The organism is Nonomuraea sp. NPDC049419, from assembly GCF_040676995.1.
Lineage (GTDB): Bacteria > Actinomycetota > Actinomycetes > Streptosporangiales > Streptosporangiaceae > Nonomuraea > Nonomuraea salmonea.
Genome location: NZ_JBFAQB010000019.1, coordinates 114,876 through 171,150 on the forward strand (window position 1 = coordinate 114,876; position 56,275 = coordinate 171,150).

54 protein-coding genes (2 of these 54 only partly in view) are annotated in these 56,275 nt (G+C 73.0%); 33 read left to right on the forward strand and 21 right to left on the reverse strand.

Annotated elements, in window-relative coordinates; translation table 11 throughout:
* On the reverse strand, positions 1-3 hold the 5' portion of the coding sequence (locus tag AB0K12_RS38270; RefSeq protein WP_364572301.1) for an MFS transporter. It extends 1,140 nt beyond the left edge of the window; 3 of the gene's 1,143 nt are visible here — the first part of the coding sequence; the start codon lies at positions 1-3; its stop codon lies off the left edge, out of view.
* Positions 4-93: 90 nt separating this feature from the next.
* Here AB0K12_RS38270 and AB0K12_RS38275 point away from each other — a divergent pair, with 90 nt between their 5' ends.
* The 5 genes from AB0K12_RS38275 (at position 94) to AB0K12_RS38295 (ending at position 5,892) form a co-directional block, all read left to right on the forward strand.
* Positions 94-1,035 (forward strand): LysR substrate-binding domain-containing protein, encoded by a 942-nt coding sequence (locus tag AB0K12_RS38275; protein WP_364572303.1) that lies wholly within the window; start codon positions 94-96, stop codon positions 1,033-1,035.
* 25 nt (positions 1,036-1,060) lie between these two features.
* Entirely contained in the window at positions 1,061-1,252 is a 192-nt protein-coding gene (locus AB0K12_RS38280) for a hypothetical protein (RefSeq protein WP_364572305.1), read from the forward strand.
* A 9-nt stretch (positions 1,253-1,261) separates the two neighbouring features.
* Complete coding sequence (gene boxC, locus AB0K12_RS38285) at positions 1,262-2,845, forward strand: 2,3-epoxybenzoyl-CoA dihydrolase (RefSeq protein WP_364572308.1); 1,584 nt, start codon at positions 1,262-1,264, stop codon at positions 2,843-2,845.
* Positions 2,846-2,860: 15 nt separating this feature from the next.
* Entirely contained in the window at positions 2,861-4,270 is a 1,410-nt protein-coding gene (gene boxB / locus AB0K12_RS38290; RefSeq protein WP_364572310.1) for a benzoyl-CoA 2,3-epoxidase subunit BoxB, read from the forward strand.
* A gap of 86 nt (positions 4,271-4,356) precedes the next feature.
* A complete protein-coding gene (locus tag AB0K12_RS38295; protein ID WP_364572312.1) occupies positions 4,357-5,892 on the forward strand; it encodes a benzoate-CoA ligase family protein in 1,536 nt (511 codons plus the stop codon).
* Here AB0K12_RS38295 and AB0K12_RS38300 read toward each other — a convergent pair.
* From AB0K12_RS38300 to AB0K12_RS38335, 8 genes are all read right to left on the reverse strand, one after another.
* Positions 5,889-6,527: an SAM-dependent methyltransferase gene (locus tag AB0K12_RS38300; RefSeq protein WP_364572314.1), complete on the reverse strand. Its 639-nt coding sequence runs from the start codon at positions 6,525-6,527 to the stop codon at positions 5,889-5,891. The two genes, AB0K12_RS38295 and AB0K12_RS38300, sit on opposite strands and share 4 nt — an antisense overlap.
* Before the next feature lie 157 nt (positions 6,528-6,684).
* Complete coding sequence (locus AB0K12_RS38305; RefSeq protein WP_364572316.1) at positions 6,685-8,205, reverse strand: acyl-CoA synthetase; 1,521 nt, start codon at positions 8,203-8,205, stop codon at positions 6,685-6,687.
* Between the two features lie 44 nt (positions 8,206-8,249).
* Entirely contained in the window at positions 8,250-9,227 is a 978-nt protein-coding gene (locus AB0K12_RS38310) for an LLM class flavin-dependent oxidoreductase (RefSeq protein WP_364572318.1), read from the reverse strand.
* Between the two features lie 29 nt (positions 9,228-9,256).
* Positions 9,257-10,012 (reverse strand): aminotransferase class IV, encoded by a 756-nt coding sequence (locus tag AB0K12_RS38315; RefSeq protein WP_364572321.1) that lies wholly within the window; start codon positions 10,010-10,012, stop codon positions 9,257-9,259.
* Positions 10,013-10,062: 50 nt separating this feature from the next.
* Positions 10,063-11,106 carry a hypothetical protein gene (locus AB0K12_RS38320; protein WP_364572323.1) on the reverse strand — a complete coding sequence of 348 codons (1,044 nt, stop codon included), beginning with the start codon at positions 11,104-11,106 and terminating at the stop codon, positions 10,063-10,065.
* Complete coding sequence (locus AB0K12_RS38325) at positions 11,103-11,585, reverse strand: SigE family RNA polymerase sigma factor (RefSeq protein WP_364572325.1); 483 nt, start codon at positions 11,583-11,585, stop codon at positions 11,103-11,105. The genes AB0K12_RS38320 and AB0K12_RS38325 overlap by 4 nt, the downstream gene beginning before the upstream one ends.
* A 75-nt stretch (positions 11,586-11,660) precedes the next feature.
* Positions 11,661-12,626 (reverse strand): adenylate/guanylate cyclase domain-containing protein, encoded by a 966-nt coding sequence (locus AB0K12_RS38330; RefSeq protein WP_364572327.1) that lies wholly within the window; start codon positions 12,624-12,626, stop codon positions 11,661-11,663.
* Between the two features lie 29 nt (positions 12,627-12,655).
* Positions 12,656-13,459, reverse strand: coding sequence for a GntR family transcriptional regulator (locus AB0K12_RS38335; RefSeq protein ID WP_364572329.1), 804 nt, complete (start codon positions 13,457-13,459; stop codon positions 12,656-12,658).
* An 88-nt stretch (positions 13,460-13,547) separates the two neighbouring features.
* On the opposite strand from AB0K12_RS38335, the gene AB0K12_RS38340 reads away from it, so the two are divergent.
* The 8 genes from AB0K12_RS38340 to AB0K12_RS38375 are packed head-to-tail and all read left to right on the forward strand — an operon-like array spanning position 13,548 to position 22,171.
* Positions 13,548-15,050, forward strand: coding sequence for an ABC transporter substrate-binding protein (locus tag AB0K12_RS38340; protein ID WP_364572331.1), 1,503 nt, complete (start codon positions 13,548-13,550; stop codon positions 15,048-15,050).
* A complete protein-coding gene (locus AB0K12_RS38345; RefSeq protein ID WP_364572334.1) occupies positions 15,047-15,985 on the forward strand; it encodes an ABC transporter permease in 939 nt (312 codons plus the stop codon). Before AB0K12_RS38340 ends, AB0K12_RS38345 begins: the two co-directional genes overlap by 4 nt.
* 8 nt (positions 15,986-15,993) lie before the next feature.
* Positions 15,994-16,815, forward strand: a complete 822-nt coding sequence (locus AB0K12_RS38350; RefSeq protein ID WP_364572337.1) for an ABC transporter permease — start codon at positions 15,994-15,996, stop codon at positions 16,813-16,815.
* Entirely contained in the window at positions 16,802-17,743 is a 942-nt protein-coding gene (locus AB0K12_RS38355; RefSeq protein WP_364572339.1) for an ABC transporter ATP-binding protein, read from the forward strand. Before AB0K12_RS38350 ends, AB0K12_RS38355 begins: the two co-directional genes overlap by 14 nt.
* A 16-nt stretch (positions 17,744-17,759) precedes the next feature.
* Complete coding sequence (locus AB0K12_RS38360; RefSeq protein WP_364572341.1) at positions 17,760-18,551, forward strand: ATP-binding cassette domain-containing protein; 792 nt, start codon at positions 17,760-17,762, stop codon at positions 18,549-18,551.
* The gene (locus tag AB0K12_RS38365; protein WP_364572343.1) at positions 18,542-19,726 is read left to right on the forward strand and encodes a M20 family metallopeptidase; all 1,185 of its coding nucleotides are present in this window, start codon (positions 18,542-18,544) and stop codon (positions 19,724-19,726) included. The genes AB0K12_RS38360 and AB0K12_RS38365 overlap by 10 nt, the downstream gene beginning before the upstream one ends.
* Positions 19,726-20,724, forward strand: a complete 999-nt coding sequence (locus AB0K12_RS38370) for a P1 family peptidase (protein ID WP_364572345.1) — start codon at positions 19,726-19,728, stop codon at positions 20,722-20,724. Before AB0K12_RS38365 ends, AB0K12_RS38370 begins: the two co-directional genes overlap by 1 nt.
* A gap of 28 nt (positions 20,725-20,752) precedes the next feature.
* Positions 20,753-22,171, forward strand: a complete 1,419-nt coding sequence (locus AB0K12_RS38375; RefSeq protein WP_364572347.1) for an aldehyde dehydrogenase family protein — start codon at positions 20,753-20,755, stop codon at positions 22,169-22,171.
* A gap of 190 nt (positions 22,172-22,361) precedes the next feature.
* Here AB0K12_RS38375 and AB0K12_RS38380 read toward each other — a convergent pair whose 3' ends face one another.
* Both AB0K12_RS38380 and AB0K12_RS38385 read right to left on the reverse strand, forming a co-directional pair.
* Complete coding sequence (locus AB0K12_RS38380) at positions 22,362-23,123, reverse strand: SDR family oxidoreductase (protein ID WP_364572349.1); 762 nt, start codon at positions 23,121-23,123, stop codon at positions 22,362-22,364.
* Between the two features lie 61 nt (positions 23,124-23,184).
* Positions 23,185-23,835, reverse strand: a complete 651-nt coding sequence (locus tag AB0K12_RS38385; protein ID WP_364572351.1) for a helix-turn-helix domain-containing protein — start codon at positions 23,833-23,835, stop codon at positions 23,185-23,187.
* 80 nt (positions 23,836-23,915) lie between these two features.
* Here AB0K12_RS38385 and AB0K12_RS38390 point away from each other — a divergent pair, with 80 nt between their 5' ends.
* From AB0K12_RS38390 to AB0K12_RS38405, 4 genes are all read left to right on the forward strand, one after another.
* Positions 23,916-24,869: an NAD(P)-dependent alcohol dehydrogenase gene (locus AB0K12_RS38390; RefSeq protein ID WP_364572429.1), complete on the forward strand. Its 954-nt coding sequence runs from the start codon at positions 23,916-23,918 to the stop codon at positions 24,867-24,869.
* 157 nt (positions 24,870-25,026) lie between these two features.
* Positions 25,027-29,160 carry a hypothetical protein gene (locus AB0K12_RS38395; RefSeq protein WP_364572353.1) on the forward strand — a complete coding sequence of 1,378 codons (4,134 nt, stop codon included), beginning with the start codon at positions 25,027-25,029 and terminating at the stop codon, positions 29,158-29,160.
* 53 nt (positions 29,161-29,213) lie between these two features.
* A complete protein-coding gene (locus AB0K12_RS38400; RefSeq protein ID WP_364572355.1) occupies positions 29,214-29,675 on the forward strand; it encodes a pyridoxamine 5'-phosphate oxidase family protein in 462 nt (153 codons plus the stop codon).
* Between the two features lie 125 nt (positions 29,676-29,800).
* Positions 29,801-30,088: a Fe-S cluster assembly protein HesB gene (locus AB0K12_RS38405; RefSeq protein WP_364377092.1), complete on the forward strand. Its 288-nt coding sequence runs from the start codon at positions 29,801-29,803 to the stop codon at positions 30,086-30,088.
* Positions 30,089-30,144: 56 nt separating this feature from the next.
* Here the strand turns inward: AB0K12_RS38405 and AB0K12_RS38410 are convergent, their stop codons facing one another.
* A complete protein-coding gene (locus tag AB0K12_RS38410; RefSeq protein WP_364572358.1) occupies positions 30,145-31,125 on the reverse strand; it encodes an acetylxylan esterase in 981 nt (326 codons plus the stop codon).
* Between the two features lie 136 nt (positions 31,126-31,261).
* On the opposite strand from AB0K12_RS38410, the gene AB0K12_RS38415 reads away from it, so the two are divergent.
* On the forward strand, positions 31,262-31,516 hold the full coding sequence (locus tag AB0K12_RS38415; protein ID WP_364572360.1) for a hypothetical protein: 255 nt from the start codon (positions 31,262-31,264) through the stop codon (positions 31,514-31,516).
* A gap of 3 nt (positions 31,517-31,519) precedes the next feature.
* On the opposite strand, the gene AB0K12_RS38420 is transcribed toward AB0K12_RS38415, so the two are convergent.
* Positions 31,520-32,740, reverse strand: a complete 1,221-nt coding sequence (locus tag AB0K12_RS38420) for an alpha/beta hydrolase (RefSeq protein ID WP_364572362.1) — start codon at positions 32,738-32,740, stop codon at positions 31,520-31,522.
* A 276-nt stretch (positions 32,741-33,016) separates the two neighbouring features.
* Here AB0K12_RS38420 and AB0K12_RS38425 point away from each other — a divergent pair, with 276 nt between their 5' ends.
* The 3 genes from AB0K12_RS38425 to AB0K12_RS38435 all read left to right on the forward strand — a co-directional run bounded on the left by AB0K12_RS38425 (position 33,017) and on the right by AB0K12_RS38435 (position 35,688).
* The gene (locus AB0K12_RS38425) at positions 33,017-33,568 is read left to right on the forward strand and encodes a DUF4142 domain-containing protein (protein WP_364572364.1); all 552 of its coding nucleotides are present in this window, start codon (positions 33,017-33,019) and stop codon (positions 33,566-33,568) included.
* 254 nt (positions 33,569-33,822) lie between these two features.
* Positions 33,823-34,482: a hypothetical protein gene (locus tag AB0K12_RS38430; protein WP_364572366.1), complete on the forward strand. Its 660-nt coding sequence runs from the start codon at positions 33,823-33,825 to the stop codon at positions 34,480-34,482.
* Positions 34,483-34,578: 96 nt separating this feature from the next.
* Complete coding sequence (locus AB0K12_RS38435) at positions 34,579-35,688, forward strand: PRC and DUF2382 domain-containing protein (protein WP_364572368.1); 1,110 nt, start codon at positions 34,579-34,581, stop codon at positions 35,686-35,688.
* Between the two features lie 67 nt (positions 35,689-35,755).
* On the opposite strand, the gene AB0K12_RS38440 is transcribed toward AB0K12_RS38435, so the two are convergent.
* Entirely contained in the window at positions 35,756-37,465 is a 1,710-nt protein-coding gene (locus AB0K12_RS38440) for an exo-alpha-sialidase (RefSeq protein ID WP_364572370.1), read from the reverse strand.
* A gap of 243 nt (positions 37,466-37,708) precedes the next feature.
* On the opposite strand from AB0K12_RS38440, the gene AB0K12_RS38445 reads away from it, so the two are divergent.
* The 6 genes from AB0K12_RS38445 to AB0K12_RS38470 all read left to right on the forward strand — a co-directional run bounded on the left by AB0K12_RS38445 (position 37,709) and on the right by AB0K12_RS38470 (position 44,560).
* On the forward strand, positions 37,709-38,605 hold the full coding sequence (locus tag AB0K12_RS38445) for a hypothetical protein (RefSeq protein ID WP_364572372.1): 897 nt from the start codon (positions 37,709-37,711) through the stop codon (positions 38,603-38,605).
* A gap of 69 nt (positions 38,606-38,674) precedes the next feature.
* Complete coding sequence (locus tag AB0K12_RS38450; protein WP_364572374.1) at positions 38,675-38,962, forward strand: hypothetical protein; 288 nt, start codon at positions 38,675-38,677, stop codon at positions 38,960-38,962.
* Positions 38,963-39,028: 66 nt separating this feature from the next.
* The gene (locus tag AB0K12_RS38455) at positions 39,029-40,429 is read left to right on the forward strand and encodes an FAD-binding oxidoreductase (protein WP_364572376.1); all 1,401 of its coding nucleotides are present in this window, start codon (positions 39,029-39,031) and stop codon (positions 40,427-40,429) included.
* A 111-nt stretch (positions 40,430-40,540) separates the two neighbouring features.
* Positions 40,541-42,148 carry an MFS transporter gene (locus tag AB0K12_RS38460; protein ID WP_364572378.1) on the forward strand — a complete coding sequence of 536 codons (1,608 nt, stop codon included), beginning with the start codon at positions 40,541-40,543 and terminating at the stop codon, positions 42,146-42,148.
* A 27-nt stretch (positions 42,149-42,175) separates the two neighbouring features.
* Positions 42,176-43,309 (forward strand): FAD-dependent monooxygenase, encoded by a 1,134-nt coding sequence (locus tag AB0K12_RS38465; protein WP_364572380.1) that lies wholly within the window; start codon positions 42,176-42,178, stop codon positions 43,307-43,309.
* A 213-nt stretch (positions 43,310-43,522) separates the two neighbouring features.
* Complete coding sequence (locus tag AB0K12_RS38470) at positions 43,523-44,560, forward strand: acyl-CoA desaturase (protein ID WP_364572382.1); 1,038 nt, start codon at positions 43,523-43,525, stop codon at positions 44,558-44,560.
* Here AB0K12_RS38470 and AB0K12_RS38475 read toward each other — a convergent pair.
* Positions 44,550-44,864, reverse strand: coding sequence for a hypothetical protein (locus AB0K12_RS38475; protein ID WP_364572384.1), 315 nt, complete (start codon positions 44,862-44,864; stop codon positions 44,550-44,552). The two genes, AB0K12_RS38470 and AB0K12_RS38475, sit on opposite strands and share 11 nt — an antisense overlap.
* A gap of 71 nt (positions 44,865-44,935) precedes the next feature.
* Between AB0K12_RS38475 and AB0K12_RS38480 the strand changes: the two genes are divergently transcribed.
* The 3 genes from AB0K12_RS38480 to AB0K12_RS38490 all read left to right on the forward strand — a co-directional run bounded on the left by AB0K12_RS38480 (position 44,936) and on the right by AB0K12_RS38490 (position 47,354).
* Positions 44,936-45,640: an MFS transporter gene (locus tag AB0K12_RS38480; protein WP_364572386.1), complete on the forward strand. Its 705-nt coding sequence runs from the start codon at positions 44,936-44,938 to the stop codon at positions 45,638-45,640.
* Between the two features lie 90 nt (positions 45,641-45,730).
* A complete protein-coding gene (locus AB0K12_RS38485; RefSeq protein ID WP_364572388.1) occupies positions 45,731-46,366 on the forward strand; it encodes a copper resistance protein CopC in 636 nt (211 codons plus the stop codon).
* The gene (locus tag AB0K12_RS38490) at positions 46,356-47,354 is read left to right on the forward strand and encodes a hypothetical protein (protein WP_364572390.1); all 999 of its coding nucleotides are present in this window, start codon (positions 46,356-46,358) and stop codon (positions 47,352-47,354) included. Before AB0K12_RS38485 ends, AB0K12_RS38490 begins: the two co-directional genes overlap by 11 nt.
* 31 nt (positions 47,355-47,385) lie before the next feature.
* Here AB0K12_RS38490 and AB0K12_RS38495 read toward each other — a convergent pair whose 3' ends face one another.
* The 4 genes from AB0K12_RS38495 to AB0K12_RS38510 are packed head-to-tail and all read right to left on the reverse strand — an operon-like array spanning position 47,386 to position 51,526.
* The gene (locus AB0K12_RS38495; protein WP_364572392.1) at positions 47,386-49,236 is read right to left on the reverse strand and encodes a hypothetical protein; all 1,851 of its coding nucleotides are present in this window, start codon (positions 49,234-49,236) and stop codon (positions 47,386-47,388) included.
* A 4-nt stretch (positions 49,237-49,240) separates the two neighbouring features.
* Positions 49,241-49,843, reverse strand: coding sequence for a pentapeptide repeat-containing protein (locus tag AB0K12_RS38500; RefSeq protein ID WP_364572395.1), 603 nt, complete (start codon positions 49,841-49,843; stop codon positions 49,241-49,243).
* A 28-nt stretch (positions 49,844-49,871) separates the two neighbouring features.
* Positions 49,872-51,035 carry a cation:proton antiporter gene (locus tag AB0K12_RS38505; RefSeq protein ID WP_364572397.1) on the reverse strand — a complete coding sequence of 388 codons (1,164 nt, stop codon included), beginning with the start codon at positions 51,033-51,035 and terminating at the stop codon, positions 49,872-49,874.
* An 8-nt stretch (positions 51,036-51,043) separates the two neighbouring features.
* Positions 51,044-51,526, reverse strand: a complete 483-nt coding sequence (locus AB0K12_RS38510; protein WP_345403049.1) for a cation:proton antiporter regulatory subunit — start codon at positions 51,524-51,526, stop codon at positions 51,044-51,046.
* Between the two features lie 226 nt (positions 51,527-51,752).
* On the opposite strand from AB0K12_RS38510, the gene AB0K12_RS38515 reads away from it, so the two are divergent.
* The 3 genes from AB0K12_RS38515 (at position 51,753) to AB0K12_RS38525 (ending at position 54,224) form a co-directional block, all read left to right on the forward strand.
* Positions 51,753-52,397: a response regulator transcription factor gene (locus AB0K12_RS38515; RefSeq protein WP_364572399.1), complete on the forward strand. Its 645-nt coding sequence runs from the start codon at positions 51,753-51,755 to the stop codon at positions 52,395-52,397.
* A 94-nt stretch (positions 52,398-52,491) separates the two neighbouring features.
* The gene (locus AB0K12_RS38520) at positions 52,492-52,989 is read left to right on the forward strand and encodes an ATP-binding protein (RefSeq protein ID WP_364572401.1); all 498 of its coding nucleotides are present in this window, start codon (positions 52,492-52,494) and stop codon (positions 52,987-52,989) included.
* Positions 52,990-53,087: 98 nt separating this feature from the next.
* On the forward strand, positions 53,088-54,224 hold the full coding sequence (locus AB0K12_RS38525; protein WP_364572403.1) for a PAS domain-containing protein: 1,137 nt from the start codon (positions 53,088-53,090) through the stop codon (positions 54,222-54,224).
* Positions 54,225-54,349: 125 nt separating this feature from the next.
* Here AB0K12_RS38525 and AB0K12_RS38530 read toward each other — a convergent pair whose 3' ends face one another.
* Together AB0K12_RS38530 and AB0K12_RS38535 are read right to left on the reverse strand one after the other, a co-directional pair.
* Positions 54,350-55,558, reverse strand: coding sequence for an acetate kinase (locus AB0K12_RS38530; RefSeq protein WP_364572405.1), 1,209 nt, complete (start codon positions 55,556-55,558; stop codon positions 54,350-54,352).
* Positions 55,534-56,275, reverse strand: the 3' portion of a protein-coding gene (locus tag AB0K12_RS38535; protein WP_364572407.1) for a phosphoketolase family protein. 1,562 nt of this gene lie beyond the right edge of the window; only the last 742 of its 2,304 coding nucleotides appear in the window; its start codon lies off the right edge, out of view; the stop codon is at positions 55,534-55,536. Before AB0K12_RS38535 ends, AB0K12_RS38530 begins: the two co-directional genes overlap by 25 nt.

A 56,275-nucleotide genomic window follows, 5' to 3' on the forward strand; every position in this document is an offset into this window, starting at 1 on the left:
CACGGAGGGGGAAGCTTCAAGGACCGTCACGCTCTGCACGCTAGGCAACCTCGATAGATACGTCTAATACGGGTATAGGCGAGAATTCATACCGTGACGTATGAATCGGATGACCGGCTGGCCGCCCGCCTCGCCCCGACGCTCGCGCTGCTCGCCGCCGTCGGCGAGACCGGCCACGTGACCCGGGCCGCCGAGCTCCTCGGCATCCCGCAGCCCACCGCCAGCCGCCGCCTGGCCGCGCTCGCCGACCTGGTCGGAGCCCCGCTCGTGCTCCCGGCGGGCCGCGGCATCCGCCTCACCCGCGCGGGCCGCACCCTGGCCGCCGCCTCCAGCCGCGCGCTGACCGCCGTGACCGCCGCCGCCCGCGAGGTGCGTGAGGAGATCGACCCCGGCACCGGCCGCATCGTGCTCGGCTTCCTGCACCTGCTCGGCCGCACCCTCGTGCCCTCGCTCATCGGCGCCTTCCGCGAGCGCAACCCCGGCGTGCGCTTCAGCCTGGCGCAGGGCTCCCGCCAGGACATGCTGCGGGCGCTCCGCGACGGCGAGATCGACCTGGTGTTCGTCGCCCCCATGCCGCTGGACGACCCCGACCTCCTCACCCGTCCCATCGCCGACCAGGAGCTGGTGCTGTCGGTGCCGCCCGCGCACCGCCTGGCCGCGCGCAGGCGGGTGCGGGCCGCCGAGCTGGCGGGGGAGGAGCTGGTGACCCTCGAACCCGGCTACGGGCTGCGCCAGATCACCGACGACCTGTGCGCGGCGGCCGGGTTCGAGCCGCGGATCGCGTTCGAGGGGCAGGAGTCGGAGACCGTGCGCGGGCTCGTCGCGGCCGGGCTCGGCGTCGCCGTGCTGCCCCGCTCCGAGCAACCGCCCGCGGGCGGCGTCACCGAGATCCCGCTCTCGCCCGCGCTGTTCAGGACGATCGGCATGAGCTGGCGGGCCGGCGACCGCCTCACCCCGGCCGCCCGCGCCTTCCGCGACCACGCCCTGACCGCCCTCCCACCCCACACCCCCGGCTTCCGCCCGCCCCGCCCATAGACCCCCCGCCCATAGACCCCTGCCCATGGGCCTGCACCAGGCTGAGGCGCATGGGGCAGCAGGACGGGGACGCGGGGGTGCCGGGTTCGCCGAGCACGGCCCGCAGCGGCTGCGCGGCGAGTTGATCCAGGTGGCGGCGGTCGCGGTGAAGTGGGTGCAGGCGCTCGACCGGCGCGACGTTCTACAGAACCTTGACGCAGAGCGCTGGGATTGTTGAACTTGAGGCATGACAGGACAGCCCCAGGTGTCCTTCGACACCGGCCCAGGCCGCTACCGTCACCTCCGCCTCGAGATCGACGCGCCGCTGGCCCGGATCGTGCTGGCGGTCGACGAGGCCGGCGGGCTCGTCCCGGGGTATGACCTCAAGCTCAACTCCTACGACCTCGGCGTGGACATCGAGCTGTACGACGCCGTCCAGCGCCTGCGCTTCGAGCACCCCGAGGTGCGCGCGGTCGTCCTCACGGGCGGCCTCGACCGGGTGTTCTGCGCGGGCGCCAACATCCGCATGCTCGCCCAGTCCTCCCACGCCTGGAAGGTGAACTTCTGCAAGTTCACCAACGAGACGCGCAACGCCATCGAGGACGCCACCCTCCACTCAGGACAGACCTACCTGGCGGCCGTCAACGGCACGGCGGCCGGCGGCGGATACGAGCTGGCCCTGGCCTGCGACCGGATCATCCTGGTCGACGACGGCTCGACCGCGGTGTCCCTGCCGGAGGTGCCGCTGCTCGGCGTGCTGCCCGGCACCGGAGGGCTGACCCGGCTGACCGACAAGCGGGGCGTGCGCAAGGACCTGGCCGACGTGTTCGCCACCCGCAGCGAGGGCGTGCGCGGGGCGACGGCGGTGGCGTGGGGGCTGGTGGACGAGGTGGCGCCGCCCAGCAGGTTCGAGGAGACCGTACGCCGCCGCGCCCTGGAGGCCGCCGCCCGCTCCGCCCGCCCGGCCGACGCCGCCCCGGTGCCGCTGCCGCCGCTCGACCCCGACGGGTACGCGTACGGGACGGTCACGGCGGAGCCGGAAGGGGACCGGGTGACGATCACCGTGCGCGGCCCCGAGCAAGGCGACGAGGGCTGGCTGCTGCGCATGACCCGCGAGCTGGACGATCTGATCCTGCGCCTGCGCACCGACGAGCCCGCCCGCGGCACGTGGGTGATCAGGACGGAAGGCGACATCGACGCGGTGCTCGCCGCAGAACCGGCGGACGACGCGTGGCCGTACGGCGAGATCAGGCACTACCTCAAGCGCACGCTCAAGCGCCTCGACGTCACCAGCCGCAGCCTGATCGCGCTCATCGAGCCGGGCAGCTGCTTCGCGGGCCCGCTGCTGGAGCTGGCGCTGGCCTGCGACCGCCAGTACATGCTCGACGACCCCGGCGAGCCTCCCGCCGTGCGGCTCTCGCCCGCCAACTTCGGCGCGTACCCGATGGCCAACGGCCTGTCCAGGCTGGCCTCCCGCTTCCTCGCCTACCCCGCCAAGGTGGCCCGGCTGGAGAAGGAGTCGGGCCGCCGCATCGGCCCCGCCGAGGCGCTGGAGCTGGGGCTCGTCACGTTCGCGCCGGACGACCTCGACTGGGACGACGAGGTACGCCTGGCGCTGGAGGAGCGCGCCGCGCTCAGCCCCGACGCGCTGACCGGCATGGAGGCCAGCCACCGCTTCGCGGGCCCCGAGACCATGGAGACCAAGATCTTCGGCAGGCTGGCCGCCTGGCAGAACTGGATCTTCACCCGCCCGAACGCCTCCGGCCCCGAAGGCGCCCTGCGCCGCTACGGCACCGGCCGCCGCCCCGTCTACGACCGCGAACGAACCTGAAGCCGGGAGAGCGACATGTCGATCGACTACTCCGAGCGCATCCCCAACAACGTCGACCTGGCCGGCGACCGCAGGCTGCGCCGCGCCCTGGAGTCCTGGCAGCCGCGCTTCCTGCAGTGGTGGTCGGAGATGGGCCCCGCCCTGCCCACCCAGGACGTCTACCTGCGCACCGCCGTCGCCGTCGGCCGGGCCGGCTGGGCGCACTTCGACCACGTCGCGCTGCCTGACTACCGCTGGGGCATCTTCCTGGCCGAGCGCGACACCGACCGCCGCATCGCCTTCGGCCAGGACAAGGGCCGGCCGGTCTGGCAGCAGGTGCCCGGCGAGTACCGGGCCGAGTTGCAGCGCCTCATCGTCATCCAGGGCGACACCGAGCCGGCCAGCGTCGAGCAGCAGCGCAGGCTCGGCCTGACCGCGCCCTCCCTGTACGACCTGCGCAACCTCTTCCAGGTGAACGTGGAGGAGGGCCGCCACCTGTGGGCCATGGTCTACCTGTTGCACGCCTACTTCGGCCGGGCGGGCCGCGACGAGGCCGAGGCGCTGCTGATGCGCAACTCCGGCAGCGAGGACTCCCCGCGGATCCTCGGCGCCTTCAACGAGGAGACGCCCGACTGGCTGTCGTTCTTCATGTTCACCTACTTCACCGACCGCGACGGCAAGTACCAGCTCGGCACGCTCAAGGAGTCGGCGTTCGACCCGCTCAGCAGGACCTGCGAGTTCATGCTGAAGGAGGAGGCCCACCACATGTTCGTGGGCACGACGGGCGTGGACCGGGTGGTGGAGCGCACGGCGCAGCTCATGCGCGAGCACGACACCGACGACGTGGCGGCGTACGGCGGCATCCCGCTCGACGTGATCCAGAAGTACGTCAACTTCCACTACAGCGTCAGCCTCGACCTGTTCGGCGGCGAGACCTCGACGAACGTGGCCAACTACTTCACCGCCGGGCTCAAGGGCCGCTGGCAGGAGGAGCGGCGTGAGGACGACCACCTGCTCACCGACGCGTACGCGACGGTGCCGCGGGTGTCCGGCGGCCGGGTGGTGGAGGAGCGGCTGCCCGCGCTGACGGCGCTCAACGCGGACCTGCGCGGCGAGTACGTCGCCGACTGCGTGACCGGCCTGAACCGCTGGAACCGCATCCTCACCGGCCACGGCCTGGACCCCGTGCTCCACCTGCCGCACGTCGGCTTCAACCGCAAGGTGGGCGGGTTCGCCGGGCACCACCTCGCGCCGGACGGCCGGGTGATGGACGAGGCGGAGTGGGCCGCGCACCGCGACCGGTGGCTGCCCACACCGGCCGACAAGGAGCACGTACGCTCGTTGATGAGGCCCGTCTACGAGCCCGGCAGGATCGCCGCCTGGCTGGCGCCGCCACGCTCGGGCATCAACGGCAGGCCGCTCGACTACGAGTACGTGCACCTCTGACGCTGCCGTGCTACACGACATTGACGGAGCCGCGTTCCTGTGTAGAAGATTCAGTCACGATCGCCAGCCTGCGGATGGGGACGCCCATGACGGCCGAGTCGTTCAACGCCAGCGTCTATCTCACCGAGCGCCAGGTCGCGGCGGGCCGGGGCGGCCACGTCGCCGTCACGGGCCCGGCGGGCACCCTCACCTACGCCGAGCTGGCCGCCCAGGTCGCCGCCCTCGCCACTGGGCTGCGCCGTCTCGGCGTCAGGCCGGAGGAGCGGGTGCTGCTCGTCATGTCCGACCGGCCGGAGACCGTGGTCACGATCCTCGCCGTCATGCGGATGGGCGCGGTCGCGGTGCCGGTGTCCACCATGTACCACGCCGCCGAGCTGGGCGAGCTCCTCCGTGACGCGCGGGCCAGGGTGGTCGTGGCGACCCCCGAGTACGAGCCGGTCGCCAGGGCGGCGCTGGCCACCGCGCCCGAGGCCGAGACGCTGATCACGACCGAGCCCGGCGGGTCGTGGGCCGAGCTGCCGGCGTCGGGCCGGCCGGCCGGGCCCGCGTACGACACCTGGCGCGACTCGCCCGCCCTGTGGCTCTACACTTCCGGCACCACCGGCGCGCCCAAGGCCGCCATGCACCGGCACGGCGCGATCAGGGACGTCTACGAGACATACGGCCGCCAGGTGCTCGGCATCCGCGCCGACGACCGGTGCCTGTCGGTGGCGCGGCTGTTCTTCGCGTACGGGATCGGCAACTCGCTGTTCTTCCCGCTCGCCGCGGGCGCCACCGCGATACTCGACCCGGCCCGCCCCACCCCGGCAGGGGTGCTCGAACGGGTGCGGGCCGAGCGGCCGACGCTGTTCTTCGCCGGCCCCACGTTCTACTCCGCGCTGCTCGCCACCCCCGACGACGGCGGCGCGTTCGCATCGGTCCGGCTCGGCGTCTCGGCCGGCGAGGCGCTGCCCGCCGAGATCCACCGCCGCTTCCTGGCCCGCTTCGGCGTGGAGGTCATCGACGGGCTCGGCTCCACCGAGGCGCTGCACATCTTCATCTCCAACCGGCCCGGCCAGGTGCGTCCCGGCACCTCCGGAACGGTCGTGCCCGGCTACGAGGCCAGGCTGCTCGACGAGCACGGCGCCCCGGTCGCCGACGGCGAGCCCGGCCACCTGTACGTGCGCGGCGACTCGATCGCCACCGGCTACTGGTGCCGCACGGCGACCACCCGGCAGGTGTTCCAGGGCGAGTGGCTGCGCACCGGCGACACCTACGTCCGCGAGCCCGACGGGACCTACCGCTGCCTGGGCCGCTCCAACGACATGATCAAGGCGGGCGGCATCTGGGTCTCGCCCATGGAGGTCGAGGCCAGGCTGCTGCAGCACGAGGCCGTGGGGGAGTGCGCGGTGGTGGCGTACGTGGACGGCGAGGGGCTGGAGAAGCCGGTCGCCTGCGTGGTGCCCGCCCCGGGGCGCACGGTGGACGCCGCCGAGCTGGTCGGGTTCTGCCGGGACGGGCTGGCCTCGTTCAAACGGCCGCGCGAGGTGCTGGTGATGGAGGAGCTGCCCAAGACGGCGACCGGCAAGATCCAGCGGGGCGTGGCGCGCCGGCTGGCCGCCGACCTGCTGGGCAAGCGCTAGGTTCGCGGCGACCAGACGGTGACGGCGAACGGGCGCGGCGGGATCTCGTACACCTCGTCGCTGATCCTGGTCAGCGTGCCGTGCGCGTCGAGATAACCGTGCAGCCTGGCGGCCTCCGGCCACGGATGCACGGCCACCAGCACCCCCTCGGGCGTCAGCAGGCCGCTGAGCTGCGCTGAGGCGCGGCGCAGCCGTTCGTGACGGCCCAGGTAGTAGAGGGTCTCCGAGCAGAACACCAGGTCGTGGCGGGGCTCGCAGCGGTGGGTGAGGAAGTCGGCGTGGACGAAACGCACCCGCCCGTTCTCCGGCACGCGGGCTCTGGCGCGGACCAGGGCCCGCTCGGAGACGTCCACCCCGGTGATCTCCGCGTCGGGGTAGGCCGCGGCCAGCGCGCCGGTGAACACCCCCTCGGCGCAGCCGATCTCGATGATGCGCCGGTACGGCCGGGGCGGCAGCTGCTTGAGCGTCACCTGGTACTTCTGCTGCTCGTAGCCGTCGCTCGCCAGCTTCCACGGGTCGGGGGCCCGGTGCCGCCAGTCGAAGTAGCGGCGCAGGAGCAGGCCCTGTCCCTTGGGCGAGAGCAGGGACAGGGTGCGGAAGAACGTACGGTGCAGGCGGTCGGGCAGGCTCGGCATGCGGCCTCTCTCGGTCGGGGACCCTCATCGTCGGTCCCGGGACTTGAGGTGAAGTCGTCGCCGGATGGAGATTCCCGTCAACCGCGCGGCCGACGCCTGCCCGCGGCCGCTACCGGGTTTGTCCGCGGTGTTCCGGCCTTCAGGCCGGGGGAGCGCGTCAACCCATGGAGTCGCGCAGCTCCCGCTTGAGCACCTTGCCCGAGGCGTTCTTCGGCAGCGCGTCCACGAACACCACCCGCTTCGGCGTCTTGAACGGCGCCAGCCGCCCCCGCAGGAACGCGATCAGCTCGTCGGCGGTGAGCCCCGCGCCCTGCCGCAGCACCACCGCCGCCGTCACCGCCTCGATCCACTTGTCGTCCCGCACCCCGAACACCGCCGCCTCGGCCACCGCCGGATGCTGGTAGATGGCCTCCTCGACCTCGCGGCTCGCGACGTTCTCGCCGCCCGACTTGATCATGTCCTTCTTCCTGTCGACCACCGACAGGTAGCCGTCGGCGTCCATGACGCCCAGGTCGCCGCTGTGGAACCAGCCGCCGCGGAACGCCTCGGCGGTCTTGTCCGGGTCGTTCCAGTAGCCGAGCATGGCGTGCGGGCTGCGGTGCACGATCTCGCCCACCGTGCCGGGCGGCACCGGCTGGTCGAGGTCGTCGACGATCCTGGTCTCGACGTTCAGCGCCGGCCGCCCGGCCGAGCCGAGCCGGGTCAGCTGCTCGCCGGGGCCGAGGATGGTCGCCACCGGCGCCATCTCCGTCTGGCCGTAGAAGTTGAACAGCCGCACGTCCGGCAGCCGGGCGGCGATCTCCTTCAGCACCTCGACCGGCATGATCGAGGCGCCGTAGTAGCCCTTGCGCAGCGACGACAGGTCACGGCGGTCGAAGTCGGGGTGGCGCAGCAGCGAGATCCACACCGTGGGCGGGCAGAACAGCTTCGTCGCGCGCTCGCCCTCGATCGTCGCGAGGATCACCGCCGGGCTCGGGCCGGGCAGCACGATGTTGGTGGCGCCCAGGTAGACGCCGGGCGTCAGGAAGCAGTGGAGCTGCGCGCAGTGGTAGAGGGGCAGGGCGTGCACCTCGACGTCGTCGTGACTCATCTCGCCGTCGACCATGCAGGTGACGTACTGGGAGATGAGGCTCCTGCTCGACAGCATGGCGCCCTTGGGGCGGGACTCGGTGCCGCTGGTGTACATGAGCTGGATCGGGTCGTCGTCGGCGATCTCCACCTCGGGCTCCGACGAGTCGTCGTGCGCCGACCACGCGCTGAACGGCTCCCAGCCGTCCTGCCCGTCGCCGATCACCCCGCGTACGGCGACCCGCTCGGTCACCGCCGCCTGCGCGACCGGCAGCAGCGCCTCCTCGGCCAGCATCCCGGTGGCCCCGGAATGCTCAAGGATGTACGCCACCTCCTCGGCCCCCAGCATGAAGTTGACCGGCACGGAGATCGCCCCCAGCCGCGCCAGCGCGAAGTACGTCACCACGAACGCGTGGTTGTTGTGGCTGAACACGGCGAACCTGTCGCCCTTGCCCACCCCGCGCGCGGCCAGCGCGTTGGCCGTCCTGTTCACCACGAGGTCGAGGTCGGCGTAACTCTGGCGCAGATCGCCGAAGACGATCGCGGTCTTCGCGGGGTGGCGGGCGGCCGAGCGCCGCAGGAGGTCACCGATGGTGTGCTGCCGGGTCATACGGGGGGCACCCTTCAGTCGCGCAGAACGATGTTCGGGCGATCCTAACCCCTGAACAGCGCCGAGAGCCGCCGGTAGGAGTCGAGTCGCCGGCCGAGATCGTAGGTGTTCATCGTCACCAGCACCTCGTCCGCGCCGCTCGCCGTCACCAGCGAGTCCAGCGCCACCGCGACCGCACGCTCGGTGCCGTGGATCTGCCCCTTCAGCGTCTGCTCCAGGTACGCGCGCTCCCGCTCGCCCAGCTCCATCGCCGCGACCTCCTCGGCCGGGATCAGCGGCGGGAACGTCCCGCTGGTGCGCGAGCGCGCCGTCGCCCACGCCTCGGGCAGCTGCAGCAGCGCCGCCTCCTCCTTGCTCGCGCCGACCGCCACGTTCGCCGCCACCATCACGTACGGCCGATCCGCCCACGCCGAAGGACGGAACCCGGCGCGGTAGCGGGCGACCGCGTCCAGCAGGCGCGAGCCCGCCCCGATCACCATGGGCAGCCCGTGCTCGGCCGCGATCTCCGCGCCCGCCCCCATGGCCAGCACGAACACCTGCGGCCGCAGCCCCTCCGCGGGCAGCGCGTGCACGCCCGGATAGGCGGGCTGCCCGCCGGTGAAGAAGCCCAGCAACTCGGCGAGCTGCTCGCCGAACCGGTCGGCGTCGTCCTTGCCGTGCCCCAGCGCCTTGCGGATGCCGCCGGTGAACCCGACGGACCGCCCCAGCCCCATGTCGATCCGGCCGGGATGCAGCGACTCCAGCACGCCGAACTGCTCGGCCACCACCAGCGGCCGGTGGTTGGGCAGCATCACGCCGCCGGTGCCCACCCGGATCCGCGACGTCGCCGCGGCCACCGCCGCCGCCAGCACGGTCGGCGCCGAGCCCGCGACGCCGGGCACGCTGTGGTGCTCCGACACCCAGAACCGGTGGTAGCCGAGCTCCTCGGCCTGCCGGGCGAACCGCACGGTCTCGCGCAGCGCCTCGGCGGGCGTGGCGCCCCGGCGGACGAGCGAACGGTCGAGGATCGAGTACGCGGTCATGTCCTCGTGCAACGCCCTCGCGCGCCGGATCAATCCACGGGGTCGCCGGGAACGCCCTCGTAGCAGGCGAGCAGCCGCGACTCCAGCTCCGGGTCCCGGCGCAGCTTCGTGCCGTCCACCTCGCCGACCGGCATCACCCCCCACGAGTTGCAGAGGAACACCAGGTCGAACTCCGCCAGGTCGGGCACCCGCAGCGGCCGGCGCTCCTGCGGCACCTCCATGCGTTCCAGCAGTCGCATGGTGACGCCGTGCAGCATCGGCGCGTCGGGCCACACCAGCCGGCCGCCGGCGTAGCCGCCCAGGTTCGTGACCGCGCCCTCGCTGATCAGGCCGTCCTGCGTGGTCAGCAGGGCCTCGTCGAAGCCGGCGCGGTTCGCCGTACGCAGGATGTGCGGCTGCTGGAAGCCCGACGCCTGCTTGATGTGCGGCAGGTAGCGCTGGTAGACGACCGTCGTGACGCGCAGCGGGCCCGGCAGCGGCGGATGCGGCGCGGCCGCGGTAGCGATGACCCGCGGCCGGCCCGCCACCTCCACGTGATGGACCCGGACGCTCGCGTCGCGCTCGTCGCCCAGCGCCGCCCTGATCGAATCCAGCACCACCGCCCGGCCTGGCCCGGCGCCGAACAGCTCGGCGCCGGCCCGCTCCAGCCGCTCGACGTGCAGCTCGAGACCGCGCACCCGGCGACCGGCGACCTGCATGGCGGTGAAGTGGCCATAGCGGGCCTCCATCCCCAGCAGCGCCTCCTCGCCGAGCCGCTCGCCGTCCATCGCGATCCGTCCTGCCATCGGCCGCCCCTCTCCTTCCGATCACGGTACGGGGGCCCCAGGGTAGGCCCTCACCTCCGGTAGAGCGCCACCGCCCAGTTCACCGGCCGGTTGGTGCTCGCTCCCCACAGTCCCATCCGCACCTTGACCACGACCCGCTGCCCCTTCCGCACCGTGAACGCGGCGGCCTCGCCCGTCCGCGTGCCGCACCCGACCGAGGTGCGCGACTCGACGCCGTCGATCCAGTACTTGAACCACAGGCGGTCGCGCAGGTCGCCCGAGCAGTTCTGCTGCAGGGTGTAGCGGCCGGAGGCGACCACCGTGGCCTCGTAGGACCCGTCGCCCGGCCACGTGCCGGTGGACAGGGCGACCCGCTTGGCGCCGTCCACCCGGGCGGGCAGGGTGGCCGGCTTCGGGATGACGGGGCGGGCGGGCGGCGTCCACTCGTAGACGGCCACCCGCCAGTGAGCCGCGCCGGGCCGCTCCGACCTGCATGGCCCGTCCGGCGTCCTGAGCACGCACGTGGCGCCCGTCGTGTCGAACGTGACCGCGACCTGACCGGTCCCGGCGGGCACCTCCAGAGGACGCAACCGCATCCCCAAGCCCGCGCACCCGAACGCCGGCGGCCCCACCCGCCGTCCGTCCACGAACACCTCAGGCTCGGCGACGGCACGCCCGCCACCAGCGCCGGTCGCGGGCTCGCCGCCCGCCGGGTCATCGCCGTCGCACAGGACCGCCGCCTCCAGCGGACGGCCGGTGCGCGGGACCGTGAGCGTCGTCTTCGCGCCTCGCGCATCGACCGTGCCGGCCGCCAGCCGACGGTAGGCGGTGCCGTCGGACGAGGTGCGCCACGCGGGCAGCTCCACCTCCGGCGTGCGACTGACCGTGCCGGTCAGGGGGCCCGGCCGAGGCGTTTCCCCGACCGCGCCGGTGATCGCGCCCGTCGCCAGCACCGTCGCCACCGCCGATGCCCCCGCGAGCGCCGCCGTGGCCGTGCTCCGCCGCCGCCTGACCCGCCGCACCCGCTCCCTGACCTGCTCGTGCCGGTACGGGTTCGCCGGCGCCGGACTCTCCGCCCGCTCCCGCAGGACGTCACGCAGCTCTTCCACGCTCATCGGTGCGACTCCCTCACGATCGACTCGTCCACGCGCAGCTTGGCCAGCGCCTTGGCGGTCTGGCTCTTGACTGTGCCCTCCTGGCAGCCCAGCAGCGTGGCCACCTCGCTCACCGGCAGGTCCTCGTAGAAGCGCAGCACGATCACCGCGCGCTGCCTGGCCGGCAGGCGGCCCACCGCCCGCCACACCTCCTCGCGCCCGGGATGCCCCTCGTCGTGCACCGGACGGTCCGGCAGGTCGTCGCTGGGCAGCTCCCTGCGCCAGCGCCGCCGCCACCAGGACGTGTACGTGGTCACCAGCACCCGGCGCACGTACGCCTCGGGCTCCTCGATGCCCGGCCAGGCGAACCACGCCTTGGCCAGCGACTCCTGAAGCAGGTCCTCCGCGACGCCCCAGTCCCGGGTCAGGAGGTACGCGGTGCGTAACAGCCGATCCGCCCGCGACACCACGAAGTCATCGAACAGCGCCCTGTCTGCCACGTCGTCGCGCCTTCCGCCGCCCTTGCCGGTCGCCGGTACTGACGCATCGTGCGCCCCGCCGGGTTGCCTTCCGGCCTAGGGGGTTTCCGCGCGCTGCACGGTGAAGGGGGCCAGTTCGCCCAGCCCGCGTACCGACAGCCGGTTGACCTCGACCAGCCGGAAGGCCCGGTCACCCTCCAGCTCCTCGGCGAGCTGCGGGTCCGCCAGGACGCTGCCCGGCAGGGACAGCGCGGTCAGCCTGCTGGCCAGGTTGACGGTGGTGCCGAACACGTCGCCCATGCGCCAGATGACCGGCCCCGAGGCCAGCCCCACCCGCAGCTCGGGCATGTCACGCCCGCGCGCGTGCGTCTCCACCAGCCGCAGCGCGATCTCGGCCGCCACGTGCGCCTTGTCGGAGATGAACAGCACGGAGTCGCCCAGCGTCTTGACCACCCGCCCGCCGGACGAGGTCACGATGTCGGCCGAGCGCCCCTCGAACCTGTCGATCAGCCTGGCCAGCTCGGCGGCGGTGATCTGCCTGCTCAGCCGGGTGAAGGCGACCAGGTCGGCGAAGCCGACGGCCAGGCGTACGGCGCTCATGTCCTGGTCGGCGAGGCGCCCTGCCGCGGCGGCGAGCTGGCGCTGCCAGGCGTAGACGAGCAGCTTGGCGAGGTCGGGCACCACCCGCTCGGCCCGCCGCCGCCAGGCGCGCGGCCGCTCGGCCAGCGGAACCCCCGCCTGGTCGAGCACCTCGGCGCCCAGCTCGGCCTGCGACTCGGCCAGCCGCGCCGTGGCCTGGCCCAGCGCGCGGGCCGTCAGCAGCACGTGCTCCTCGTCGTAGATGCCGGAGGTGACCATGCCGAGCAGCGTCTTGAGCGCCTCGACGTCGGAGTCGGTGAAATCGACCGCGTCGTCGGGCACGTTGGGGAAGCCCAGGGCACGCCAGAAGCGCCGCGCACGATAGACCGGCACGCCCGCCATCTCGGCGACCTGACGACTGGTGTATCGGCGCGGCTCGCGCAGAAAAGCATCTGCAACCCCGTCCCGGTCCACGCGCGCCACCTGGGCAAGATAACACCCTGTGGGCCAGATCACTCCAGCAGCGCCCGCAAGGCGCTTGTCTCGCTTTCCGCCACATAAGGCGCGTAGTAGTCGTACATCGCTTTTCTCGACAATTGGGCGGCCAGCGGGCCGTCGCCCGCCCTGATCGCGGCGATGACCTCCTCGTGGTGCCGGATGCTGCGCCGCATCAGGGCCTGCCGGTCGTCGGCGGCGTCGATGCGGGCGGCGATCTGCCGCAGCACGATCTGCCGCACCACGTCGGTGCAGATCTGGATGAGCTTGTTGCCGCTCGCCGCCACCACGGCGTCGTGGAAGGCCACGTCGGCCCGGCCGAACGCCTCGGTGTCCACCGCACCGGACCCGGTGCCCGACCCGGTGCCCGGCCCGGTGTTCAACCCGGTGCCGGCCGCGGCCCGCATCGCCGCCACCGCCTCGGCCATGCCGGCGAGCTGCTCGTCGGTGCGCAGCCGCGCGGCCAGCAGGATCGCCGCGGAGTCGAGCACCATCCTGAACTGCACCAGCTCGCCCAGCGACAACTCCTCGACCCGGGCCAGCGTGGTCATCGACTTGTGCAGCGCGGCGGGCGAGAACGGCAGCACCTCCGCGCCGTTGGGGTCGCCGGGCCGCGAGCGCACCAGGCCGCGGGCCTGCAGCACGCGCAGCGCCTCGCGCACGGTGGAGCGGCCGACCGACAGCTGCACCATCAGCTCACGCTCGCTCGGCAGCCGCTGGCCGGGTGTCAGCGCGCCGCTCTCGATGGCCTCTTCGATCTGCTCGACGACCCGCTCGTAGGCGCGCACCGCGCGTACGGGCTCGAAGCGCGCACCACCCATGCAAGCCCCCTTGACCCGAGCCGTCGCCGACTGGCAATGTGCGTAGCCTACTGGTCAGACCAGTGCACTAGCCAGGAGGCTGTAAGACATGAGGCGAATCGGGATCTGGCTCGCCGCGGGCGGCCTCCTGCTGGCCACCGCCGCGTGCGGTGGCGGCGGTAGTGGTGACACAGGCGGGGGAAGCGGCGGCTCCAAGGGCCAGTCGTTGTCGGTCGGGTTCGTGGCCGAACCGGCCAACCTCGACTTCACCTCGACCGAGGGCGCCGCGATCCCGCAGGCGCTGCTCGTCAACGTCTACGAGGGCCTGGTCAAGCTCGACCAGAACGGCGAGATCGTCCCGCTGCTGGCCGAGAAGTGGGACGTCTCCGACGACCGCAAGACCTACACCTTCACCCTGCGCAAAGACGTGAAGTTCTCCAGCGGCGCGCCGTTCACGGCCGACGACGTGGTGTTCTCGCTCGACCGCGTCAAGAGCGACTGGAAACTCAAGATCAAGTCGCAGCTCGACGTGATCGACGACGTCGAGAAGAAGGACGACACCACCGCCGTCGTCACGCTCAAGCGGCCGAGCAACGGCTTCCTCTACGCCATGGCCACCAGGCTCGGCGCCATGTTCAGCCGCACCGGCGTCGCCGACCTGGCCAACAAGCCCGTCGGCACCGGCCCGTACGTGCTGGGCGCCTGGCGGCGCGGCGACTCCATCAGGCTCGACGCCAACCCCTCCTACTGGGGCACCAAGCCGCCGGTCTCGTCGGTCACGCTGAAGTACTTCAAGGACGCCACGGCGATGAACAACGCGCTGCTGACCGGCGGCATCGACGTCATCTCCAGCGTGCAGGCGCCCGAGTCGCTGCAGCAGTTCGCCGACCCCAGCAGGTTCGAGACGGTCGAGGGCACCACCAACGGCGAGGTGGTGCTGTCGATGAACAACGGCCGGCCGCCGTTCGACGACAAGAAGGTCAGGCAGGCCGTCCGGCACGCCATCGACCACAAGGCGCTGCTCGACACCGCCTGGGCCGGGCGCGGGCAGCTCATCGGCTCGATGGTGCCGCCCACCGACCCCTGGTACGAGGACCGCACCGGCGACTACCCGTACGACCCCGCCAAGGCCAAGCAGCTGCTGGGCGGCAAGACGTACAACGTCAAGATGCGCATCCCCAACCTGCCGTACGCGGTGAGCAGCGCGCAGGTCGTCAAGTCGCAGCTCGCGCAGGTCGGCATCACGGCCGACATCGAGCCGCTGGAGTTCCCGGCGCGCTGGCTGGACCAGGTCTTCACCAAGGGCGACTACGACCTGTCGATCATCAACCACGTCGAACCCCGCGACATGGGCATCTTCGCCGACAAGTCGTACTACTTCCGCTACGACAACCCCGAGTTCGGCAAGCTGCTCGCCTCCGCCGACGAGGGCACCGAGCAGCAGCAGACCGACGACCTCAAGCAGGCCGCCAAGCTGCTGTCCGACGACGCCGCGGCCGACTTCCTCTTCCTCTTCCCGAACCTGATCGTGGCGAAGAAGGGCGTCACAGGGCTGCCGAAGAACGGAATCTCCGAATCCTTCGACTTCACCGCGCTCTCCCGGCAACCGTGACGCTTTACCTGCTCAAACGCCTGGTGGTGCTGGTGGCCAGTACCGCCGTGGCCGCCGTCGTGGTGTTCGCGTTCATGGCGCTGCTGCCCGGCGACCCCGCCGAGATCGCGCTGGGCGTCAACGCCACCCCCGAGGCGGTCGCCGAGCTGCGCCGCCAGTACGGCACCGACCGCCCGCCCCTCGTGCAGTTCTTCGACTGGGCCGGCGGCCTGCTCCAGGGCGACTTCGGCACCTCCTACGTGACCAGCTCGCCCATCGGCCCGCAGATCTCCGACCGGCTCGCCGTCACCGCCGTGCTCGTGCTCGGCGGCATGCTGGTGGCGCTGGTGCTGGCGGTGCCCGCGGGCACGTTCGCCGCCGTGCACCACCGCAACCCGCTCGGCGCCGCACTCAGCGCGTTCAGCCAGCTCGGCATCGCCGTTCCCGCGTTCCTCGCGGGCATCCTGCTGGTGTTCGTGTTCGCGGTGCAGGCGCAGGCCCTGCCGTCCGGCGGCTACGTGCCGATCGCCGAGAACCCCGGGGAGTGGCTGCGCAGCCTGCTGCTGCCGTGGCTGTCGCTCGGCCTCGTCCAGGGCGCCGTGCTCACCCGCTACGTGCGCAGCGCCGTCCTCGACGTCATGCGCGAGGACTACCTGCGCACCGCCAGGGCCAAGGGCCGCGGCGCCACCGGCGCGTTGTGGCGGCACGGCCTGCGCAACGCCTCCATCCCCGTCGTCACCGTGCTCGGCCTGCAACTGGCCACGCTGCTCATCGGCGCGGTCGTCGTCGAGCGCGTCTTCGTCATCCCCGGGCTCGGCGACCTGCTGCTCAACGGCGTCGCAGGGCGCGACCTGCTGCTCGTCCAAGGCGTGGTGATGGTGCTGGTGGCCGCCGTCCTGCTGATCAACTTCGTGGTGGACGTCGCCTACCACCTGCTCGACCCGAGGCTGCGATGAGAGGCCGGATGAACGCCGGGCTGCTGGTCGGCGGCACGCTCGTCGGGCTCGTCACGCTCGCCGCGCTGGTGTCGTTCGTCTGGACCCCGCACGACCCGACCCTCGTCGACGCCGCCGGCAAGCTGCGCGAGCCGGGCGGCGGCTACCTGCTCGGCGCCGACAAGTTCGGCCGCGACACCTTCAGCCAGCTCATGGTGGGCGCCCGCACCACCCTCTACGTCGGCATCGTCGCGGTCGGCATCGCCGCCGTCCTCGGCACCCCGCTCGGCGTGATCGCCGGGATGACGCCGCGCGGCTGGCTGTCGGAGCTGATCATGCGGGTCAACGACCTCGTCTTCGCCTTCCCCGCGCTGCTGCTGGCCGTCATGCTGGGCGCCGTCTACGGGCCGGGCACGCTGACCGCGATGATCGCGATCGGGGTGGCGACCGTGCCGGCCTTCGCCCGGGTGGCCCGCGCCGCCACGCTCCAGGTCATGGTGACCGACTACGTGCTGGCCGCCAGGGCCGCGGGACGCCGCAGGCCCGCCATCGCCGTCCGCCACGTGCTGCCCAACATCGGCTCCATGCTCATCGTGCAGGCGTCGGTGTCGTTCGCGATCGCGATCCTCGCCGAGGCGGCGCTGTCGTTCCTCGGCTTCGGCACCCGGCCGCCCACCCCGTCCTGGGGACGCATGCTGCAGGAGTCGCAGGAACTGCTGTTCTCCACCCCGCGCCTGGCCCTGTGGCCCGGCCTCGCCATCGCGGTCGCCGTGCTCGGCTTCAACCTGCTCGGCGACGGCCTGCGCGACTTCCTCGACCCCAAGCTCAGGAGGATCAGTGCTGAGCGTTGAGGGGCTCACCGTCTCCGCCGGCGACGTCGAGCTCGTCCACGACGTGTCGTTCGGCATCGCGCCGGGCGAGCGGGTCGGGCTGATCGGCGAGTCGGGGTCGGGCAAGTCGCTGACCGCGCTGTCGCTCATGGGCCTGCTGCCCGAGGGCGTCACCGCCGCGGGCACGGCAAGGCTCGGCGAGCACGACCTGGTGGGCGTGCCGGAGAGCCGGCTCAAGCGGCTGCGCGGGCGCGAGCTGTCCATGGTCTTCCAGGAGCCGATGACCGCGCTCAACCCGCTCATGCGGATCGGCGCCCAGGTCGCCGAGGTCATGACGCTGCACGGCCGCTCCCGCGACGAGGCCCGCGCGCGGGCGCTCGACCTGCTCGGCCGGGTACGCCTGCCCGAGCCCGCCCAGATCGGCCGCGCGTTCCCGCACCAGCTCTCCGGCGGCCAGCGCCAGCGCGTCATGCTCGCCATCGCCCTGGCCAACGACCCCGGTCTGCTCATCTGCGACGAGCCCACCACCGCGCTCGACGTCACCGTGCAGAAGCAGATGCTGGAGCTGATCGCCGAGGTCGCGCCGGCCCTGCTGTTCATCACGCACGACCTCGCCGTCGTCGCCTCGGTCTGCGACCGCGTCATCGTCATGTACGGCGGCCGCGTCGTCGAGTCGGGCCCGCTGCGCGAGGTCTTCGCCCGCCCTCGCCACCGCTACACGCAGGGCCTGCTGGCCGCCTCCAAGCTGACCCCGCGCGGCACCCGCCTGCCCACCATCGCGGGCAGCGTGCCCGCCGCCGGGCGCTTCCCGGCCGGCTGCGTGTTCAGGAACCGCTGCCCGCACGCCACCGCCACCTGCGAGACGGTGCCCGAGCTCACGGGCGGCGGCCACGCGTACGCCTGCTGGCACCCCGCAGAAGACCACGCAGAAGACCACGCGGACCACTGACAGGCAGGAGAACGACATGTCTGGCACCCCGCTCATCGAGGTCACCGGCCTCAGCCGCGTCTACCGCCGCCCCCGCACCTCGCTCACCAAGCCGGGCGCCGAGGTGCGCGCCCTGCGCGACGTCTCCCTGACCGTGCACCGCGGCGAGCGCTTCGGCATCGTCGGCGAGTCGGGCTCGGGCAAGTCCACCCTGCTCAGGCTGCTGTGCGGGCTCGACAGGCCCACCGCGGGCAGCATCCGCTTCGACGGCCAGGAGATCACCGGCCTGCCCGAGCGGCGGCTGCGCTTCCTGCGCGAGAACCTGCAGATCGTCTTCCAGGACCCGCTCAGCTCGCTCGACCCGCGCATGCGCGTCCGGGACCTCGTCGCCGAGCCGCTCGTCGCGCTCGGCCTGCCCGCCGGCGACAGGGTGAGCGAGCTGCTCGAGGCCGTCGGGCTGAGCGCCGACGCGGCCGAGCGCTTCCCGCACCAGTTCTCCGGCGGGCAGCGGCAGCGCATCGCGATCGCCCGCGCGCTCGCGCCCAGGCCCGCGGTGCTCGTCGCCGACGAGCCGGTCAGCGCCCTGGACGTGTCCGTGCGCGGGCAGATACTCAACCTGCTCGCCGACCTCGCCGACGAGCTGGGGCTCACGCTCGTGTTCGTCTCCCACGACCTGTCCGTGGTGCGGCACGTGTGCGCGACCGTGGCCGTGATGAGCAGGGGCGAGATCGTCGAGACCGGGCCCGTGGACGACGTCTGGGCCGCGCCCGCCCACCCGTACACGCGGGCGCTGCTGGAGGCCGTACCGACGCTGGAGGGATGGACATGATCGAGGTCGACGCCGACGGAGTGGTGGCGTTCACGCAGGCGCTGGTGCGCGTCCCCAGCACCAACGACCCGGCGAAGGGCCGCTCGGAGCAGCCCGCAGCCGACCTGGTCGCGGCCAAGATGCGCGAGTGGGGCTGGGACCCCGTCGTGTACGAGGCCGCGCCAGGCCGCCCCAACGTGGTCGCCGTCGTCGAGGGCGGCGGCGGTCCTGGGCCGACGCTGATGTTCGAGGGACACACCGACGTCGTCACCGAGGGTGACCTGTCCGCGTGGACCGTCGACCCGTTCGGCGGCGAGATCCGCGACGGGAGACTGTGGGGCCGGGGCAGCGCCGACATGAAGTCCGGCCTGGCCGCCACCCTCTACGCCACCCGCGCGCTCCAGCTCGCGGGACCGTTCCCGGGCCGGATCAAGGTGTGCGCGCTGGCCGACGAGGAGGGCCTGATGATCGGCGTGCACCACTTCGTCTCCGAGGGTCTCGCCGCCGACGTGGACGGCGCCATCGTCGCCGAGCCCGAGGAGGGCGAGATCTGCGCCGTCGCCAAGGGCGCGCTGCGGCTGCGCGTGGACCTCACCGGCAAGATGGCGCACGGCGCGATGCCGCAGCACGGCCGCAACCCCATCCAGGCCGCCGGGCCGCTGCTCGTCGGGCTGCGCGCGCTCCAGGACGAGCTGCAGGCCGCGCACCCCGCGCACGAGCACCTCGGCGCGGTGTACGTCACTCCGACCGTGCTCCAGGCCGGCTCCCAGGAGCAGGTCAACGTCATCCCCGCGGTCGCCTCGGTCTTCGTGGACGTGCGCACGATCCCCGGCGTCGAGCACAAGGACGTCGCCGACCGGGTCGCCGCGCTCGCCGCCGCCGACGGCATCACCGCCGAGGTGAGCGTGCTGGTCGACCGGCCGCCGGTGGACGTGCCCGTGACCGACCCGGTGGTCGCCGCGCTCGCCGCCGCCCACCGTACGGTGACGGGCGAGGAGCCCGTCTACGGCGGCGTGCCCGGCACCACCGACGGCACCGTGCTCACCCACTGGGGCGGCGTCCCCTCCGTCGTGTACGGCCCGGGCGGCAAGTGGATCGCCCACCAGGCCGACGAGTACGTCGAGGTCGACGACATCGTGCGCGGCACCCGCGTCTTCGCCGAGGCCGCCAGGCGCTTCCTCACCGGGGACCACTGATGCGGCCAGGACCCGCGAACGGCCTGCCGGACGTGGCCGGGCTGCGGGTCGGGCACGCCACGCGGACCGGCGACGGCCACCGCACCGGCACCACCGTCGTCCTGTGCCCGGGAGAAGGCGCCGTGGCGGGCGTGGACGTGCGCGGGGCCGCGCCGGGCACGCGTGAGACCGAGCTGCTCGACCCGCGCAACCTGGTCGAGCGGGTGCACGCCGTGGTGCTGACCGGCGGCAGCGCGTACGGGCTGGCGGCGGCCTGCGGGGTGGTGGACCGGCTGGCCGACGCCGGGGTGGGCTACCCGGTGGCGGGCGGCGTGGTGCCGATCGTGCCCGCGGCGGTCATCTTCGACCTCGGCAGGGGCGGCGCCTTCCGTGCCACCCCCGGCGCCTCCTTCGGCGCCGCCGCCTACGACGCCGCCCTGGCCGGGAACGTTCCCGGCCAGGGGAGCGTGGGCGCGGGCACCGGGGCCGTGGCGGGCGGGCTGGCCGGCGGGGTCGGCATGGCGAGCGCCGTCCTGGACGACGGCACGACCGTGGCCGCGCTCGGCGTGGTCAACGCCGCCGGATCCGTACTGGACCCGCTCGACGGCACGCTCGCCGGCGTCAGGTACGGCCTGCCCGGCGAGTTCGCCCACCTCAGAGCGCCCGACCCGGGCGAGGTGGCCGCGTGGGCTCCCGAGCGGGCGCCGTCGTTCAACACGACGATCGGCGTCGTCGCCACCGACCGCACCCTCACCAAGGCGCAGTGCGGCAAGCTCGCCGGGGTCGCCCACGACGGGCTGGCCAGGGCGATCAGGCCGGCCCACACCATGACCGACGGCGACACCGTCTTCGGCCTGGCCACCTGCGCCGCCCCCGCGCCCGGCCACGACGCCTTCCAGGACCTCCTCGCGGCGGCCGCCGACGCCTTCAGCCGCGCGGTGGCCCACGCCGTCCTGTCGGCCACCGGCCGCGACGGCGCCCCCGCCTACCTCGACGTCTTCCCGAGCGCCCATGTCTGACGAGAACCCGAAGCCTGAGGAGGCGGTCATGAAGCAGGAGTGGCCCGGCGGGCTGCCCATCGGCGGCGGCTGGGCGGAGACCGCGGACACCAGTCCGGTGATCTTCCCCTACGACGGCAGCGAGGTGGCCGCCGCGCCGCTGGGCACGCCCGAGCTCGCCGCACGGGCCCTGGACGCCGCGCTCGGCGTCGCGCCGGCGATGGCGGCGCTGCCCTCGCACGCCCGCCGCGCCGCCCTGACCGGCGCCCGTGACGCGCTGCGGGACAGGCGGGAGGAGTTCGAGCGGCTGCTGGTGCTGGAGACCGGGAAGCCGCTGGTGGACTGCCGGGTCGAGGTGGACAGGACGCTCGTGACGCTGGAGAGCGCCGCCGAGGAGGTCGCCCGGCTGCACGGCGAGACCGTCCCGCTCGACCTGCTGCCCTCAGGGGAGGGCCTGATCGGGTTCTGGACGCGCCGCCCCATCGGCGTCGTCGTCGGCATCACCGGCTTCAACTACCCGCTCCTCCTCGCCGCCCACAAGATCGCCCCGGCGGTCGCGGCGGGCTGCCCGGTGATCGTCAAGCCGGCCCCCGCCACCCCGCTCGCCACGCTCTGGCTGGTGCACCTGCTGCGCGAGTCAGGGCTGCCGCCCGAGGCCGTCCAGCTCGTCACCGGCGACGTCGAGGTGGGCAAGCGGCTGGTGGAGGACCGGCGGATCGGCGCCGTCTCGTTCACCGGCTCGGCCGCCGCCGGACACGCCATCGCCCGCGCCGCCGCCCCCACCAAGGTCCTGCTGGAGCTGGGCTCGAACGCGGCGCTCGTGGTGGCCGCGGACGCCGACCTGGAGGCCGCCGCCGACGCCGTCGTCAGGGGCGGCTACTACGCCTCGGGCCAGGCGTGCATCTCCGTGCAGCGGGTGCTGGTGGAGGAGGCGGCGGCGGAGGCGTTCACCGCGCTGGTGGCCGAGCGGGTCAAGGGCGTGGAGGTCGGCGACCCGCGCCTGCCGGGCACGCGCGTGGCGCCGCTCATCGACCAGGCCGCCACCGACCGCGTCCTCGGCTGGATCGCCGCCTCCGGGGCCGAGGTGGTCACCGGCGGGCACCGCGAGGGACGGTCCATCGCGCCGACGGTGCTCGCAGGGGTGCCCGACGGGGCCGCCGCCTGGGACGAGGAGATCTTCGGGCCCGTCGTGTGCGTGCGCCCCGTGCCCTCGCTGGAGGCCGCGTTCGACGCCGTCAACGCCTCGCGGTACGGCCTGCACGCCGCCGTCTACACCCGCTCCCTGGCCACGGCGTTCGCCGCCATCGAGCGCATCGAGGCCGGGGGAGTGGTGGTCAACGAGGTGCCGGGGTTCCGGGCGGACAACATGCCGTACGGGGGTGTCAAGGACTCGGGCGCGGGCCGCGAGGGCCCCCGCTTCGCGATCGAGGAGCTGACCGTCACCCGGATGGCCATCATCCGCCCCTGACCCACCCCGACCGGCCCCTGATCCACCCCGACCGGCCCCGGCCCGCCGTGGCCGGCCGCAGGGCTGGGCCGCCGATCCGGCGCCGTGTCCTGTTCCCCGGCTCCCGGCCGATCCCGGAAGGGCCGGCTGTTGGGCCCGCTCCCGGCCATGGGGGGCGGGCCCGGTTTCGCCTGCCTTCCTTGAAGGCGTGTCAGTTGGGCGGGTCGAAGCGGCCGTCCACGGCCGTCCAGCCGCCGTCCACGTACAGGACGGAGCCGGTGACGAAGCTGGACGCGCCGCTCGCCAGGTAGACCACCGCGCCGGCCAGCTCCTCGGGGGCGGCCCAGCGGCCGAGCGCGCTCTTGGCGGCGTACGCGTCGTACCAGGCCGGGTCGTCCTTGATCTGGCGGGTCAGCGGCGTCTCCACGACGCCGGGCGCGATGGCGTTGACCCGCACCCCGCTCGGCCCGAACTCGGCCGCCGCCGTCCGCAGCAGCTGCACCAGCCCGGCCTTCGTGGCCGAGTAGACGCCCTGGCCAGGCTCGGTGACGGAGGCGCGGATGGAGGCGAACCCGATGATCGACCCGCGGCCCCGCTCCACCATGCCCGCACCGAAGGCGCGTACGACGTCGAAGGAGGCCCGCAGGTTGAGCCCCACCACCCGGTCGAACTCCTCGCCGGAGTAGTCGAGCAGCCGCTTGCGCACGTTCGTCGCCGCGGTGAACACCAGCACGTCGGCCGGCTCCTCGGCGGCCAGCGCCCGCACCGCGTCGCCGTCCAGCACGTCGAGCAGCCGGGCGCTGCCGCCGCACCCGTCGGCGGTCTCGGTGGCGGTGGCGAGGTCGCGGTCCGCACACACCACGTGGGCGCCGTGAGCGGCCAGCGCCAGCGCGGACTCCCTGCCGATGCCGCTCCCCGCCCCGATCACCACGGCCCGCAAACCGTCCAAGCGGAACAACGTGTCATATTTCATACGCCGACCTTAGCCCCCGGCCCGCCGCCCGCCTGCTCGGCAGGTGCCACCGCGGCGCCGCTCAGGACAGGGACGGGATGACGTGGTCGAGCGCCAGCGGCGGCGCGGGCGGCAGCGGCGCGGCGTTCTCGGCGCGGAACGCCTGCAGCAGGTACGCCACCAGCCGCCGCGACGCGGCCTGCGCCCGGTCACCGGCGCCGTCGGTCACGGCACAGTTGGCCTGCAGCAGCAGGAGAAAATCGGCGAAGACGAAGTCGGCGCGCAGCCGCCCGGCGGCCTTGGCCCGGCGGATGATCTCGTCGAACCCCTGCTCGGCCCGCCGCCGCGCCCGCTCGAAGTCGACCGCCTGCGGGAACGCGGTCAGGAACGCCCCCGTGAACCCGTGGTCGGCGACCTGCATCGCGCACACCTTCTCGACCGCGCGCTGGAAGGCGTGCCACGGGTCGGGGTCGGCCAGCGCCTCCTCGACCGCCGACGCGCACGACGCGAGCTGGTCGGAGAACACCTCGGTGATCAGCGACTCGCGGGAGGGGAAGCGCCGGTAGAGCGTGGCGACGCCGACCCCGGCCCGCCGCGCGATGGCCGCCATCGGCACGTCGAGCCCGCGCGTCGAGAACGCCTCCCGCGCCGCGTCGAGTATGCGCTCCCGGTTGTGCTCGGCGTCGGCGCGCAGCTGTGCCCGCTCGGCGATTTGAGAGGGATGACCAGGCATGTTTCTCACATTAGCCGAAGTGGAGAGTGCCGTCCGTTTCGCTGGCTACCGTCGCAAACGTGAACACAGTGAACGAGACGATGCGCGCGATCCTGTTCGACCGATACGGCCCGCCCGAGGTCCTGTACGCGGGCACGCTGCCCAAGCCGGTCCCCGGCAAAGGAGAGGTCCTGGTGCGCGTGCACGCGGTCAGCGTCAACGGCGGCGAGCTGCACGGCAGGGCGGGCGAGCTGCGGCTGGTCACGGACCTGATGGGCCGGGGCTTCCCGAAGCGCATGGGGCTGGACTTCGCCGGCGAGGTCGCCGCGCTCGGCCCCGGCGCCACCGGCCCGAAGGTGGGCGACCGGGTGTGGGGCGCGCTCGGCAGGACGTTCGGCAGCCTCGCCGAATACGTCGTCGTCCGCCCCCGCCAGATCGCCCTGGTGCCGCAGGGGATCGACCTCGTCGAGGCGGCGGCCCTGCCCGTGGGCGCGGTCGCCATCACCGCCCTGCGCGACAAGGCCGGGCTGCGCCCGGGGGAGCGGCTGCTGGTGCGCGGCGGCAGCGGCGGCGTGGGCCACGTCGCCGTGCAGCTCGGCAGGGCGTACGGGGCGCACGTCACCGCCCTCGCCGGGGCCCGCACGCTGGACTTCGTCCGCGGCCTCGGCGCGCACGAGGCGTACGACTACGCCACCACGACCCCGTCCGAGCTGGGCCGCTTCGACGTGGTCCTGGACACCGCCGGCACCGAGCACCCGGCTTACCGCGCGCTGCTCGCGCCCGGCGGGCGCATGGTGGCGATCGCGTTCGACCTGCGCCGCCTCGTCCCGTCGCTGGCCTACATCGCCGCCTCGGCCCGCCACGGCCGCGCCCGCGTGCGCGCCTTCAGCGGCAGGCCCACGACCAGGCTCCTCACCGACCTGGCCTGGCACGTCGCGAAGGGCGAGCTGCGGCCGGCCGTGGACCGGGTCTTCCCGCTGGAGGAGGCCGCCGCCGCGCACCGGGCGCTGGAGGCGGGCGGCGTGCGCGGCAAGATCGTCGTCAAGGTCGTCTAGAACCCTGTTCTGGGCCCTGATCAGCGGCGAAACCCACCCCCGGAGAAAAATTGGAGCCCCACGTCGGGCGGGGTTTGACGGGCTGTGAGGAAATGTGGTCATCTCGTGACCAATGTTTCTGATGGGATGAACCGAGATAGGTCGGGGGAAACGCTCAATGCCGCACGCCCTCCTGCGCGTGCTCGCTTCGACGACGATCGCAGGCACGGTCCTGACCGCCGTGCCACAGCCGGCCCAGGCACAGGCCCCGCTCCAGCAGGCCCAGCTCCAGGAGGCCCAGCTCCAGCAGGCCCAGCTCCAGCAGGCCCAGCTCCAGAAGGCACTGTCCGCCGGCGCCAAGCCCGTACCGGCCGTCGAAGAGCCGCCGGCCGCCGTCGTCAACGTCCAGAAGCAGCCCTCGCTGGCGCTGCGACCGGCCGGCGAGCAGCGGGTGGGACCCGCCGCGCCAGAGGTGACCACGCCCGCGGGCCCCGGCCTGGTCGGCCAGGTCACCTCCGGCGCCGCCGCCGTGCAGGAGCAGCAGGGGTTCGGCAAGGGGGCGCCCGACGCGGGCGACATGCTCCCCGACACCTCGCAGGCCAAGCCGCTGGGCCTGGCCAAGCCGCTGGAGTCGGTGACCAAGGGCTTCGACGGGCTCGGCGCGCTGCTGGGCAAGGCCACGACCAAGGTGCTGCCCCAGACCTCGAAGACGGCGTCGAAAGCGGTGTCGGGGGTGACCTATCGGCTGTGCGTGGAGAGCGCCGAGGTGCCGGTGTCCTGCTCGATCCGGCAGCCCGTCGGCGTGCCGGTGGCCGCCGACGTCACCGGCGACGACAGGCCCGACCTCGTCGCCGGGCTGGTGCCCGTCGCCAACCCGGGGCAGGGCTCGGTCGGCGTCACGTTCGCCGTCAAGAGCCTCGCGGGGCAGAGTCTCAGGGCGCAGGTCTGGGCCGAGTACGACGGCAAGGTCTCGGTCGGCTTCGACGGCCTGCGCCGCGGGTCGTCGCTGTCGGCGTCCGACAAGGGCACGTTCACCGTGGACCTGGCGGGCAAGCGGGTCAAGGCCGTCGTCAGGCGCAAGGAGCCCGGCGCGTCCGCCGCGCTCGTCGCCGGGCTGACCGGCCGCGCCTCCGTGAGCCTGCGCCAGACTCCGGCCACCCCCGAGCTGACCGTGAACGCCACCCTCGGCGAACCCTCGCTCGACGTCGCCGCCTCCGCCCCCGCCAGGGTCGAGGCGCTCGCCGTGAACGGCCGCCGCCTCACCCACGCCGTGCTCGACCGCATGGGCACCCGCGCAGCGGTGCGCGTGTCCGGCGGCAAGGTCAGTTTCACCAGCCCGGCCACGGTGGGCCGGGCCGTGCTGGACGACCTCGTCTACCGCGACGGCCGCCTGTCGCGCGTCATCCGCGCCGAGATGGACCGGCTGCCGCCCGCCTTCACCGCCCAGTACCGCTCGGCGAAGAACAAGCAGACGCTCTCCACCGCCACGGCCAAGGGCACCTCGGGCCCGGCCAGCCTCGTCTTCTACGACCGCGCCGCCGGTCAGACCGTGATCAAGGCCGAGCTGAGCGCGCTGCCCGCCAAGGTCCGCGTGGTCAACGACATGGCGGCGCACCGCGTCACCCACACCTCCAGCGCCCCCATCCGCGATCTCGGCCTGGTGCTGCAGCGGGGCGGCGGCGCGATCTCCACTCCGCGCGGCAGCCACGTCACGATGATCAAGGACGGTGCCGCCGTCGGCGTGTCGGGGCGGCTGTCGGGGCTGCGCGGGTTCGACGTCACGTACGGGGCCACGCCGCACGCTCACCTCGACGCCGCGTCGGGCGGCGGGCCCTTCGTGGGCGCCGCCAGCATCGACCGCACCCACGTGGCCCGGCTCGAACTGTCCAACACGCCTTCCACCGTGGACGTCACCCTCGACCCCGCCGCCCGCAAGGCGGTCTACCGGGCCGGGGGTGTCATCGGCACGGTGCGTGCCGCGTACGCGAACCTCAAGTCGGGACCCACCGTGGACGGCACCGTGCTCGGCGTGCGCGACGACGTGCAGGCGTCGTGGGCGCTCGGCGAGCGCTCGACGGTCAAGGTGGAGAGCTCCGGCAAGGTGCGGTCCATACGGATTTATGCCAATAAAGCGCACGTCACGACGCCGTCCGGCGAGGACGTCCGCGCCGTCGTCGAAGGCGTGCGCAAGCGCGCCGAACTCGTCGCCGACACCAAGGCCCACACCCTCACCTGGGACTCCGACGGGCCGGTGACCAAGGTGACCGCGCTGGCCAGGGTCAAGCTCGGCAACCGGTACGCCAGGGCCGCCGCCCAGGTCACCGGCGTCCCCGCGAAGTTCGACGCCTCCTGGGACGGCGGCTCCTACCGCTTCCGCGGCGTGTCGGGCCCCGTCGGTTCGGCCGAGGTGGCCTTCACCAACCACGACCGCGCCACGTCCCCCACGGGCCCGCACCTCGCCGCCCACTACGACCAGGCCACCGGCGACCTCGACGCCAGCGTCCGCGTCACCAGGCTGAAGCAGGTCGAGCTGACCCCGGCCGCACAGGGCTTCACCGCCGGCCTGGACGCCGGAGGCCGCACCATGACCGTGGACGCCGACATCCGGCGCGGCGACGACCGGTTCGGCCTCATCGGCACCGTCGGGCCCGTGCCGGGCAGGCTGGCCGTCGCCTCCGAGGGAGGCAAGCTCACCTACACCGGCTCCCGCCTCGACGTCCGCGCCCGCGCCTGGCTCGGCAAGACCGCCGCGCTCGACCGCATGCGGGCCGCGCCCGCCGTGACCGGCGGCGTGTCGCTGGTGGACGGCGCCTGCGTCCCCGGACGTCCCGGCTGCTCGCAGGGAGCCTTCTGCGTGGCCCAGCGCGGCTGCTTCGGCCTGCAGGGTTACATCGACGTCAGCGGCCTGCCCGAGCAGGTCTCGGTGGACCTCGGCGGCAAGACGTTCGGCTTCTCCGGGTTCCGGCCCAAGAACCGCACCCTGGACGTCTACCTCGCCAGCAACGTGCTGTCGCCGGTGCCCGTCAAAGCCAGGGCCAGGCTGACCGGGCTGCCGGAGAAGATCACCGGCATGTCGCTCGGGCCCATCACCGTGGCGCAGGGCAACGCCGTGCAGGCCGCGTACCGCATCGAGCCCGCCGCCACGCTCGGCAAGCTGGATGTGCGGGCCGAGGCCGCCGGGCTGCGCGGCCACCTCGCCATCGACCCCGTGCCCGCCTCCGTCGCCTTCCAGGGCACGTACGGCGCCAAGACCCGCATCAGGGTCACCAACTCCGCGCCCGTCAAGCACCTCAGCGCCAAGGTCACGCTGCCCGGCAAGGGCACCGGCGAGCTGCGCTTCTCCGACGTGCCCGCCGTCTTCGGCGTGGACGCCGACGCCTCGGCCGCCGGGCTCAGCGTGCCGGCGGTCACCTACAAGGCGATCGGGAACGTCAACACGCTCGACGGCCGGCTCAGCGTCGAAGGCGGCCTGATCGACCCGTCGGGGCGGCTCGGCGACGTCGCCTTCGCCGTCCGCGACCTGGCCGCCGACACCACCGTCAGGCTCAACCCCGACCAGTCGCTCGACCTCGTCTCCAAGCCGGTGCCCACCGGGCGCATCACCGTGCGCGGCGGGCTGCGCGTCGACGCCGTGCCCGCGCAGAAGCTCGCCGTGCACAAGGAGGTGCCGTCCACGGGCGGGTTCCTGACGTACCACGTCGGCGGGCGGTTCGGGGTGCGCAAGAGCTCCGTCGAGCAGGTCACGCTGAGCATCTCCCGCATGTCGTGGCTGCGGCTGCGGCCCGGCAGGATCCCGTTCGGGCTCAAGGCGCCCGCCGCGCTCGGGTACGTCGCCCCCGGCTTCGAGGGGTCGTACGGCACCCTCAAGATCGCGGCCAAGGGCGTCAACCTGCGGCCGGACGTCAAGCTGGACATCAAGCTGAGCCGCAAGGTCGGCGCCGACGTCTTCCGCGAGTCCGTCCGCATCGGCCGCGCCACCTCGCTCGCCCTGCGCCGCTACGACCAGCGCATGCGGCCCGTCGGGCACAAGCAGGAGGTCAAGGCCGCCGGCATCAGCCTGGCCTGCGTGAGCGTGGACGCCAAACCCGGCTTCGCCGCCGGGGGCCGCGCCGCCGACACGATCACGCTGCGCGGCGCCGACGGGCCCCAGATGGTCTCGCTGCTGGACCCCGGCGGTCAGGTGCCCGACTACGCGGTGGACCTGCTGACGCACTTCATGAGCCCGTTCCCCGGGGCGGAGTGGAAGGTGGCCGGGCTCGACGCCGGCTCCTGCGGCTCTGACCGGCCCGCCTCCCGGACGTCCGACCGCTAGGTCTCGTCCATAATGTCGGCTTAGATCCTCGCAGCCCGACAGGAGAGGTACGCATGTCCATGCCCGCCCCACGCACCCCGGAACAGCGCAAGCAGGACACCCTGCACCGTCTCGAACACGACGTGGACGCCTGGGTGGCCACCGCCGGTGCGGACGGGACGCCGTACATGGTGCCGCTGTCGTTCCTCTGGGACGGCGAGTCGATCATCGTCGCCACCACCGGCGCCAGCCCGACCGGTCGCAACCTGCTGGCCAACGGCAAGGTGCGGGTGGGCATCGGCCTGGTGCGCGACGTGGTGCTGGTGGAGGGCACCGCCCGCGCCACGCCGGCCGGCGAGCTGCCCGCCGACGCCGGCGACGCCTTCGCCGCCAAGGCCGGCTTCGACCCCCGCAAGGAGCCCGAGTCCTACTACTACTTCCACATCACGCCCCGCCGCCTCCAGGCGTGGCGCGAAGCCAACGAACTCGCGGGCCGCACCCTGCTCCGCGACGGCACCTGGACTGTCACCTCCTGAGCGCCGGCCCCCACCTGGTCCAGCGGCCCGAATTCCGGGTAAAGAAACCCGTCAGGGAGGGTTGAGGCGCGGTGTGGAGGGAAGGGCAGGCAATTCCTGAACGTCGAACGTGAGGAGGAGCCGTAGTGCTCACCCTGACAGCCAACGCAGCCCAGGCGATCCGCGATCTGACCGCGGCGGCGCCCGAGCCTTCCCAGAGCGGGATCCGCATCTCGTCTCAGGGAGAGGGCGCCAGCTCGCTCACCCTCACCCTGGCCACCGCCCCCGAACCGGCGGACGCGGTGGTCGAGTCGGAGGGCGCGCGAGTCTATCTCGACCCTGTGGCGGCGACCGTGCTGGAGGACAAGTCCCTGGACGCCGGAGCCGATGACCAGGGGAGCGTGTCGTTCCTGGTCACCGAGCAGCCCGCTTGAGGCGGCCCTGCCGCGCCCGAGGCGACTTGGGCGCGGCGGGGTCCCTCCTGATCCGATCAGCCGTCGGACAGCAGCTTGTGCAGGTAGCGCACCTGCTCCTCCGACTGATAGCCGCTCCCGCCCTCGTGGTTGTTCCACGGATAGACGTTGATCTCCTTCGGGCCCTGCCAGTGGTTGTAGGCGGCGAACACCGTGGACGGCGGGCAGATGTCGTCCATCAGCGCCACCGAGTACAGCGCGGGCACCCGGGCGCGGGCGGCGAAGTTCATCCCGTCGAAGTACGCCAGCGTGCGGAACACCTGGTCGGCCGCGTCCCTGCGGGTGGCGAGGTAGCGCACCAGCTCCTGGTACGGGTCGCGCGGCGTGATCTCCACCGCCCGCCTGAAGTGCGACAGGAACGGCACGTCGATGAGCGCCGCCTTGACGCCCTGGTGCAGCGCGGCCGTGGCCTGCGCGATGGCGCCGCCCTGGCTGCCGCCCGCCACCACGATCCTGCTCGCGTCCACCGCGGGATGCCCGGCCGCCGCGTCCACCGCCCGCACGGCGTCGGTGAAGACCCGCCGGTAGTAGTAGTCGGCGGGGTCGAGGATGCCGCGCGTCATCATGCCGGGCGCCTGCGCGCCGGCCGAGCCGTGCGGGTCGCCGGTGACGCCGGGGCTGTTGACGTTGGCGCCGCCGTGGCCGCGCGTCTCCATCACGAACACCGCGTACCCGGCGGCCGGCCACAGCAGGTGGTCCTTCGGGAAGCCGCGTCCTCCGCTGTAGCCGATGTAGTGCATCACGCAGGGCAGCGGGCCCTGCGCGCCGCTCGGCAGCAGGAACCAGCCGTTGATGCGGTGCCCGCCCCAGCCGGCGAACGACACGTCGAACACGTCCACGCCCGCCAGGGGCAGGTCGTAGGGGACGTACTCGGCGGCCAGGTCGTGCTCTCTGGCCTCGGCGAGGGTCGCCGTCCAGAACGCGTCGAAGTCGGCGGGCTCGTCACGGTCGGGGAGGTAGGTACGAAGGTGCTCGAGCGGCAGGTCGAACAGTGGCACGTCGGTGACTCCAGCTGTGTAGAGAGGTTCCTGATATTTCACCCCAAAGCGGAGGAAAGCGCTATCCCGCGTGCTTTTTCCACTGAAGGCGTCATATCTGGGTAGGCGCTGACCCGTGACGGAACATGTTATCCAGGTGCCTTACTCTCACCTTCACCCCGGTTTGGTCCTCGACGCGCCCGCGGACACGCACGACTTTCTCGTCCTCTTCGGCGACGACTCCGAGTCCCGCGCCCAGCTGCTCCACGATCACACGGGGCGGCCGGTGCTGCGGATGGGCGGATACATGACGGCGAACGGGACGGTGATCGACGAGCGCGTGTGGACCATCCGCGAGAGCGCCCGCCACGGCCCCCGCCTCCACCTGCGCCTCGGCGACTCCCTTCCCTGACCTCTAAGCGGGACCCTTGTAGTCCGGGGGAGGGGCGTCGCCCTCGTAGACGGTGAGCGGACGGTCGGTGAGGAAGGCCCCCAGAAGCCGCAGATGGGCGGTGTGGCGATCGCGTCCCCCGGTCTCGCCCAGGTAGGCGAGGCGGGCGTCGGGCAGCGCCTCCCGGTACGCGGCCGCCGCCGACCAGCTCTCCGTGTCGCAGGCGCCCTTGACGATCAGTACGGGCACGTTCACCGCCCCCAGGTCCGCACGCAGCGACGCGGGCGCCGGCCGCCCGGCCAGCGCGACGTAACCTCCGGCGGCACCCTCCTCGGCGGGGGAGGGGCAGGGCGCCGCGGCGGCCCTGCGCACGCGGGCGAGGTGCGCCGACAGGCCCGGGTCGCCGGCGAAGGCGTGCGCGGCGACCGGGTCAACCTGGAGGAGCGTGGCGACGGCGAGCGTACGGGGGCCGGGCAGAGCCCCTGGGCTGAGCAGTGCCGAGGTGGCGGGGCGGGACGGGGTGAGCCCGTCGGGGGAGTACAGGGCAGCCCTGGCGACCCGGCCTGGATGGTGTACGAGATAGGCGGCGGCGAGCTGGGCCCCGTGGTCGCGGGCCACCAGGTTGAGTCGCTCGGCGCCGATGAGGCGGCGGACGGGCTCCAGGTCGGCGACGTCGCGGTCGAGGCCGTAGCCGCGCGGGTCGTCGAGCCGGGCGGAGCGTCCGGCGCCGAGCTGGTCATAGACATACACGTCGAAACCCTCGGACGCCAGCCGCCCGTAGAACGCCGCGTCCCGCTCCAGATCGCCCACTCCAGGGCCGCCGTGCAGGAACACCACCGGCTCCGCCCGCGTGACCCGCTTCGGCGCGGTACGCACGTACGCCAGCCGCGAACCCGTCGGCAACCGCCACTCCCGCTGCCCGGCCACCTTGGCGGGCGCGGCCGGCGACGGCGGCGGCGGCCCGAGCGTGGCCGCGGCGGCCTGCCAGACCACCAGCGCCTCCACGGCGAGCAGCGCCACCGCCCGCACCCAGCGCCCCCACACCGCTCTCGGCCTGGGCACGCACAGCAGCAGCCCGAGGAAGAACACCGACGCGAACACCGCCAGCCCCGTCACCGCGAACACCACCGGCCGCGCCCCCACCATCGCGGTCCCGGCCAGTCCGGCCAGCCCCAGCACCGGCGAGAGCGCCAGCACCCCGGCGCCCGCCACCACCCGCCCTGCCAGCCTGGCGACTGAAACCACGCAGGGGACGTTAGTGCAATCCACCCCAAAGAGGGGCGAAAAGGCGCAGAACGCTCCGAGTTTCGCGGTGGCCACGCCGGGCAGGCGATGCGGATGATCAGAAGGTGCGGAGCGCGCGACAGCGTGCGGCGCGCCTGCGAAGGCCGGAGCACCGGGCATGGCTCTGGACGGCGTGGCGGTGGGAGGCGCGCCTGCGGATGCGGAGGTGCCGGGTGGGGCTCTGGACGGCGATTACGCTTTGTGCGTGAGATGTATCACTCCGTCATAGGAAGCCTCATGCGCACACGTCTGACCCTTCCACTCGCCGCCGTGGCCCTCGCCGTCCTGACCGGCTGCTCCGGTCAGCAGCCGCCGCCGCAGAGCGCCGCCGCCGTTCCAGGGCCCACCGGCGAGCAGCCGTCCGAGCAGGACAAGACCTGGATGCGGGCCATCCACCAGGCCAACCTGACGGAGGTCCAGGCGGGACGGCTGGCCCAGGGCAAGGCCACCACCAAGCCGATCAAGCAGGTCGGCGAGATGCTCGTCAAGGACCACACCAAGCTCGACACCAAGGTCACCCGGACGGCCGAGCAGCAGGGCATCGACCTGCCCACCTCGCCGTCGCCGGAGCAGCACGAGCTGCTCAGCCGCATCAGGGAGGTCAGCGGGCAGGACTTCGACCAGGACTTCCTGTCCGGGATGATCAAGGCGCACCGCGAGGCGCTGAACGCCACGAAGACCGAGATCTCCAAGGGCTCCGCGCCGGCGGTGGTGGCGCTGGCCAAGTCGGCGGCCCCGTCCCTGGAGCAGCACCTCAAGGCCCTGCGCAAGGCCCAGGGCAGCGGCTGACCGAGCACGACGAACCGCGAAGGAGGCGATGGGCGATGAGCGGTACGGACAGGGGGACGGACGGCACAACGGACAACGCCACGAGCAGTGGGACAGGCGCCGCGCCGAGCGGCGTGACGGATGGGAGGACCGCCGGCGGCGCGGGAGGCGCGCCGCATGAGAGGGCAGGTGGCGCGGCGCGCAAGGGGCCGGGTGGCGCGGCGCGCAAGGCGCCGGGTGGTGGGGCGGATGAGGTCACGCGAAAGCTCGGGGTCGTGGCCGCGGCGGTGGCGCGGCAGGTGACGCGGTGGGTGGCGCTGTGGGTGGCGGTGGTGCGGCGTGGAAGGGCGCTGCATCCGCGTGGGCTGCTGCTGCGGGCGACGCTCACCGTCGAGTCGGAGTTGCTCGGGGAGCACGGCGAGCACGAGGTGCCGGTGCGCCTGTCCAAGGGGGTGTCGCTGCCGGGCCGGCTGCCCGACGTGCTGGGTCTCGCCGTACGCCTGCCCAACGGCGTGGACCTGCTGCTGTCCACCGGGTACGGGTTCGTCCCGGTGCCGAGGCGTGGCTTCACCTCGGGCCCCTACTCCACGCTGGCCTCTTACTACTGCGGGCAGCGGCGGTGCCGGATCGTGGCCAGGCCGGAGGGCGGACGGCGGGTGCCGGTCGATCCGGCGGAGCTGCCGGGCGTGCTGGAGCGCAGGGACCTGGTGTTCCACCTGTGGGCGGGGGTGCGGCACCTGGGGAGGCTGTGCATCCACACCGCTCTGCCGGACAATGACCTGACCTTCGACCCGCTCGTCAACAGCGTCCCTCACCTGCGTCCGGCGAGCCGCCTCCAAGTACTGCGCGGCGCCGCGTACGCGGGGTCGAGGCGGGGCAGGGGCGCGAAGCTGGGCGACGGCGGGGAATGGCCCGAGAGCCGTTCCGTGAAATAGGCCGAAACGTGCCCAACCCCTGTACGGCTTTGCGGTGATCTGGGGTATTTGTCCCTCTTGAACCAGGACGAACACATCAGGGGGATCGTCGTGGCTATGAACACAGAGATCCGCAACCTGCTCGACTGCCATGTCGTGGGGTCGGACGGACAGTCGATCGGGAAGGTGGGCCAGGTCTACCTCAACGACCGCACCGGCGAGCCCGAGTGGGTGACCGTACGCACAGGGTTCTTCGGCATGAAGCAGACCTTCGTGCCGCTCCAGGACGCCCGCCGCTCGGGCGAGGAGATCCGGGTCCCCTTCGACAAGGAGATGATCAAGGGGGCGCCGAACATCGACGTGGACGGCCGCCTGTCCCTCGACGAGGAGGCCGACCTCTACCGCTACTACGGCATGCGGCCGACGGACGTCCCGCGCCAGCGGCCGGCCGACTTCGGCGACACCGGCGAGCGGCAGGGCTTCGCCACGGACAGCCGCGAGGGCCTGGCCGCCGGCGGCCCCGGCCTCATGGACGAGCCCGGCACAGGAACCGGCACAGGAACCGGCACAGGAGTCGGCGCGGGGGTCGGAACAGGGACGGGCGCAGGGCTGGGCATGGGTTCCGGCATGTCCGACATGGACAGGTCCGACGGCCTCGACGAGTCCGACCGCCTCATCGGCGACACGCCCGGAACGACCGACGAGCCCGGCCTGATGCCCGAAGGCAGAACCATGGGCCTGAAAGACGACCAGCCCAGAGGCTTCACCGATGAGCCCAGAGGCTTCGCCGGCGAGACCGGCGGCTTCGCCGAGGACCGCGACATCGACATGACGCGCTCGGAGGAGCAGCTCCACATCGGCAAGGAGCGCAGGGAGTCAGGCCGCGTACGCCTGCACAAGTACGTGGAAACGGAAAACGTCCAGGAATCGGTCCCGCTCTCGCACGAGGAGGTCGTCATAGAGCGCGAGGACATTCGCGACGCCGGATGGTCCGGAGCGTACGAGATAGGCGCCGAGGATCGCGAGATGATCCTGCACGAGGAGCGCCCGGTGATCGGCAAGGAGACCGTCCCGGTCGAGCGCATTCACGTGCACAAGCAGGACGTCCAGGGCGAGGAGATCGTCGAGGGGCAGATCCGCAGAGAGCGCCTGGAGATCGACGAGGAGGGCCCGACCAGGGACGACGGGGGCTACGGCCGCGAAGAAGGGTTCCCGCCGCGGCGGTGAAAGGGAATGCGCCGGGCGGCCGCCGCCCGGCGTTTCCAAAAACGGCTCGAAAAAAGCCGGAAAAGGCTCAGGAATAGAGCTCGATCTCATTCAGCATGCTGCATTCGGGTCCGATCTCCGCGTCGCATCCGGACGCGGCCGGTAGGACGACCTTGACGTATCGGGCGGTCCGCCCGACCGTCGCGTACCGGAGCGCGTAATCGGTCCGATCCTTGACGGTGACCACCGGCGGGCCCCACGTGCGTCCGTCCTGTGAGACGTACACGCGGGCCGAGGCGGGATGTCCAGGCCGGAGGCTGAGCCCGACGCGGCTGATGGTCTGGGGACGGGAGAAGCGCAGGACGTACCGGCCGGGCCCGGCGGCGACCGCGCTCGACCAGTAGCCGGTGCTGCCGTCGAAGGCACCGCCTGGACCGGTGCGCGGCCGGTACGGGCTCGTCCACCGCATGGTGGTGGAGACCCGGAGCTCGCCCCGCCGCCGCAGGCCGGCCAGGTCGATCCGGCTGCCGGGGACGGCGACGTCGAAGAGCAGCCGCTTGATCGCGTACCAGCCGCCGTGCTCGAACCGCCCGTGCGCCGGGCAGGCGGTCTCGTCGAGCAGCCCGCTGGGCCGCACCCCGGGCAGCTTGCAGTTGTCGAACACCTGGATCAGCCGGTGCGGCCCCACGGCGGCGAGCCCGGTGTAGCCGGACGAGCCGTGCGCGGCCCAGATGCCGTCGCGGTTGTGGTAGGTCACCCGCGGCTCCCGCCACGTCTCGCCGAGCCCGTCGGGCGAGAGCGCGAGCCAGTTGTCCGGCCGCCCCGCACTGAGCACGAGCGTCCCGCCCGGCATCAGCAGCAGCCGCGGCGCCACGCCGCGCACCACGCAGTCGAGCCCGGCGAAGCGCAGCTCGCGGGCGGGCGTCCAGGTGTGGCCGCCGTCGGGCGAGCGGCTCTGCCACAGCGTCGCGTACGGCCCGCCGTCGCGCCGCAGCACCGCCACCAGGCTCCCGTCCACCGCCTGCGCGATCGCGGCCTCGGTGAACTGGAACCCGCCGCCCGGCTCGGCGATGACCCCGCGCCTGGCGAAGGTGCGGCCGCCGTCGCCGCTGGCGTACACCTCGGCCTGGTAGGCGTCCACCGGGGCGTAGCGGGCGTACACGGTGATGAGGATCGTGCCGTCGGCGAGCTGCAGCGGCGTGCCGTGCGCGGCGCCGCCGGGCAGCAGCTCGCCCGGCGTGACCAGCGTCGACTCCGAGCGCAGCCAGCTCTCGCCGTCGGAGAGCGCCGACGAGGTGAGCACGCCGAGCCGCGCGGTGTGCGGCCCGGTGCGGTGCGGATAGTACTCGGTGGCGAAGAACCGGCCGTCGAGCAGCTCGACCGGCGACTCGCGCAGCGGCGTGGGGCCGGCCGGGCCGAACGTGCGCCCGTCGTCGTCGGAGACGGCCGCCGAGCTGGTGAGGACGACCACCCGGTCCACGTTCGTGGTGAAGGTGGTGATGACCTTGCGGGCGGGCCGGCCGCGCGGCCCCGTGACGTCGAGCGCCGACACATTGGGGAACCCGGCGAAGTCGAGCCGCTCGGTGTTCGTCGGCTCCGGCGCGAGGGGCGCGGGATGCGGATGGATCCAGCCCAGTGAGGAAGCAGTATCGATGAGGTAAGCCCCGGACTGGAGGGAGTGTTCCGGTAGCACGCAGTAACCGGGGCCGCCGTCCGCCTTGACGGGCCATCCGGCCGGTACGAGGGCCGCCGACATGCCCACCGACAGGCCCACGACCATGGATCTTGGCACCAGCACGCGCTCGCTCCCCGGCTCGACTCCACGACCGTCGGCACCACAGCGAACTTTAGATCATCGACAGCGCGTCACCCGGCATTCACCTGCGGGAAGTCGGCGGTTCACGGCCTTACCCACCTTCGGGCGTGGCCAGCCATACCAGATGCGTAAAGTGACAGTTGACAGAGAACCGGCTCCTGACGACGATCGGGACGGCACTATTAAGTGTCAATTTACGTAGGTCGGGTCAGGAGGTGGCCCTCAATGAGCATCGAGCCGAGGGCGAGAGTAGCCCCCGAGCGCGTGCTGCCCAGCCCGGCGCCCATGGCGCCGGAGACGGCCGCGCAACAGCGGGTCGTCGAACGGATCTGCGCCAGGGTCGCGCCCGCCGGCGTGGACGTCGGCGTCGCCGAACTACCCCCCGGCGGACTGCAGGTGTGGATCGACACCCCGGTGCCGGTCGCCGAGCAGGAGTCGTGGGTGCTGTACCACCGGATGGCCCGCGAAGTGGCGCTGGTCGGCTGGCACTGCGAGGCCGACGCCGACCGGCTGCTGGTTCTGGGCTGGAGCGCCGCGTGCCTGCACAATCGCGTACGCCTGCTGCAGAGCGGGCTGCGCAGGCTCGCCGACTTCGAGCACACCGCCCAGCGGGCCGTGCAGCTCGACGGCCGCGACCCCGGCGACGCGCCGGCCACGCGGCTGGTGGAGGAGGTGTGCGCCGCCATCGAGCGGCGGCTGCGCTGGCCGGAGCGGCTGGCGGAGCTGGACGGCTTCGAGCGCAGCTCGGGCCTGCCGCACCTGCAACTGCTCCTCGCCCAGGTCACCGGCCTGGAGGCGAAGGTCGCGGCGGCCTGCGAAGAGCACCTCGTCATGGCACGGGTGCTGGCGCGGGCCGTCTGCGAACACCACGCGCGGCACGGGGACCCGGCCCGTGCGCGGCGCGACGTGCTGGCGGAGTCGCGCCGCTGGGTGCACGCCAGCTCCATGATCAGGGGGACGGCCACCGCACGGCCGATCCCCGCGGGCGCGGGCCGGCCGCACATGGGCCTGGCCGAGCGCCGCATCGCCGCGAGCGTCATCAACCACGGCGTGCCGCGGGTGACCCCCGCCGCCGCCATTCCAGGGGTCGCACACGCCGACCTCGAGGAGGGCGCCCGCTGATCCCGAACCGCTCAACGGCGAGTGGTCGCCCGGAAAAACCCACCCGAATCCGGTAGGAGAGCTCCCGTCATGCGAACCCCCCCGCACCTGCCCGCCCGATCCAGGCATGACCGTACCGAACGGGCCAGGCGCCACCCCTACGGGCTGGACATGCCCGCCCAGACCGCGCCGCACGGCACGATCGACTTCCCCGCGGACTTCCCCGCCGACTACCCATCCGGCCGCTTCAGCACCCCGTTCGACGCGCCCCCGCCTCCCGAGGCGGACGAGTTCGTCGAGCAGCGGCTGCTCGGCATCAGGGAGATGTCCAACCAGGCCATCGGCTCCATCGACGACCTGCTTCAGCACACCGTCTGAGTCGTGCCCCAGCGGCCCCCGACGCAGGGAGCCGGAAGAGCGAAACCGCACCACTTGAGGAGAGTCATGCAGGACCTTTCGCGCCCGGAGCTGCGGTCGCGTGACGTCGGGGGCCACCAGCCGCGCACCGTGGCGGGCGTCGAGACGCCACGCACCCTGGACGAGGTACGCACCCTCGTCAGGCAGGCCACGGCGGACCGCCGCCGTCTCTACCCGATCAGCACCGGCAGGAACTGGGGCATGGGCTCGGCCATGCCCGTCACCGACGACAACCTGGTCGTCGACCTCGGCGCGATGAACCGCATCCGCGGTCTCGACCTCGAGGCCGGCTACGCCGTCATCGAGCCCGGCGTCACCCAGCGCCAGCTCGCCGAGGTGCTGCGCGGCACCCCGTGGATGCTGAACGTCACCGCCTCGTGCGCCGACACCTCCGTGATCGGCAACGCGCTCGACCGCGGCGACGGCTGCATCCGCTCCCGCGTCCACGACGTGGCCGGGATCGAGGCCGTGCTCGCCGACGGCAGCGTGGTCACCACCGGCGGGCTCGACCCCGCCGGCCGCTACCACGGCAGGGTCGCGGGGCCCGACCTGACGCAGGCGTTCGTCCAGCACAACCTCGGCATCGTCACGGCGATGGCCGTCTCGCTGGTGCCGCGCCCCGAGACCATCGCGCTCGTGCACGGCCGCATGCCGGCCCACCAGGCCGGGGCGGCGCTCGAGGCGGTCGCCGGCTTCCTGCGCCGCGGCAACCCCGCCGACGGCCTGATGCGCGTCCGCGAGCTGGCGCTCGTCCCGTCCCACGGCGACTGGACGCTGCCCGACGGCGTCGACCCGAGCCTGTTCACCGTGCTCGGGCCGCTCATGGGCAGCGACGCCACCGTGGAGCTGGCCGAGGAGCTGCTGCGCAAGTCGCTCATCGAGGTCGAGGGCGCCGAGGCGCTGCGCGTGGTGGACGCCGCGGAAGTCGGCCCGCACGACCCGCTCTACGCCAGGGCGCTCATGTCGCTGGGCATCCCCACCTGCCTCGGCGTGCACAACGCGCTCGGCGTCACGTCCTGCGACCAGATCGACGACGGCCCGATGGGCTTCCTCGCGCTGCTGCCGCTCATGCCGCTGCAGGCACGCAGGACCGAGCACCTCGTCGGCGCCCTGCAGAGCGCCGTGGACGCGCACACCACCGCTCTCATGATCGAGTGGAACCTGGTCAGCCCGCACATCGGCAACGGCGTCATGCAGATCTTCTTCGACCGCGGCGCCCCCGCCGCGGCCCACCGCGCGCACCAGCTCCGCAACGACGGCAACTGCGTGCTGCGCGGCAACGGCTGCGCCATCTACCGCTCCGACATCGACCACGCCGCCGCCGACGTCTGGTCCGAGACCAGCACCGCCGGCCTCGGCATGCTGCACCGGCTCAAGACGGCGCTCGACCCGGACGGCCTGCTGTCGCCCGGCCGGTACGGCGCCTGACGCCCGCAGCCAGACCTCGCAGCCAGACCCTCGCAGATCGCGCCGCCCCGGCGCGCGGCCGGAGCGCCCCGGGGCGGGAGAACGGCTCGACGCAATCCAAGGAGGACCCACGTGCGTTCGTCACCAGCGGCCGTCAGGCCCACCACCACGAGCCGGCGTCACGGCGTGATGCTGCGCCTCGTCGGTGCGGGTGTCATGTTGACGGTGATGGCCGACACCACGGCCACCACCCTGGCGGTGGGAGTACTGAAGTACACGCCCGCAGGCGCCGGCATGCCGCTCGGTGATTTGGTCTGGCTGACCAGCGCGGCGTTCATCCCGATCGCGGCGCTGCTGGCCACCGCCGGCCGCTGGGCCGACCTGTTCGGCCGACGGCGCGTGCTGGCGGTCGGGCTCGTGGTGTTCGTGCTGGGCGGCATCGCCACCGTCGCCGTGGAACCCTGGTCGTACGTGCTGGCCGCACGGGCCGTCCAGGGCGCGGGCGCCGCGGCGATGATCCCGGCCAGCCTCGGGCTCCTGCTCGGCGAGCTGCCCGAGTCGCAGCGCAGGGGCGCGATCGCGCTGTGGAGCTCGGCATCAGGGCTCGGCTGCCTGCTCATGCAGGCCGGCGGCGGCTGGCTGGCCGCGGCCGTCGGCTGGCGCGCCCTGTTCCTCCCCAACGTGGTGATCGGCGTGCTCCTGCTGATCGCCTGCATCGGGCTGCCGGCCGGCAAGCGCGGCAACGCCAAGGGCGTGCCGGACGTCCTCGGCGCGTGGCTGCTGGCCGCCGGCATCGCGGTGATCGTGCTCGCCATCTCCAAGGCCATGGCCTGGGGGACGGACGTGCTGTGGCTGGGGCTGGCCGCCCTCGCCCTCATCGGCGGCGCGCTCGCCCAGGCCAGGCACCACCGCCTGCCCGCCATCGACCTGGCGCTGTGGCGACGGCCCAGGTTCGTCTGGGGCTGGCTGGCCACCTGGGGCTTCGGCGCCCTGTCGTACGGGCTGCTCACCGTGCAGCCGCTCTACCTGCTGCACCTCGGCTACCCGATGCTGGAGGTGGCCATGTGGCTGACTCCGACGTCGGTGGCCGTGGTCGTGACGAGCTTCCTGGCCGGAAAGCTGGTCAAGCGGGTCGGCGCGTACGGGCTGATCTACGCCGGGTCGCTGCTCTGCGGCGGCGCCTGCGTGCTCGTGTTGACGCAGGCCGGGCCCACCGTGTGGGGCCTGATCGCCAGCGTCGTGGTCGGCATGGGCGTCGGCGCGCTCGCGCCGGGCACCTCCGTCGCCACCACCCTGGCAGCCCGCCCCCACCAGTACGCCTCCGCGGTCGGCGCGGCCACCATGGCGCGCATGGTGGGCGGGGCCGTCGGCGTCGCCGTCGTGTCGGTCGTGATCGACCACCCGTTCATGACCGGACCCTTCGCGGGCCTGGCCGGCGCGCTCGCCCTGTGCGTGGCGATCTCGGTGCTGATCGGCGCGCTGGCACTGACCAAGATCACCAGGCAGCGGCCCGACCCGGGCGACGTGATGGTGAAGGTGCCCCGCCGGATGCTGCTCGAACTGCGCATGACCCTCGCCACCGTGGCGGCCGAGGCCGACGCGCTGCTGCCGGTCGAGACCCGCGCTCCCTCCGCAACTCCGTCCGCGAACCCCTCTGCTGTCCCGCACACGGATCACGTCCCGCGGCCGCGTGCGGCCGAACCGGGGCCGCTCGCCGGGACCCGCGGACATACGAACTAGTTCCACCCATTCAGAAGGGCTCTCGTCATGGCTACCACATCGTGCGACGTAGCGATCGTCGGCGCCGGGCTCGGCGGCTGCTTCCTGGCCTTGCTGCTGGGCCGCCGCGGGCAGCGCGTCGTCGTCATCGAGCAGGGACCCTCGGTCCCGAGCGCGGGCGCCGACTTCCTCAAGCCCCCGGGACTGCGGGTGCTCGCCCGGCACGGCCTGGCCGACCTCGTCGGCCGTAACGGCCTGCGGCGCGACACCATCCGCTACTACCACGATGGCGACCCCATCCAGGAGATCCGCTTCCCCGACGGCGGCTTCCTCATCCGCCCCTACCGCGAGCTGGTCGAGCTCATCTACACCTCGTGCGCGATGGCGGGCGTGGAGTTCTGGTTCGACGCCGGCATCGACGGCCTCGCCACCGGCGAGGGCCGCCCGGCCGAGCTGACCCTCCACGACGGGCGGCGGTTACACGCGGGCGTGGTCATCGGCGCCGACGGCACCAAATCCGCCGTCCGGCAGGCGCTCGCCATCGAGCAGTGCACGATGCCGTACGAGCGGGTGCTCATGCGGGTGGCGACCGTGCCGCTCAGCGCCAGCGTCGCGCAGCTCAACCGGCTGTACTTCAGCTCCGACGGCTGGTTCACCTACTTCTACCCGATCAGCAGGGACGAGGCCCGCGTCTTCGTCGGCCTGCCCCCCGAGGACGACAAGGAGATCTTCCAGGACGGCATCCCCGCGCTGCTCGACGAGCTGAAGAAGTTCGTCACCGACAGCTCCGACACCTTCAACCACCTCCAGGCGGCGACCTGGCAGCGCATCAAGGTGTCGTCGCTGCGCGTGGAGGCGTACCACCGGGGCAACGCCGCGCTGCTCGGCTCGGCCGCGTTCGCCTGCCACCCGATGACCGGCATGGGCATGAGCTACACGCTGCGCGACGCCGAGATCCTCGCCGACGTCATCTGCGCCCCCGGCGGCGACGCCGAGCTGCTCGACCGGCTGCTGTACGCCCGCTACGAGCCGCGCAGGCACGCCCACCGCCAGCTCATCGACTACGGCGACGCGCTGGCCGCGACCTTCCGCGACCGGGCGGCCTACCTCGCGGCCTTCCGGCCCGACCTGCACATCCACGGAGAGGCGGGTGCCGTGCCCGATGCGCCGCAGCTCGTCTGAGCCGCGCCCCCGCCGCCCGCCGTTCCCCACCTGGTGAGGTCGTCCAGTGCCGCGCTGAGTGCGGTGGCAGCCCGATACCCAGGCGGCGGGGGCGCCCCTTGCGGTAGGGCCAGCCCTACCATCAAACCGGGTGACTGCCGGGGTTCGCAGGACGCCTATCGACCGGAATGCTGGGAAGAGATCACATTTTCCCCTCGCATCCCGGAGACGCATGTGACTGTGACGGAGACGTCCCGCCCCGGTTCGGGGCAGCGGGGCAGCGACTACGCGCGGCTGTCGCGGCGTATCGCCCAGGCTGGGCTGCTCGACCGGCGGCCCGGCTACTACGCGGCCAGGATCACCCTGGTGGCCGCGCTGTTCGCGGGCACGTGGGCGCTGTTCGCCGCGCTCGGCGACTCGTGGTGGCAGCTCGCCGTCGCCGTGCTGCTCGCGGCGGCCTTCGGGCAGGCCACGCTGCTGGCCCACGACCTGGCGCACGGGCAGATCTTCCGGTCCCGGCGCACCAGCAGGAACGCCGGGCTGATCGTCGGCAACCTGGCCGTCGGGCTCAGCTACGGCTGGTGGATGGACAAGCACACCCGCCACCACGCCAACCCCAACCACGAGGACCACGACCCCGACGTCTCACCCGACTTCCTCCTGTGGTCGGAGCGGCAGGCCGAGGCCAGCAAGGGGCTGCCCCGGTTCATCGGGCGCTACCAGGCATGGCTGTTCTTCCCGCTGCTCACCCTCGAAGGCGTCAACCTCAAGGTGTCGAGCTTCCGCGCGCTGCGCAGGCCCACGCTCAAGAACCGCGCACTCGAAGGGGCCCTGCTCGGCGGGCACGTGCTGGCGTACCTGGGGGCGCTGCTGCTGGTGCTGCCGCTGCCCAAGGCGCTGCTCTTCCTCGCCGTGCACCAGGCCTGCTACGGCGTCTACCTCGGCTGCACCTTCGCCCCCAACCACAAGGGCATGCCCGTGCTCACCGCTGAGGACGAGCTGGACTTCCTCCGCAAGCAGGTGCTGACCTCCCGCAACGTCCGCGGCGGGCACCTCGTCACCACCGCGCTCGGCGGGCTGAACTACCAGATCGAGCACCACCTGTTCCCCAGCATGCCCACCGCGAACCTGCGCAGGGCACGGCCCATCGTCCGCGACCACTGCGCCTCGCTCGGCATCGACTACGTCGAATGCGGGCTGCTGGAGTCGTGGGGGCAGGCGCTGCGGCACCTGCACGACGTCGGCCGGCCGCTGCGCCGGGTCAGGGCGTGACGATCAGCTCCAGGCCGCCGAAGTCCTCCGTGACCTGGTGACCGGCCTCCACCAGCACCGTGCGCACCGCGAGCTGCACCGCGTCCCTGATGGTGGAGTACCTGACCAGCTGCTCCGCCGAGCTGCCCCAGGTCACCACCACCCCGCGGGCGGGGTCGTGCCAGACCCCGAGCCCGCCGTCGGCGGCCAGCAGCGACGGCTCGACGCTGAAGCCCGCCTCCGTCAGCTCCTGCCGGACCACGCGTTCGAGGTCCTGGCCGGCGCCCGTGGCGACACTCGTGGCGACATCCGTGTGGGTGTCCATCCAAATCCGCTGCCCTCACCCGCGCGCTCCGAACCTCGGGACCGCGAGAAGTGTGTGGAAGGATGTCGCCTGTGTCCACCGCGACATCCCCGGCCCCGCAGCCGGCCCTGCAGGCGGCCCTGCGGCCGGCCCTGCACCCGGCCCGCCCAGCGGCCCGGACCCCAGGCCCGGCCGACGGCGCGCCGGTGATGGGTGCGCGGCCAGCCGGTGTGCTGAGAGCCGGTGTGCCGAGGGCCGGTGTGGTGCTGCGGCTGGCGCGGGCCGTCGTGTTCGCGACGGTCTGCGGTGCCGTGTCGGTGGGCGGGCATGCGCTGGCCGGGGGAGGGGCGGTGCCGTTCCCGGTCTATCTGGCCGCGGTGCTGGCGACGCTCGGGCTGGCGTACCTCGCCGACGGGCGGGAGCGCGGCCCCGGCGCGGTGCTCGCGGCGACCGTCGGCACCCAGATGCTGCTCCACCAGCTCTTCGACCGCCTGGCGCCCGGCGAGGTGGCCGGGCACGTCCACGGTCACCCGGCCGCCGGCATGCTGCTGGTCCACCTCACGGTCGCGGTGCTGAGCGCCTGGTGGCTGCACCGCGGCGAGAGCGCGCTGTGGCTGATCCTCCGCCTGTACGGCACCCCGTTCCCGGCCGTCCGGCTGCTCGTCACCGCAGTCGCCGTACCCGATGCCCGGCCGCCGGCCTGGCGCCCGGCCACCCCCGAGACCACGCCCCTTCTGGGCCGTCTCGTCTCCCGCACGATCAGCAGGCGAGGACCCCCCGCCGGCGGGCGTCACTGACGCCCGACGGCACCTTTTCACCCTTGGCCTGTGTCCGGACGTCCGGCGCCACGGGCGCGGTCGTCCGGAAGATCATTCTGGAGACCTGACATGGCATTCTCACCCCACCTCGCTGGGCTGCGCTCTCTCCTCGCCACCCTGCTCGCCGCCGCCCTTCTCACGGGCCTTACGGCATCGCCCGCGCTGGCCCACGACGCGCTCAAGCGCAGCTCGCCCGCGAAGGACGCCGAGGTCACGGCGCTGGACGAGATCGAGCTCGAGTTCACCGCGAGCGTCAAGTTCCCGTTCGTGGTGCTGCACGACGCGTCCGGGAAGCAGCTCCAGCTCGGCGAGCCCGAGCTCGACGGCCCGCACGTCACCACCGGCGTCACGCAGCCCCTGGCGCCCGGCTCGTACACGATCGGGTGGCGGGTCGTGTCCTCCGACGGACATCCCATAGAGGGCGAAATCCCGTTCAACGTGAAAGGATCAACATCTCCGTCCGCCTCGCCCACGGCGACCGGCGAGACGGCCGCGGCGCCGGCGACGGCAGCCACGGCTGGACCGCCCGAGCAGGGGAACCCCGGTGTGGACACCGCGGCCGGCGCCACGACCACCGACGCGGCGCCGGCGGGTGTGCCCGCCTGGATCTGGGGCGTGCTGGCGGTGCTCGTCGTGCTGGGCGTGATCGTCTGGTTGAAGACTTCGCGCCGCGGCCCCGACCGGGAGGAGCTGGATGCGGATTGAGCAGGCGAGGCAGGTCGCCCGGCAGTGGGTGCTCGAGGAGGGCGCGAAGCTGCCGGGGTTCGGCGGGGCGTTCCTGACCGGGTCGGTCCTGTGGGCCGACCCCGGCGACGAGCTGGCGGTGTCCTCCGACGTGGACGTCATGGTCGTCGCCGACCCCGCCGCTCACATCGGGCACATCGGGAAGTTCCACTACGAAGGGGTGCTGCTGGAGGTCTCCTCCATGGTGGCGCCCCGCTCCGTCCACGACGTGCTCAGCGACTACCACCTGGCCGGCAGCCTCCACCTGCCCGGCCTGCTCGCCGACCCGACCGGACGGCTGAGCGAGATCCACCGCGTCGTGGCCCGCGACTTCGCCGAGCGCCCCTGGGTCCTCGCCCGCTGCACCGACGCCATGGACCGCGTACGCGGCTGGATCAACGGCATCGACGAATCCGCCTCGGTGCCCACCCAGGTCACCTCGTGGTTGTTCGGCACCGGCGTCACCACTCACGTGCTGCTGGTGGCCGGGCTGCGCAACCCGACCGTACGCCGCCGCTATGCCGCCGTCCGCGACCTGCTCGCCGAGCACGGGCGGCTCGAATACCACGAGAGCCTGCTCGACCTGCTCGGCTGCGCCCACCTGAGCCGCGCCCAGGTCGAGGGGCACCTCGCGATGCTGGAGAAGGTGTTCGACGCCACCGCGCCGCTGCGGGTGCCCGACTACCGGTTCGACACCGACCTCAGCCCGGTCGCCCGCCCCGCCGCCATCGACGGCACCCGCGAGCTGATCGCCGCCGGCCGGCACAGGGAGGCGGTGTTCTGGCTGGTGGCGACGTACGCGCGGTGCCTGGACAAGCGGGCGCTGGCGGGGGAGCGGGGCTTCGAGGACGGGTTCGGCGAGCTGCTCGCCGACCTCGGCGTGGCGACGCCGGCCGACCGCCGCCGGCGCGCCGACCGGGTGCTGGCCGCCCTGCCCGGCCTCTGGCAGACCGCCACTACGCTCTTCTGAACCGGCGTGAACCGGCGTGAACCGGCAGGGGTCAGGCGCGGCGCAGGGTGCGGGTCAGGCCGGTCGCGATCGTCGTCGCCAGCACCCACCCGGCGGCGATCAGCCCGTACGCCAGCCACTGCGCCCCGCCACCGGGGTTGAACGCCTTCTCCTGCCCGAAGTCGATGATCGGCAGCAGCAGGTCGAGTGTGTAGACCAGCGGGTTGAACTCGGGCGCCTCGCCGCGCTTGAGCGGCGGCGGCCGGTCGAGCCAGAACACCGCCGTGCCGACGGCGAGCAGCGCCAGCAGCCACCCGGCCGCGCGCAGCGGGCGGAAGCCGTAGCCGACGGTGACGTCCTGCAGGTGGCCCCAGGCGCGGGCGTACCAGGGCAAAGTGGCGCGGCGCTGCTGCTGCCCGGCCAGCATGGTCGCGCGGGCGTCGGCGTCGCCGCCCAGCCGCCGGTACATCGCGGCGAGCTGCTCGTAGGCGTTGGGGCGGTAGCCCTCGGGGTCGCGGCGCAGCCAGGCGATGCGCTCGGCGGCCGGCAGCATGGGGTCGAGCACCTCGTACGAAGCGCCGTCCATGCGCAGCTCGCCCGGCCAGACCGCGGGGTCGTCGCGGAGGACGCCGATGCGGGCGTGTCCCAGCTCGACCCGGCCGCGCACCGGCGCGGCGGTGCGCATCGCCAGCTCGCGGGTCTCCAGCCGCCAGCCCTTGAGCGCCACGTCACCGGGCGCGGCGAGGGTGGCGTCGTCGAGGCACAGGCGGCTGCCGATCTGGGCGTTGGTCAGGCGGACCCGGCCCTCGGCGGTGAACCCGTCGCACAGGTTGAGCACCTTGCCGACGGTGATGCCGTTGGCCGACAGGGCCGCGTCGCCGGGGTTGACCAGCCGCGCGCCCTCGAAGTGGGCGGGCCCGCTGACGGAGGCGTCGAGCAGGCTGATCTCGCCCTCGGCGACCAGGCCGTGCCGGCCCACCAGGGCGCCGTCGACGGTCAGGCCGTCGCCGGCCAGCGCCTGCCCGCCGGGGTTGACCAGGTGCGCGCCGTCGAGGCTGAGCGTGCGGCCGACGGCGGCGGCCCGCAGCCACACGGCGCCCTCGGTCTCGGTGTGTGCGAGGAACAGGCCGCTCTCGGCCTTGAGCCCGCCGCCGTGCACGGCCAGGCCGCCGGGGTTGCGCAGCTTCGAGCCGCGCAGCGTGAGCGGCCCGCCGACGCGCGCGAACCGCAGGCTGACCTCGCCCTCGACCTCCATGCCCCGGGCGAACAGCCCCACCTGCACGTCGAGGTTGGAGCCGCCGAACGCCAGCCCGCCCGGCGCGCGTAACCTGGCGCCGTCGAAGTTCACCGCCGCGCCCACCCTGGCGGCGGTCAGCACGATCTCGCCGTCGCAGACGAAGCCGTCCTGTGCGCGCAGGCTGCTGCCGACGTCGAGGTGCTCGGCGTTGATCGCGGCGCCGCCCGGATGGTCGAGCCGCGCGCCGCTGAGTGAGAGCGTGCCGTTGATGCGGGCGCCAGGCAGGCGCAGCTCGCCGGTGACGTGGCAGCCGTTGAGCCGCAGGTTGCCCTCGACCTGCGCGTTGGAGGCGATGAGGCCGGGCAGCGTGGAGTCGGTCAGGCTGATGAAGCGGGTGCGGGCCTGGTAGAGGTCGGGCACCTCGTCGAAGACGCAGTCGTGCAGCAGGATCGGCAGGTCGAGCTCGGCGAACGCCAGGTGCAGCCGGCCCGTGACGCGGGCGCCCGACAGCCGCAGCGCCGGCTTGGCGCCCGGCTCCGTGCGCTCGGCGAGCAGCAGCTCCGCCAGCACCTCCGCGCGCACCGGCCCGAGCGGGCCCGCGTCGACCTTCGCGCCGCGCGGGATCGCCTCGGCGACGGCCTGCTCTGCCGGGGTCAGCTCGTGCACGGCGTCACCCGCGTACGTCGAAGCCCAGGCCGGCGGCCACGATGGCGGCCTGGGCCGGGTCGATGCGGGTCTCCTTCAGCGTGACCTCTCCGGGCTCCAGCGTGAGCAGATCGCTGCCCCGCAGGTCGCACCGGGTGAGGTCGGCGCCGCGCAGCAGCGCCCCGGACAGGTCGCACGAGCGCAGGGACGCCTTCTCCAGCCGGGCCTCCGACAGGTCGGCCTCGCGCAGGCGCACGCCGTCGAAGGTGCTGCCGCGCAGGTCGGCGCCGTAGAGCGAGGTGTAGGACCAGTCGCCGCCCGTCGCCTTGAGCAGCCCGAACGTGCAGTCGGCGAAGACGGCGCCGGTCAGCTTGCAGCCGGTGAACGTGGCGTCGAAGAACGAGCAGTGCGTGAAGACGCAGCCGGCGAAGCTCGCGTCCTCGTGGACCGAGACGTTGAAGCGGACGTTCTCGAACCGGCACTCCTCGAACGAGCAGCCCTGGTCGGTCAGCTCGGTCATGTCCACCTCCTGGAACAGCACCCGGTGATGGCGCTCGCCGGAGATCTCCCGGCCGTCCCAGTCGGCGGACCTGACCGTCCGCTCCATGGAGCCCTGTCGTTCTGTCATCCGAACACGGTATCGGATGCGGGCGACGCTACGCCGCCCGTTGCGCGATGGCGGTGATCAGCGGCTGCACCAGCTTGGCCGCCAGCGGGCCGAACGCCGCGAGGATGAGCACGTACGCGGCGGCAAGAGCACCCAGGTCGGGGTGCACGCCGGCGCCCACCGCCAGACCGGCGATGACGATGTTGAACTCACCGCGCGGGATCAGGGCGATGCCGGCACGTGCCTGACCGGCCTTGGCGATGCCCGCCCGCCTGGCCGCGTACGCACCGGTCAGCAGCTTGGTGATCATGCTGACCAGGGCGAGCAGCGCCGCGAGGCCCGCCACCGGCAGGATCTTCGCCGGGTCGGTCTGGAAACCGAAGAAGACGAAGAACACCGCCGCGAACAGGTCGCGCAACGGCGCCAGCAGCGCGTGCGCGTCCTCGGCGAGTTGCCCCGACAGGGCGATGCCGACCAGGAAGGCGCCGACCGCCGCCGAGACCTGCAGCTGCTGGGCGAGGCCCGCGACCAGCAGGGCCAGGCCGACCACCTTGAGCAGCATGACCTCGTTGTTGGGGCTGCGCACGAACGCCTCGATGTAGCGTCCGAACTTCAGCGCCACGACGAGGACGATGCTCACGGTGAGCAGCGCGATGCCGACCGAGATGGCCCCGCTGAGCAGGCTCAGCCCGGCCAGCATGGTCGTCAGGACCGGCAGGTAGATCGCCATCGTCAGGTCTTCGAAGACCAGCAGCGACAGCACGGTGGGCGTCTCCCGGTTACCGATCCACCCCAGGTCGGACAGCACCTTGGCGGTGATGCCCGACGAGGTGGCGTAGGTGACGCCCGCCATGGCGATGGCCGCGACCGGTCCCCATCCGAGCAGCAGGGCGATGATGGCCCCTGGCGCGGCGTTGAGCACCAGGTCGACGATGCCCGCGCGGAAGTTGCTGGTCATGCTGGTGACCAGCTCGTCCGCGTTGTATTCGAGGCCGAGCGTGAGGAGCAGCAGGACCACGCCCATCTCGGCGCCGGTGGAGATGAACGCCTCGCTCGTCGCCAGCGGCAGCACCCCGCCGGTACCGAACGCCAGTCCGGCGATCAGGTACAGAGGGATGGGAGAGATGCCGCCGCGCAACGCGAGCGCGCCAAGGACCCCCAGGCCGAGCAGGACGGCGCCGAACTCCAGGAAGATGACCGCGGTTTCGTGCACCCGCGGCCCTACCCGTTCGCCAGGATGCCGGCCACGTCGGACGTGCTGTCCTCGCTGCCCACTACGACCACGACGTCACCTACGGCGAAGACGAAGCCGGGTCCCGGGCTCGCGAACACCTGCCCGCCTCTGACGACGGCGACGATGGACGCGCTGGTACGGGTGCGCACGCGGGCGTCACCCATCGGACGCCCCGCGTAGGGGGAGCCGGCCGGAATCGGCAGCTGCACGCTCATCAGGCCCTCGACCTGCTGGTGCAGCTGGTTGAGCCGCTGCACGATGCGAGGCGCGCCGAGGAGCTCGGCGAGGGCGTCGGCTTCCTCGTCGTTGAGCTTCACCGTCTGGCAGACCGCGTCGGGATCGTTCTTGTCGTAGATGACCAGATCGCGGCGGCCGGTGCGATGAGAGACGACACCGACCCGCTGTCCCTTGCGAGTGGTGAAATCGTGCCGTAGCCCGATGCCCGGCAGCGCTGTTTGTTCGACCTCCACCTGTCCCACCCGTATCGATCCGCATATTTTCGGACAACCCTACCAATGGTGTGACCTACCCTTGCCGGGCCCTTCACGCGGCCTTGACCTGGACCGTCCACGCCGGCCTGGACCTGGGGGAAGGCCGGTGCTCCGCAGAGCGTGGGAGACTGGCTCAAGGCGTCGCGGACCAGGCGCCTCAGCCCGTGCCGACCCGGCAGCACGCCACGCCATAAGGGACCTCACCATGCCGCCCCCTCCTCCGATCCGGCTGGTTCTCGTGGAAGACCACGCGATGGTCGCGGAGGCCATCGGTCTCGCCCTCGGCCGCGCGCCCGACATCCAGGTGGTGGCCCAGGCCGGCACCGTCGCGCAGGCGCTCGCCGAGACCGGCAGGTGCCGCCCCGACGTCGTCGTGCTCGACCGGCGGCTGCCCGACGGCGACGGCATCGCGGCCATCGGCCGGCTGACCGCGCTCGCGCCCAAGGCCCGCGTGCTCGTGCTGACCGGCGAGGCGAGCGCCGCCGTGGCGGCCCGGGTGGTGGCCGCCGGTGGTGCCGGGCTGGTGGTGAAGTCGTCCCGGCTCGGCGAGCTGGAGTCGGCGGTGCGCGAGGTGGCCGCGGGCGGGGTGGTGTTCGCGCCAGGGTTGCTGCCCGGCGTGTTCGACCGGCTGACGGGGCGCGCGGGTCACGTGGGGGCGGCGCTGACCGCGCGCGAGCGGGAGACGTTGCTGCTGCTCGCCGAGGGGGTCAGCACCGACGAGCTGAGCGACCGGCTGGGGGTCGCCCGTAACACCGCGCGCAACCACGTCCAGCATGTGCTGGAGAAGCTGGGGGCGCGGTCCAAGCTGGAGGCGGTGGCGTTCGCGCGGCGGGACGGGCTGCTCGACTGATGCGGCTGCACCAGGTCACGTCCCACATACGTACCAGGCGGCCTGGGGTGCCTGCGTCTCGTGACCGGCCGCCGCGCTCCACGAAAGTAGAGGCGTGGAACGTTCGGAGGCCGGGACATACCAGGTGAACACCCCATTGCCGGAGGAGATGGCCAGCATCACGGAGGCGCGCAGGCTGGCCCGCGAGGCCCTGGTGACGTGCGGCTTCCAGGGGCGGCACGAGGACGTCCTGCTGGTGGTGTCCGAACTGGTGACCAACGCGCTCGTGCACGGCGACGGCTCGCCCGTGCTGCGCGTGCGGGGGAGCGCCGACCGGGTGCGGATCGAGGTCGGCGACGCGGGTGCCGGGGTGCCGCGGACGCGCGAACCCGGGCCGGCCAGCGGGTGGGGGCTGCACATCGTACGGCTGCTGTCGGCCGGGTGGGGCATCTCACCCGCGGGCCCCGATCACCTGGGTGGCCCGCCAGGGTGCGGCGGTCCCTGCGGCGGTCCCGCGGGGGGTGTAAGCGGCGGTCTCAGTGGCGGGAAGGTCGTGTGGTGCGAGCTCGTCGCGGGCCTCGCCGGCGTCCGAGCGCGCACCTCAGAGGCTTGATCGGCGGAGCATGACCGGCAGGGCGTGATCGGCTTTGGCGTCGCGAGCCGCGCGTGAGAAGGTGCGGTATGCCCGAGCATGACCCGTCGCCGGATGTCATGAGCCAGCTTGTCCAGAGCATCCGCGATCCCGCCATCCTCATGCTCGACCCGCACGGCGTCGTCCTCAGCTGGAACGCCGGCGCCGAGCGCATCACCGGCTACACCGCGGGCGAGGCCGTCGGCGCCCACATCTCCCTGTCGTACCCGCCCGCCGGGGTCGCGGCAGGCGACCCCGCCCGCGCTTTGGCGGCGGCCGCCTCCGGGGGCCGCTGGGAGGAGGAGTGCTGGCGGGTCCGTAAGGACGGCACCTGCTTCTGGGCCGGCGTCGCCATCACCGCCTTGCGCGACGCGGCGGGCGCCTTGCGCGGCTTCGGCGAGGTGACCCACGACCTGACCACCCACCGCACCCCCGCCGGGCCGCCCGGCGAGCGCCCGAGCAAGGGGCCCGCCATCGCGGCGGCCGGCGAGCGCGACCTGACCGAGCGGCGTGTCGCCGACACCGCGGCCGGTGAAGGTGAGCTGGGCGAGTGGCGCGCCGCCGCCGGGGCGGGCGGCGAGCGTGAGCTGCTGGTGTCGCGGCTGGCGCAGGCGCGGGAGCGGGAGCGGCGGCGGATCGCCTCCGGGGTGCACGACGACACCATCCAGTCCATGGTGGCCGTCGGGATGCGGCTGCGGTCCTGGGGTGCGAGCCTGCCGGCCGAGCAGGCGGCCACCGTTCGGGCGCTCGACGACGACGTCAACGCCGCCGTGCTGCGTCTGCGCGACCTCGCCTTCGCCCTGCGCCCGCCCGCCGACGGCCTGGTGGACAGCCTGGCCGGCTACCTCGAGCGGACCATGCCCGCCGCGCGCCTCACCTACGAGCTGCGCCACGACCTCGACGCAGAGCCGCCCGACGAGACCGTGCTCGCCGTCTACCGCATCTGCCAGGAGGCGCTGACCAACGTCCGCAGGCACGCCGCCGCCCGGCACGTCACCGTCGGGCTGCGCTCGCTGGGCGCGGGCGTGCACGTACGCGTCCGCGACGACGGCGCCGGCCTGTCCCCGGCCGCCACCGAGCCCGGCCACTTCGGGCTGATCGAGATGCGCGAACGCGCCGAAACGGCCGGCGGCTGGTGGACGATCCTCGGCCCGCCCGGGGCGGGCACGACGGTCGAGTTCTGGATCCCCACCCCACCACCGGCCGGCCACGGCTGACCTCCCGCGTCCCTGCCGCGACCGAAGCCGCCGTCCTGGACCCGCCGTCCTGGACCCGCCGTCCTGGACCCGCCGTCGCCCCCGATCAGAGCTGGCGTTCCGGACACCCTCGCCGCCGCCCCCGATCAGGGTTGAGCGGAATCCCCGCCGCCGTTGATGAGGGCGTTCGCCTGGCGGGCGATCTCCCATTCCTCGTCCGTCGGGATGACCAGCGCGGCGACCTCCGCCCCTTCACCCGAGACGGCGCGTTCGGCGTCCGAAGGGGCCTCGTTGCGCTCCCGGTCCAGGGTGATGCCGAGGCGGGCGAGGCCGGTCAGGGATTCTGCGCGGGTGGCGGGGTCGTTCTCGCCGACGCCGCCGGTGAAGACGACGGCGTCCACGCGGCCGAGCAGGGCGTAGTAGGCGCCGACGTACTTGCGGATGCGGCGGGTGTAGACGGCGAGGGCCAGGAGCGCGTCCTCGGCCCCGGCCCTGGCGCGGGCGCGTACCTCGCGCATGTCGCTCGACCCGGCCAGGGCGAGCAGGCCGCCCGCGTGGCCGAGCGCGTTCTCGGCGCTCTCGGCGTCCAGGCCGTCCACGCGCGCCAGGTAGCCGGGCAGTGCCGGGTCCACGTCGCCTGAGCGGGTGCCCATCACCAGCCCTTCCAGCGGCGTCAGGCCCATCGAGGTGTCGACGCTGCGCCCGTTCGAGATGGCCGTGGCGCTGGCGCCGTTCCCCAGATGCAGCACGATCAGGTTCAGATCGGGCAGGTCGCGGCCGAGGAAGGCGGCGGCGCGGCGGGAGACGTACGCGCAAGAGGTGCCGTGGAAGCCGAACCGCCGCACCCCGAGCCGCTCCCGCCACTCGCGCGGCACCGCGTACGTGTACGCCTCGGGAGGCAGCGTCAGCTGGAACGCCGTGTCGAACACCGCCACCTGCGGCACAGGAGGGAACGCCGCCCGCGCCACCCTGATCCCGGCCAGGTTGACCGGATTGTGCAGCGGCGCGAGCGGCGCCAGCTCCTCGATGGCCGCGATCACCCCGTCGTCCACCACGACGGCCCGGTCGAACCGGGCGCCGCCGTGCACCACCCGATGCCCGACCGCGACGGGATCGAGCGCGGGACCGGCGGCCGCGAACGCCTCCATCATCGCGGCCAGCCCCTCGTCGTGACCGGGAAAGGGCCGCTCCCGCACGTACGGGGGGCCGTCGCCGTGATGGTGGGTGAGCCGGCCGCGCTCCTCGCCGATGCGCTCCACCAGCCCCCTGGCCGGGCGCTCCCGGCTGTCCACGTCCACCAGCTCGTACTTGATGGACGAGGAACCGGTGTTCAGGACGAGAATGTGTCCGGCCATGTCCACGACCTGATCTCCGCCGGATCCTCGCCGTGCTCCCGCGTGTACGCGCGGGCCCGCAGCCGCTCGTCGCTCATCAGCTGGCGCAGGTGCGCCGCCTTGCTGCCGAGGCCGGGCACCCGGTCGATGACGTCCATGACCAGGTGGAAGCGGTCGATGTCGTTGAGCATGCACATGTCGAACGGCGTCGTCGTCGTGCCCTCCTCCTTGTAACCGCGCACGTGGATGTTGTCGTGCCCGTGGCGGCGGTAGGTGAGCTGGTGGATCAGCGACGGGTAGCCGTGGAAGTTGAAGATCACCGGCCGGTCCACGGTGAACAGCGTGTCGAACTCGGCGTCCGGCATGCCGTGCGGATGCTCCGACTCCGGCTGCAGCCGCATCAGGTCCACCACGTTGACGACGCGGACCTTCAGCTCGGGCAGGTGCTCCCGCAGCAGCGCGGCCGCGGCCAGCGTCTCCAGGGTCGGTACGTCGCCCGCGCAGGCCAGCACGACGTCGGGCTCGCTGCCCTCGTCGCTGGAGGCCCACGTCAGGATGCCCAGGCCGCGCGTGTTGTGCGCGATGGCCTCGTCCATCGTGAACAGGTCGAGCACCGGCTGCTTGCCCGCGACGATCACGTTGACGTAGTCGCGCGAGCGCAGGCAGTGGTTCCCGACCGACAGCAGCGTGTTGGCGTCCGGCGGCAGGTAGACCCGCACCACCGACGCCTTCTTGTTG

Bases quoted from the DNA above. Each gene is read 5' to 3' on its own strand.
- AB0K12_RS38350 (WP_364572337.1), top strand. From the start codon at position 15,994: ATGAACGCCGGGCTGCTGGTCGGCGGCACGCTCGTCGGGCTCGTCACG.
- AB0K12_RS38300 (WP_364572314.1), bottom strand. From the start codon at position 6,527: ATGCCGAGCCTGCCCGACCGCCTGCACCGTACGTTCTTCCGCACCCTG.
- boxC (WP_364572308.1), top strand. From the start codon at position 1,262: ATGACAGGACAGCCCCAGGTGTCCTTCGACACCGGCCCAGGCCGCTAC.
- AB0K12_RS38425 (WP_364572364.1), top strand. From the start codon at position 33,017: ATGCGCACACGTCTGACCCTTCCACTCGCCGCCGTGGCCCTCGCCGTC.
- AB0K12_RS38365 (WP_364572343.1), top strand. From the start codon at position 18,542: ATGGACATGATCGAGGTCGACGCCGACGGAGTGGTGGCGTTCACGCAG.
- AB0K12_RS38475 (WP_364572384.1), bottom strand. From the start codon at position 44,864: ATGGACACCCACACGGATGTCGCCACGAGTGTCGCCACGGGCGCCGGC.
- AB0K12_RS38335 (WP_364572329.1), bottom strand. From the start codon at position 13,459: ATGGGTGGTGCGCGCTTCGAGCCCGTACGCGCGGTGCGCGCCTACGAG.
- AB0K12_RS38450 (WP_364572374.1), top strand. From the start codon at position 38,675: ATGCGAACCCCCCCGCACCTGCCCGCCCGATCCAGGCATGACCGTACC.
- AB0K12_RS38385 (WP_364572351.1), bottom strand. From the start codon at position 23,835: ATGCCTGGTCATCCCTCTCAAATCGCCGAGCGGGCACAGCTGCGCGCC.
- AB0K12_RS38375 (WP_364572347.1), top strand. From the start codon at position 20,753: ATGAAGCAGGAGTGGCCCGGCGGGCTGCCCATCGGCGGCGGCTGGGCG.
- AB0K12_RS38305 (WP_364572316.1), bottom strand. From the start codon at position 8,205: ATGACCCGGCAGCACACCATCGGTGACCTCCTGCGGCGCTCGGCCGCC.
- AB0K12_RS38445 (WP_364572372.1), top strand. From the start codon at position 37,709: ATGAGCATCGAGCCGAGGGCGAGAGTAGCCCCCGAGCGCGTGCTGCCC.
- AB0K12_RS38320 (WP_364572323.1), bottom strand. From the start codon at position 11,106: ATGAGCGTGGAAGAGCTGCGTGACGTCCTGCGGGAGCGGGCGGAGAGT.
- AB0K12_RS38310 (WP_364572318.1), bottom strand. From the start codon at position 9,227: ATGACCGCGTACTCGATCCTCGACCGTTCGCTCGTCCGCCGGGGCGCC.
- AB0K12_RS38500 (WP_364572395.1), bottom strand. From the start codon at position 49,843: ATGACAGAACGACAGGGCTCCATGGAGCGGACGGTCAGGTCCGCCGAC.
- AB0K12_RS38370 (WP_364572345.1), top strand. From the start codon at position 19,726: ATGCGGCCAGGACCCGCGAACGGCCTGCCGGACGTGGCCGGGCTGCGG.
- AB0K12_RS38340 (WP_364572331.1), top strand. From the start codon at position 13,548: ATGAGGCGAATCGGGATCTGGCTCGCCGCGGGCGGCCTCCTGCTGGCC.
- AB0K12_RS38280 (WP_364572305.1), top strand. From the start codon at position 1,061: ATGGGCCTGCACCAGGCTGAGGCGCATGGGGCAGCAGGACGGGGACGC.
- AB0K12_RS38315 (WP_364572321.1), bottom strand. From the start codon at position 10,012: ATGGCAGGACGGATCGCGATGGACGGCGAGCGGCTCGGCGAGGAGGCG.
- AB0K12_RS38525 (WP_364572403.1), top strand. From the start codon at position 53,088: ATGAGCCAGCTTGTCCAGAGCATCCGCGATCCCGCCATCCTCATGCTC.
- AB0K12_RS38515 (WP_364572399.1), top strand. From the start codon at position 51,753: ATGCCGCCCCCTCCTCCGATCCGGCTGGTTCTCGTGGAAGACCACGCG.
- AB0K12_RS38390 (WP_364572429.1), top strand. From the start codon at position 23,916: ATGCGCGCGATCCTGTTCGACCGATACGGCCCGCCCGAGGTCCTGTAC.
- AB0K12_RS38380 (WP_364572349.1), bottom strand. From the start codon at position 23,123: ATGAAATATGACACGTTGTTCCGCTTGGACGGTTTGCGGGCCGTGGTG.
- AB0K12_RS38435 (WP_364572368.1), top strand. From the start codon at position 34,579: ATGAACACAGAGATCCGCAACCTGCTCGACTGCCATGTCGTGGGGTCG.
- AB0K12_RS38360 (WP_364572341.1), top strand. From the start codon at position 17,760: ATGTCTGGCACCCCGCTCATCGAGGTCACCGGCCTCAGCCGCGTCTAC.
- AB0K12_RS38465 (WP_364572380.1), top strand. From the start codon at position 42,176: ATGGCTACCACATCGTGCGACGTAGCGATCGTCGGCGCCGGGCTCGGC.
- AB0K12_RS38295 (WP_364572312.1), top strand. From the start codon at position 4,357: ATGACGGCCGAGTCGTTCAACGCCAGCGTCTATCTCACCGAGCGCCAG.
- AB0K12_RS38530 (WP_364572405.1), bottom strand. From the start codon at position 55,558: ATGGCCGGACACATTCTCGTCCTGAACACCGGTTCCTCGTCCATCAAG.
- boxB (WP_364572310.1), top strand. From the start codon at position 2,861: ATGTCGATCGACTACTCCGAGCGCATCCCCAACAACGTCGACCTGGCC.
- AB0K12_RS38490 (WP_364572390.1), top strand. From the start codon at position 46,356: ATGCGGATTGAGCAGGCGAGGCAGGTCGCCCGGCAGTGGGTGCTCGAG.
- AB0K12_RS38485 (WP_364572388.1), top strand. From the start codon at position 45,731: ATGGCATTCTCACCCCACCTCGCTGGGCTGCGCTCTCTCCTCGCCACC.
- AB0K12_RS38395 (WP_364572353.1), top strand. From the start codon at position 25,027: ATGCCGCACGCCCTCCTGCGCGTGCTCGCTTCGACGACGATCGCAGGC.
- AB0K12_RS38400 (WP_364572355.1), top strand. From the start codon at position 29,214: ATGTCCATGCCCGCCCCACGCACCCCGGAACAGCGCAAGCAGGACACC.
- AB0K12_RS38455 (WP_364572376.1), top strand. From the start codon at position 39,029: ATGCAGGACCTTTCGCGCCCGGAGCTGCGGTCGCGTGACGTCGGGGGC.